Genomic DNA, 53,966 nt, shown 5'->3' with positions numbered 1-53,966 from the left:
GTCAGGACTCACCGTCCAGGAAACCGGAGTGCTCACCTGCCGGCGGCTACCACCAAGGAGTCTGCCGGATGGCTTACTCCCAGAACTGATTAGGAACCCCGCCATGCGCCACCGTGCCCGCCTCGCGGCCCTGACCGTGGTCCTCGCCTCCGCGACCGCCGCGCTCGCCGCGCCCCTGCCCGCCCAGGCCGCGACCGGTCAGGTCGTCGTCTTCCAGGTCGAGCCGCTGCCCCTGGAGATCTACGACGACCCCGGCGGCTGCACGAAGCTGCCCGCCGCCGCGCACGTGCTGAACAACCAGACCGATCAGGTCGTCCGCATCTACGGCGACCCGTTCTGCTTCGGGCCGTCCGTCGCGGTCCGGCCCGGCTACGGCAGCCACGTCCCGGCGGGGGCGGGAAGCTTCTCCGTGGCATAGCCGAGCGCCGCACCGCGAGCGGCCCCCGCACCCGCGGGGGCCGTTCGCTCAGCGGCGTGGGGTGTACGGAGCCAGCGCCCCGAAGTCGACGTCCGCGTCCGGCCACCGGCGCCGCAGGGCCGCGGCCACCTGGCGGCACCATCCGGCCAGCCGGGGCAGCGGCCCCTCGGCGGTACGGGCGGTCTCCTCCAGGATCGCGACGAGCTGGGCCCGGCTGTCGTCCCCCGCCGGGCGGCCGTCCAGCACGGCCAGCCGGGTGAGCCGGGCCAGCGCGTACGACACGCACGCCGCCGCCAGCCCCCTGCCGTACCACCCGTCGTCCTCGGCCTGCGGGACCCCCAACGCCAGCGCCCGCCGGTAGACCTCGCCCTCGGCCGGGCCGCCCAGGGACAGCCAGCCAGGCCCCGGCACGTGCAGCGGGACCGCGTCGTGCAGCGCGTGCGTGAACCGGGCGAACTCGAAGTCGATCAGCCGCGCGTCGGCCGGCCCCTCCGCGTGCACCAGGACGTTGTTGGCCTCGGCGTCGCCGTTGCTGAGCACCAGGAACGGCCCTGGCTCGGCCAGTTCGGCCAGCGCCGCCCCGAACTCCCGCTCCACCCCGCCCGGGACCGGCACCCCCAGCAGCGACGGCATCCCCGACTCACGCTGCCCGGCGACCCGGCCGAGCCGGTCGGCGGCCGGATCGACCGGCCCGAGCGCGGCCCGCCGCCGGTAGTACGCCTCCGCGTGGCCCGCGGTGAGCGCGCCGAGCTCGCCCCGGGCGCGGGCGGCGGCCGTCAGCCGGTCCGCGTGCGCCCCGGCGCCGTGGCGGCGCAGCAGCCCGTCGAGCGCGGTCCGCGGCGCGAGGTCCGCCAGCACCAGCCGCCCCTCCGCCAGGTCGACGGCCAGCACGCGCGGCGCCAGGGCCGCGCCCAGGTCCTCCGACAGGAACCGCAGGGCGGCCGCCTCCGTGCGCAACCGCCACGGCTCGTCGCGGGCGCGGGAGGCGTGCGGCCCGGTCCACTTGATGATCACGGTCTCGTCGCGGTCGGTACGGGCGCGGGCGACCCGCCATGGCTCCAACCTGGTCCACTCCACCACGTTGATCACCATGCGAGCGTACAGAAGGGCCGGGCATCGCCCTGTCGCTAAACTGCCCGACCATGACCGAATTCGACGAGCAGGGACGCCCGGAACCTCCCTTCATGGGCGACGAGACCGAGACCCTCCTGGGCTTCCTCGACTTCCTGCGGGCCACCCTGGAGTGGAAGTGCTCCGGCCTCGACGCGGCGGGCCTCGGCGCCACCACCGCCGCCTCCCCGATGACGCTCGGCGGCATGCTCAAGCACCTGGCCTACGTCGAGGACCACTGGTTCTCCCGCCGTCTGCACGGCAACGACCCGCACGCCCCCTGGGACACCGTCGACTGGACGGCCGACCCCGACTGGGACTGGCACTCCGCCGCCCACGACTCCCCCGACGAGCTGCGCGCGCTGTGGCGGGACGCGGTGGCCCGCTCGCGCGCCCTGACCGCCGAGGCGCTGGCCGCGGGCGGGCTCGACCAGCCCGCCCAGCGCCCCTGGCCGGACGGCCGCCGCCCGCACCTGCGCTGGATCCTCGTCCACATGATCGAGGAGTACGCCCGGCACAGCGGCCACGCCGACCTGATCCGCGAGTCCGTCGACGGGCAGACCGGCGAGTAGCCCGGCGGGTCAGGTCAGCAGGCTCTGCGCGATCAGGGCCAGCGCCGACACGGTCGCCACGACCAGGACGGCCGTCCGCACCTTGCCGCCGTCCAGGTAGCGGCGCAGCGGCCGCGACGCCAGGAAGCCCAGGATCATCGGCACGATCAGAGCCGCGCCGGTGGCCAGCGCGCGGGCGGGCAGGTGGCCGACGAACGCCAGGATGGCGATCGACTGCGCGGCGCTCAGGAAGAAGAACATCGCCAGGGTGGCCCGGATCTGCGGCCCCTTGGCATCTTGGTAGACCAGCGCCAGGGGCGGGCCGCCGATGCCCGTGGCGGTGCCGGTGATCCCGGACACGAAGCCCGCGCCGGTGATCGTCCCGCCGTTGCGCACGACGCTGACCGTGCGCGCGGTGAGCCCGACCGCCAGCAGCACCATCACCCCGACCAGCACGCCGAGCGCCTGGACGGAGACGTACACGACGATGACGGCGCCGACGGCGCTGCCGGGGATCCGGCCCAGCAGCGCGAACCCGAGCCCCCGCCAGTCCACCCGCCGCCACTCGGCGGCCAGCGTGAACAGCGGCAGGGTCATGTTGACCACCTGGATCGCGCCGGGCATCAGGCTGTGGTCGAGCATCGTCAGCACGGGCGCGGCCACCAGCCCCAGCCCGAACCCCACACTCCCCTGCACGACCGCACCCAGAAAAACCGCCATACTCCCGACAAGCAGCACCAATCCCGCATCACTCACGCCGAAAGTCAACCACCCTCACTCAGCGTCACCCCTGATGGACAGCCCCACCGGGCGAGCGGGCCACGGAGGTGCGGGGGCGGGGCGCGGGCGCGGGGGCGGGGCGCGGGCGCGGGGGCGGGGGGCGTTGGCCGGGAAGCTCTATGCTGCTCACCGTGCACTCCCCCGCTCCGCGTGCCCTCGTTGCCCTCGTCGCCCTGTCGGTGCTGGCGGTCGTCCTTCAGGCCGGGCCCGTGCAGGCCGTCGCGACGCCGAGGCTCGCACGGTCGGCGTGCCCCGAGACGCCGATGAGCTCAGGCGGGATCCCCCGGAGCCGCGAATACCTCACAGCGGTTCTGAAGTGCCTGGACAAGTCGTGGTCCGCCCATTTCAGGCGCACCGGCCGGACGTTCCACAAGCCCGTCGTCCGCTACTACGACGAGCCGGTGCGCGAGGTGTGCGGGTTCGCCTGGCCCGAGCACGCGGCGGCCTTCTACTGCATCGGCCGCGACACCCTCGTCCTCCCGCTGACCGGCGCCTGGATCGAGGGCCGCACCGACCTCTACCCGTTCAAGGTCGCCGCCCACGAGTACGGCCACCACGTGCAGAGCCTCCTCGGCGTGCGCAAGGGCGCGCAGAGCCGGCGCTACGAGCTCCAGGCCGACTGCCTGGCCGGCGCGTTCCTGGGCAGCGTGTGGCCGTCGCTGAGCCGTACCCGGCAGGACTGGACGGCGCTGCTCGACGCCACCAGGGCCGCCGGCGACGAGGGCGAGGAGCACAGCCACGGCACGGGCGCCAACCGCGTGCGCTGGCTGGAACGCGGCTACCGGGCGGTCTCGCCGGCGGCCTGCGACACCTGGTCGGCCCCGGCCTCGCAGGTCTCCTGACGGTCGAGGCGGGCCTGCATGCCGTCGAGGATGAGCCGCAGCCCGTCGTCGAACGAGCGCTCCCCCTGCGGGTCGCCCACCTCCGCCAGCCCGGCCGTCAGCCGAGGGTGGGCCCGCTGGAAGGCGGCCATGTCCGGCATGGCGCCGTCGGCGTCCGGCCGCGTCCGGTCGGCCTGCTCCTCCAGCACGAACCCGGCGACGTACACGCTCATCGCGAACAGCCCGCGGACGGCGTCGCCCACCGCGAACCCGGCCGACTCCAGGGCCGCCACCGACCGCTCCACCACCTCGAACAGCACCGGTGACGGCCGGGTGCCGGCCACCAGCCGGGCGCCGTCGCGGTAGGAGTTGAGCATCGCCCTGTCGCGGTGGGCGTGGTCCCTCATCCACTCGCGCCAGGCGGCGGGCTCGGCCAGCGCGGGACGGGTCATGTGAGCGGCGGTCATCGCCTCGGCCATCGCGTCGAGGAGTTCCTGCTTGTTCGTGAAGTGCCAGTAGAGCGCGGGCGCCTGGACGCCCAGCTCGGCCGCGAGCCGCCGCAGCGTGAGCCCGTCGAGCCCGGTCTCCTGCAGCAGCCGCAGCGCCGCGGCCACGATGGTGCCCTTCTCCAATGCCACGGTTGACAGCTTAACAACGTTCAATGCATCCTTAACGCTGTTAGATTTAACGCCGTTAAGGAGCCTCGCGATGATCTGCGCGGAGGGTTTGCGAAAGCGGTACGCGGCCACGGAGGCGCTCAGGGGCATCGACCTCGACGTCCCGGCCGGCACGGTGTGCGGGCTGCTCGGCCCCAACGGGGCGGGCAAGACGACGACCGTGCGCATCCTGGCCACCCTGCTCCGCCCGGACGGCGGCCGGGCCGAGGTCGCCGGGCTCGACGTGGTGCGCGACGCGGCCCGGCTGCGCTTCCGCATCGGCCTGGCCGGTCAGCACGCCGCCGTGGACGAGCTGCTGACCGGCCGGCGCAACCTGGAGCTGTTCGGCCGCCTCTACCACCTGTCCAGGGCGCGGGCCAGGAGCAGGGCCGAGGAGCTGCTGGAGCGGTTCGGGCTGGCCGCGGCCGGGCGGCGGCTGGTCAGGACGTACTCGGGCGGCATGCGGCGGCGGCTCGACCTGGCCGCGAGCCTGATCGTCGCGCCGCCCGTGCTGTTCATGGACGAGCCGACCGCGGGGCTCGACCCGCGCAGCCGCCGCGAGCTCTGGGACGCGCTGCGCGACCTGGTCCGCGAGGGCACCACGCTGCTGCTGACCACCCAGTACCTCGACGAGGCCGACCATCTGGCGGACCAGGTCGTGGTGCTGCGCGAGGGCCGGGTCGCCGCGGCGGGCTCCCCCGGCGCGCTGAAGAGGCAGGTCGGCGGCGACCGCGTGCAGATCGTCTTCCGCCACCCCGGCGACGCGACGGCGGCCCTAGGGACGCTCGGGCCCGCGTCCGGGCTCGCCGTCGAGCCGGGCGGGACCCGGGTGACGCTGCCGGCGCCCGACGGGGCCCAGTCGCTGGTCCGCGTCGCCCGCGCCCTCGACGTCGCCGGGATCGCCGTCGAGGACCTCGCGCTCCGCCGTCCGACGCTCGACGAGGTCTTCCTCCACCTGACCGCATGACAGGAGCCACGAGCATGAACCTGCGCTGGACCGTGACCGACTCCCTGACCATCGCGGGCCGCACGTACTCGCGGTGGAAGGCCCAACCGGGGGAGATCGCCGGGTTCCTGGTGTTCCCCGTCATCATGACCGTGCTGTTCGGGTACGTCTTCGGCAGCGCGATCACCCTGCCCGGCGGCGGCGACTACCGCAGCTTCCTCATGCCGGGCATCTTCATGCAGGTCATGGCCATGACGGCGACCGCGGCCGCCACGGCGGTGGGCGAGGACATGGAACGCGGGATCATCGACCGGTTCCGCGCGCAGCCCATCGCCCGCAGCGCCGTGCTCATCGGACGCAGCGTGGCCGACCTGTCGATGCACCTGATGTCGCTGGCCGCCATGGTCGCGGCGGCCGTGCTGCTGGCCGGCTGGCGTGCGCACGGCTCCCCGGGCGAGACGGCGGCGGCGTTCGGGCTGCTGGCGCTGTTCGGCCTGGCGATGATCTGGGTGGGCACCTACATCGGCCTGTACGTGCGCAGCGGCACGCAGGCCGACGCCGCCACGTTCGGCTGGCTGTTCCCGATGACCTTCCTGGCCAACACGTTCGTGCCCACCGAGGGCCTGCCCGCCTGGCTGCGGCCGGTGGCCGACTGGAACCCGATGAGCGCGACCGTGGCCGCCGCCCGCCGCCTGTTCGGCAACCCCACCTCGGCGGGGACGGTCTGGCCGCTGCAACATCCGGTGGCGGCGAGCCTGCTGTGGTCGGTGGCGCTCATCGCCGTCTTCGCCCCGCTGGCGACCCACCGGTACCGCACGTCCAGCCGCTGAGACGCCACTGGACAGCGGAGAGCCGCCCGGCGGAGGGTGTTCCGCCGGGCGGCTCTCACGGGTCGGGTGAAACCCCCGATGCGGGCGCGTGAGGATCCGCGCCCCGTCCCCGGCCCGCGTCCGGCTCTTGACCGGGCGCGGAGGCGGGAAGTTCTACTTGGCCAGCAGCGAGCGCAGGACGTACTGCATGATGCCGCCGTGCCGGTAGTAGTCGGCCTCGCCGGGCGTGTCGATGCGGACGACCGCGTCGAACTCGACGTCGCCGGCCTTGACGTGCACGGTGGACGGGATGCCGCCGCCGTTGAGCGCCTCGACGCCGGTGATGTCGAACGTCTCCTCGCCGGTCAGCCCGAGCGAGGCCGCCGTGGCGCCCTCGGGGAACTGCAGCGGGAGCACGCCCATGCCGATCAGGTTGGAGCGGTGGATGCGCTCGTAGGACTCGGCGATCACGGCGCGCACGCCGAGCAGCGCGGTGCCCTTGGCCGCCCAGTCGCGCGAGGAGCCCGAGCCGTACTCCTTGCCCGCCAGCACCACCAGCGGCGTGCCGGCCTCGGCGTAGTTGACCGAGGCGTCGTAGATGAACGACACCGGGCCGTCGGGCTGGGTGAAGTCGCGGGTGTAGCCGCCCTCGGTGCCCGGCGCGATCTGGTTGCGCAGGCGGATGTTGGCGAACGTGCCGCGGATCATCACCTCGTGGTTGCCGCGCCGCGAGCCGTAGGAGTTGAAGTCGCGCACCTCGACGCCGTTGGCCTGCAGGTACTGGGCCGCGGGGGTGCCGACCTTGATCGAGCCGGCCGGGGAGATGTGGTCGGTGGTGACGGAGTCGCCGACCTTGACCAGCACGCGGGCGCCCGAGATGTCGGTCACCGGCTCCGGCTTCTCCGGCATGCCCTCGAAGTAGGGGGCCTTGCGCACGTACGTGGAGGACGGGTCCCACTCGAAGGTGTCGCCGGTCGGGATCGGCAGCGAACGCCAGTGGTCGTCGCCCTTGAACACGTCGGCGTAGTCGCGCTCGAACATGTCGCGGCCGATCGAGGAGTTGACCACCGCGGCGATCTCCTCCGGCGCGGGCCAGACGTCGCGCAGGAAGACCGGCTGCCCGTCGGAGCCGAGGCCGAGCGGCTCGTTGTCGAGGTCGATGTCCATCGTGCCGGCCAGCGCGTACGCCACCACGAGCGGCGGCGAGGCCAGGTAGTTCATCTTGACGTCGGGGTTGATGCGGCCCTCGAAGTTCCGGTTGCCGGACAGGACCGCGGTGACCGCGAGGTCGTTGGCCTGGATGGCGTCGGAGATCTCGGTGGGCAGCGGGCCCGAGTTGCCGATGCAGGTGGTGCAGCCGTAGCCGACCAGGTTGAAGCCGATCTTGTCGAGGTACGGCTGCAGCCCGGAGCGCTCGAAGTAGCCGGTGACGACCTGCGACCCCGGGGCCAGCGAGGTCTTGACCCACGGCTTGCGGGTCAGGCCCTTCTCGACGGCGTTGCGGGCCAGCAGCGCCGCGCCGATCATGACGTACGGGTTGGAGGTGTTGGTGCACGAGGTGATCGCGGCGATCGACACGATGCCGTGGTCGATCTCGAACGACGTGCCGTCGGCCAGCGTGACCGGGACCGGCTTGTGCGGCCGGCCGCCGTCGGCGCGGGCGTTGGAGGCGGGCGCGTCGGAGGCCGGGAAGGACTCCTCGCCCTCCTCGTCGACGCCGTCGGCCACGTAGTTCTGGACGTCGCGGCGCCAGGCGTCCTTGGCCGCCGACAGCTCGATGCGGTCCTGGGGGCGCTTGGGGCCGGCGATCGACGGCACGACCGTGCTGAGGTCGAGCTCGATGTACTCGGAGAAGACCGGCTCGGGGCCCTGCGGGTCGAGCCAGAGGCCCTGGGTCTTGGCGTACGCCTCGACCAGCGCGATCTGCTCCTCGGAGCGGCCGGTCAGGCGCAGGTAGTCGACGGTCTGGCCGTCGATCGGGAAGATGGCGCAGGTGGAGCCGAACTCGGGGCTCATGTTGCCGATCGTGGCCCGGTCGGCCAGCGGCACGGAGGAGACGCCCTCGCCGTAGAACTCGACGAACTTGCCGACCACGCCGTGCTTGCGCAGGATCTCGGTGATCGTCAGGACCAGGTCGGTGGCGGTGGCGCCGGCGGGCAGCTTGCCGCTGAGCTTGAAGCCGACCACGCGCGGGATCAGCATGGAGATCGGCTGTCCGAGCATGGCGGCCTCGGCCTCGATGCCGCCGACGCCCCAGCCGAGCACGCCGATGCCGTTCTCCATCGTGGTGTGGGAGTCGGTGCCGACGCAGGTGTCGGGGTAGGCCTTGCCGTCGCGGATCATGACGACGCGGGCCAGGTGCTCGATGTTGACCTGGTGGACGATGCCGGTGCCGGGCGGCACGACCTTGAACTCGTCGAAGGCCGTCTGGCCCCAGCGCAGGAACTGGTAGCGCTCGCGGTTGCGCTCGTACTCGCGCTCGACGTTGCGCTGGAAGGCGTCGGGGTGGCCGAAGTAGTCGACGATGACGGAGTGGTCGATGACCATCTCGGCGGGCGCGAGCGGGTTGATCCTGGCGGCGTCGCCGCCCAGGTCGCGCACGGCCTCGCGCATGGTGGCCAGGTCGACCACGCAGGGGACGCCGGTGAAGTCCTGCATGATGACGCGGGCCGGGGTGAACTGGATCTCCACGCTGGGCGTCGCGGCCGGGTCCCAGCCGCCGAGCGCCCGGATGTGGTCGGCGGTGATGTTGGCGCCGTCCTCGGTGCGGAGGAGGTTCTCCAGCAGGATCTTCAGGCTGTACGGGAGGCGTGCGGCGCCCTCGACGGCGTCAAGCCGGAAAATCTCGTACGACGCGTCGCCGACGCGTAGCGTGTCACGGCTGCCGAAGCTGTTCGCGGACACGGTGATTCGCCTCCTCCATCAGACAATTGCTCAGTTGAATCCTGCCGCACCCACGGAACGACACGTACGTTAGGTGAACCTAACTTGCGGGGCTCGCGGCGGATGTCTCGACGTCAAGATATTACTACGGTATCTCGACATCAAGTTAAAGCGGGGCGAGCCGCCAGAAGAGCAGGCCGATGATGGCGACGGAGAGGATCGGCGCGAGGATCTTCTGCTCGAACTTCTTGCCGGTCTTGATGCCGATCTTCCACGGCAGCACGAACTTGGCGCCGAGCGGCCACAACACCGGGCAGCCCCGTTCCGTCATGCAGTCGCCGACGACGTGGATCAGGCAGCCGACCCCCACGGCCAGCCCGAGCCAGGCGTAGCCGACGTTCAGGGAGAGGAACACGGCGTAGAGCCCGGCCGTCATGCCGATGTTGATCATGATGGACCCGGCCTTGTTGCCCGGGATGCCGATGCCGATCGCCCGCAGGGCCAGCCCGACCATCAGCACGACCGTGATGTCACGGGCGATCGGATAGGTGTTGACCAGCCAGTGGACGCCGAACCCGAGCGCCGCCGCGAAGGCCAGCGAGTGCGTCATGCCGCGGTGGCCGCCGCTGATCCAGGACACGAACTTGCTCAGCAGCCAGGTGACCGGGCCGAAGGTCTGGGCGATGGTCGCGCTGGGATGGTCGAGGTCGGGCAGCATGGCCGCCCCCGCGCAGACCAGGGCGCCGGCGATCAGCTCGGCCGGGCCGAGCGCGCCGGCCATGATGCCGGTCTCGATGAACCGGGAGCTCTCGTTCAGCAGCGGCAGTGCGGCGAGCGGCGGCGCCAGCGCCAGCCACGCGATCGCCCCGGTCATCGCGTGCGTGTGCCCCATCATGATCGGGACTGTATTGCAAAGAGCCGCTTTACGCGGAGATCCCGGCCGCCAGGTTCTGCTGACGCTGGAACGGTCCGTCCGAAAACACCCGCAAACGCAGACGAGGTCGTCTCCGCGGCGACAGCACCCCCCAGCCCTGCCGACGCGGAACGACCTCGTCTGCTCTGTTCAACGGCGGACATCCCAAGACTGTTCCCCAATTCCGCAACTTTTTCGTGATCTGGCTCACTCTGGGCCCTCCCTTGCCAACGAAACAGTAGCGATATATCGTTGACGCATCGAGAACAGATCGCGATATAGGGAGAAAGAGCATGAGTTACGCACACGCAGCGGGCGACCAGTGGTTCGGCCCGCGGGAGAACCTGCGCGCGGCCCGCGAGAAGCTGAGGGCCATCGCCGACGCGTTCGAGCAGATGGGCGGCCACCCCCACCATCACAGGGGCGGCGGCGGGCCGGGCGAGCGCAGGCAACGCGGCCGGCGCGGCGGGCCGGGCGGACCGTTCCCGTTCGACTTCGGCCGCGGCGGCCCCTTCGGTCCGGGCGGGCCCTGGGGCGGGCACCACGGCTGGGGCGGCGGCCGGGGCCGTAAGGCCAAGCGGGGCGACGTGCGCGCCGCGATCCTGGCCCTGCTGGCCGAGGAGCCGCGCAACGGCTACCAGATCATCCAGGAGATCGCCGAGCGCAGCGAGGGCGGCTGGAAGCCCAGCCCCGGCGCCGTCTACCCGGCGTTGCAGCAGCTCACCGACGAGGGCCTGGTGATCGCCGAGGAGAACGACGGCCGCAAGACCTTCCGCCTCACCGACGAGGGCCGCGCCTACATCGACGCGCACGCCGACGAGGTCCGCGCCCCCTGGGACGAGATGCGTCCGGACATCGACGACAACACCGCCGATCTCTGGCACATCGCCCGACAGTCGGCATTCGCCATGATGCAGGTTCTTCAGACCGGAAACGACGCACAAATCCGCGAAGCGCGTAAGACTCTGGTTGAGACCCGGCGCAAGCTCTACCAGATCCTGGCCGACGGCGAACCGGGCGAGGAGTAACCAGGTGACCGGCTCCGCAGCGACAGGCCGGTTCGGGGAGAGCGAGGAACCAGACATGGACCACAACGATCTCCGCATCGGCGACGCCGAGCGCGAGCAGACGATGGCGGCCCTGCGCGAGCACTTCGCCCAGGGCCGCCTGACCCACGAAGAGCTCGACGAACGCCTCGACCGGGCGCTGGCGTCCAAGACGGTCCGCGACCTGTCCCAGGTGACGGCCGACCTGCCCGGCTCGTCCCCCGCCTACGCCCAGCCCCAGCAGCTGCCCCAGTTCGACCGGGACGCCTGGCGCCAGGCGATGAGGGCGCACCGCCACCAGATGCAGACCATGCGCCACGCGCAGGCCGGCCGCCCCTGGCACGACCATTCCCGCCGTCACTGGCGCGGCCACCGCGGTCCCGGCCTCCTGCCCCTCCTGGTCGTCTTCGGGGTGCTGGGGCTGGTCTTCGGGTTCGGCCTCTTCAAGATCCTGCTGGCGGTCTTCGTGGTGGCCACCGTGTTCAACCTGGTGCACCGCCGCTTTCACTACCGCGGGTGACCTTCGCGTCCCTTCGTGACGTTGGGCCTTGACCAGAATCAACTGACATTTCATGATCTGGCGGGCGGATCTGACCGAACGAAGGGGCGTCGTATGACCGAGCCGGGTTCCGTGGTGGCCGTCACGAATCCGTTCGCCGCGGTGGGCGGCGCCGACGCGCTCGTCCTGGACGCGCCCGGCTACCTGGCGGCCTTCGAGCGCGACCACGCGGACTGCGTCGTCCCCCTGTGGAAGCTGGAGCGCGCCCAGAGCTTCTACGAGCCGGACGTGGCGAGCTGGCGGGCCATGATGGACGGCGACTGGGCCGGCTCCCTCTCCCTGGCCGAGCAGATGGCGCCGCTGGTGGCCGGCTACTTCCGCCACCGGATGCCGGTGAGCCGGGTGCGCGTGGTGGAGTTCCCCGTCAGCGCGTACCTGCAGTGGGAGATGCACCTGCTGGACATGCGGGCCAGGGCGGGCTCCCCCTGCCGGGTGGTGCCCGCGGCGCGCGTGGCCGCCCTCGAACCGGTGCCCGAGCTGGTGATCTTCTCCCCCGTCCTGATGTACGAGGTCCTCTACGACGAGTACGGCGGCGGCCGGGGCGGCCGGCGCATCACCGATCCCGGCGTGATCGGCCCCTGCCTGCGGGCGGTCCAGGAGCTGTTCGCCGAGGGCGAGGACGTCCGCGACTTCCACCGGCGGGAGATCGTGCCGCTGCCGCCGCCGTCGGTCACCGACGAGATGCGCGCAGCGGTGCCCCCGTACGCCCACCGGACGGAGGAGTTCCGGGTCTGAGCGCGCCCGGGGTTCCGGCCCGTTCCGGCCCGCGGCTGGAACGGGCCACGACGCATCTCCTGACACTTTGGTTTACCCGGACATCAGGGAAATTTCGCAAATTTCGTGACACAGGGGTTGCGGTCCTACCAGAATGCGGTGCGATCCAGCGTCCATCGCAACTGGAGGAAGCCCCCATGCGCAGACCCCTAGGGGTACTCGCCGGCCTGGTGAGCCTGGCTGCACTCGGTACGCCGACCCCGGCGGACGCCGCGACGGCAGCCGCGGCCGGCAGCGAGGCCGCCGGCCGCTGCCGGGTCACCGTGGCCACGCCTCGCGTCAACGACACCGCTCAGATCATCTCCTCCGCCGCCCGTCAGGGCTGCCGTACGGACGCGCTCCTGCGTGTCCGGCTCAAGCGCGCCGTCCCGGGCACGGACCCCGTCGTCAAGAGCGGCTCCACCCGGTCCGGCAGCGTCGCGCTCACCCTTCCCTGCGCGCCCGGCGTCTACTACGCGGTCGCCACCGACCACCGGGGCCGCGGCGCGACCTCCAGGGCGGTCCGGCTGACCTGCGCTCCGGCCCCGACGCCCACGGCGTCCCCCAAGCCCACCCCGACGGCAACCCCGACGGCAACCGCCACCCCGGCTCCCAAGCCGACCGCGACCGGCCCCGCCGGCACGGTGGGCACCGCCGAGGAGAACGAGGTCCTGCGCCTGGTCAACGCCGAGCGCGCCAAGGGCGGCTGCCAGCCGCTCAAGCACGACGCCCAGCTGCGCGCCGCGGCGTACGGCCACTCCGCCGACATGGCCGCCAATAGCTACTTCGACCACACCTCGAAGGACGGCCGCAGCTTCATGGACCGCATCAGGGCGGCCGGCTTCACCGGCGGGACCGCCTTCGCCGAGAACATCGCCAAGGGCCAGGCCACCCCGGCCGCCGTGATGAACTCCTGGATGAACAGCTCGGGCCACCGGGCCAACATCATGAACTGCCGGTACACGGTGATCGGCGTGGGCGCGGCCAGGAACGGCCAGGGCCCCATCCACTGGACGCAGGACTTCGCGGCCAGGTAGCCCTCGACGGGGGCCCCGCGCGGGGCCCCCACAGGGTCAGACGCGGGTCAGCAGGACGTTCCCGTCGCCGGCCTTGCCGACCACGACGACCGCGTACAGCCCGGTCACCTTGGGGTCGCTGATGGTGACGCGTTCGATCTTGTTCGGGCCGCCGCTCGTGGACTTGCGTGCTGCCGAGCGCGGCAGGCCCCACACGGCCGGGTCGGGGGCCATCACGAACAGGTCGAGGTCCTGCCCGTTGCGCGGCACGACGGTGAACGTGGCGGGCACGCCCTTCTCCACCCACGTCGTCCGCACCTCGACGAGCCGCCCGGGGGCCATCGGGAACTCCTGCGGCGTCCCGGCCTCCAGGTTGCCCGCGGGCGCCTCGGCCACCTCCATCGCGTGCTCCTCGTAGTCGGCGTCGGAGCTGACCGAGTTGACGAACCAGTTGCGCGTGGCGGAGCTGGGCTGCACGGCGACGAAGTCCGCGCTGCTGGCGGTCCAGTCGGCGCTCCTGACGGCGTCGCCGCCGGCGTTGGGCGTGGTGGTCAGGTCGACGTCCGCGCCGTCCGGTCCGGTGACGGCGGCCACCACGTGCCACTTGCCGGGCGTGGTGACGAAGGCCGTCTGCAGCGGGACGTTGGCGGGCCGGCGGATCGGATGCCGGTCGGCCAGGTCCTCCACGTGCTGGGTGGAGACGGCGTTCTGGAACAGTGCCGCCTCCGCGAGGTCGTGGTGCTGCGGGTCGAGCAGGGTCAGGAAGTGGTCGAGGTCCTGGGCGACCGCCTTCCTGAACGCGGCCACGACGGTCTCGGGCCCGACGCCGCCGAGGTCCCAGTACTTCTCGTCCCGCGTTCCCGAGTCGGCCAGGTCGAGCAGCACCCCGGCCACGCGGCCCTCGGTCCTGCCCGCGTCCGCCCCGCTCGGCCAGCCGTCGCTGAACCAGCGCGGGCTCTCCAGGTCGATCGCGGAGGTCGGCCACCGGTAGTGCGTGTCGTCGTAGGTCTGGACGGCGACCCAGTCGGCCCACCCCTCGATCCAGGCGCAGGTCGGGTTGTTCATCGGCGCCCATATGAAGTGCTGTCCGCAGCCGCCGCCGGTCGACGGCCTCACGCCGGTGTAGTCCATGATGAAGTGCCCCAGCTCGTGAGGGAGCGTCATCTTCTCCAGCGGTATCGAGGCGTCCAGGTTGATCTGGAAGCGGCCCAGGCAGTCGGGGCCGCTGCCCGGGCAGTAGTACGACGTGGGCAGCACCTTGTCCGGCCGCCAGATGATGGTCACCGACTGGCAGTTCGCCTCGCCCGGCTTCCAGCAGTCGTCGGCCGGGTCGTTCAGCCAGCCGGTGTAGGCCTTCCACGTGTCGTAGGCGGCCGAGTGGAGGCGGAACGCCCCCTCCATCGGGTCGCCGGCCGCGCTGCGGTAGTCGATGACGGTGACCGACGTGCCGGGAGGGACGTCCTGCGTGGTCGGGCCGGCGTCGGTGTAGATGTCGCCGGCCTTCTCCGAGAAGCCCACGGACCAGTAGTTGCTGACCGGGCTGACCTCGATGTTGACGTCCTGGCCGGTGCCGTCCTCCTCGGTGCCGGGGAAGCACACCTGGTAGCCGCCGGTGGCGTCGGTCTCGGCCCAGCCGAGACTTTGCCGGCCGTTCGTGTCGGTGTCGAACGCGTCCACCTCTGCCATGGGCACGCCGCCGATGGTTCCGTCCGTCCTGACGTAGGTGACGCGCCCCTGCACACACGTGTCGCCGGCCGCCGCCGCCCTCGCGGTCCTCTCCGTACGGCTGCGGCCCTCTCGCGGCATGCCGAACGCCGACGACCGCGCGCCGACGGTGACGTAGGCGAGGCCGTTCGAGCTCGGCCCGGGGCGCCCGTCGCGGGCCTGGACGCGGATGGAGGCGGGGCCGGTCGTGACCGCCGTGACGACGGCCTCGTACCGGACCGGCTTGCCGGCGCGGGCCCGCCAGGTACGGGTGGCCCGGTCCACCGGACTGCGGCCGATCATCGCGGCGGCGCGGTCGAGCCCGGCGGGCGGGGTCGCCCACTTCAGGGTGTCCGGCAGTTCGATGATCGTGGTGGCGTCGGGGATGTCCTGTTTCGGGGTCACCTCGACCGTGAGCTTCGCGCTCTGCCCCACGGCGGGGGCGCGGTCGAGCGAGACGTCGACGGTGAAGCAGTCCCCCGGGACGCAGGAGGGCTGTCGCGGTGCGGCGGCGTGGGCCGGGGCCGTGGTGAGTCCCACGGCCGCCAGCACCCCCGCCAGGGTGGTCGCCATCAGTCGGCGTGACATCGGCATGTCTCCTGATCAGCCCGCGCAGGCCACGGGCGAGTCGAAGTGGCCAGGTGAGGTGGGATAGGGCGAACCGCTGTCGCCCGAGGCCGGCACGGCCACCTCGCGCGCCCCTGACGGGTCCCCCAGGGTGCGGCCGGCGCCCGCGCCCCAGGCCACCTTGGCCAGGAAGTCGAGCATCGCCGGGGAGTGCTGGCGGACGATGTTGTGTCCGCCGTTGGCCGGGCCGCAGTGGGTGTAGAGGTTGAAGCCGCCGTTCCAGTCGATCATCTTGTCGCCCGGGTTGGGCCCGTTGGCCGTGCGGTCCCCCTGCAGGACGTCGCGGTCCGCGCCGCCGTACTGCCAGTCCACGCCCTGGTGGTGCTGGTCGTCGGCGATGGCGGCGTTGTCCTTGTCGGTCATGCGGAACCACGTGCACGGGTCCACCACCGTGGTCAGCTCGCCTTCCGGCATCTTGCCGGGGGCGCACGAGCCGGGGTAGGAGCCGCGCGGGTTGTAGTCGAGCAGGTCCGCGCCGGCCCCGCCGAAGACGTGGTCGACGAAGCGGTCGCCGGTGCCGCGGGCGGCCGGGTCGAACACGCCGCCGGACAGGCAGTCGGCGGTGGCCGCGTCCAGGGCCGGGTCGCAGCCCTTTCCGCCCCACAGCAGGTCGTCGCCGTCGCCGCCGAACACCTCGTCGCCGCCGCTGTCGCCGTTGATCAGGTCGTCGCCGGCGCCGCCGTGCATGCTGTCGCGTCCTGGGCCGCCGCGCATGCGGTCCGCGCCGCCCTTGGCGAAACCGTCGTGCGGCATGGCCGCCTGTGTCCAGGTGTCGCCGTCGGTGTCGTGCAGCAGGTCGGTGCGGCGGTCGTAGGTGCCGGGCTGGAAGCCCTTGTAGGTCTCCTTCGGCGGGGCGTTGAGGCTGACGGTGAAGCCGAGCCGCTGTGCGTCGGAGGCGTCGATGCGCTCGTTCAGCACGCCGCCGCGGTCGCCGAGCATGGCGTCCTCGCCCGCGCCGCCGTCCAGGGTGTCGTCGCCCAGCTCGCCGAACAGGTCGTCGTCGCCCTGGCCGCCGTGGAGGGTGTCGTCGCCGTCCTGGCCCCACAGCGCGTCGTCGCCGTCGTCGCCGTACAGGTGGTCGCCGCCGTAGGAGCCGGCCGGCTCGCAGGTGGCCTGGGCCTGGGTGCAGAACCTGGTCGAGTCGCCCGGCAGGGCCGGGTCGTGGCTGCGTACGCGGGTGGCGTCCGCGGGCGCCTGGCCCGCCGGGTAGCGCTCGGTGTAGACCTTCTCGGCGTTGCCCGTCACGGTGCGGACGAGCGAGCCGTTGTCGCCGAGCAGGACGTCGGCGCCGCCGTTGCCCTCGATCGCGTCGGCCTCGTCGGCGGCGGCCTGCTTGGCCGAGCCGCCGATCAGGTCGTCCTGACCGGGGGTGTCGTCTCCTTCCAGGTCGGCGGGGCCGCTGGGGTCGCCTCTCCAGCCGGGGTCGGGCAGGGGTCGCGTGGTGGTTCGGGTGGACTCGGCCGCCAGGGGCAGGTCGCCGCGGATCTGGTCCGCGCCGTCGCCGCCCTCGGCGTAGTCGCCCTGGCCGCCGCCGGACATCTGGTCGTCGCCGCCCTGCCCCCACAGGACGTCCACGCCGGCCCCACCGGACACCCGATCCGCCCCTGCCCCACCACCCGAGCCTTCGCCTGAGCCGTCGGTCAGGAGTGTGACCGCGCGTGGGGTCATCGGGGCGCCCGCCGAGCCGATGCGGACGGTGGCCCTGGCCGGGGTGCCCGCCAGCGTCACCACGGCGTTGTCGCCGGCCACGACGTCGTCGCCGGGGCCGCCGTAGAGCGCGTCGGAGGCGTCGTCGGCCGCGGTGTGGGTGCCGCCGACCAGGTCGTCGTCGCCCTGGTCGCCCTCGACCCAGTCCACGCCCGCGCCGCCCTCGACGTAGTCGTCGCCCTCCTGGCCGCGCAGCCGGTCGGGACCGCCCTGGCCGAAGATCGCGTCGTTGCCCGCGCCGCCGTCGGCCACGTCCGGGCCGAGGCCGCCCGCGAGCAGCTTCACCTGGTGCGCGGCCGTCTGGCCCGGCCGCACGGCGACCGAGGTCGCCGGGTCGGCCGCCGCCGCACCGGCCACCGGCTCACCGGACGGCGTCGCCGCGGCGGACGGCGTCCCCGAAGGGCTCCCCGCCGCAGCCGGACTAACCGTGCCGGACGGGGTGCCGGACGGGGTGCCCGACGGGGTGCCCGACGGGGTGCCCGACGGACCACCAGACGGACCGCCCGATGGGGTGGCTGACGGGGTGGGGGTGGTGGTCAGGGTGGCGTTGTCGGCGGCGATCACGTCCGGGCCGTCGCCGCCCAGCAGCGTGTCACCGCCGTCCGGGTACGCGCCCGAAGCGCCGCCCACCAGTTCGTCCTCCCCCGCCTCGCCGTACACCTCGTCGCCGCCGACGCCGCCCTCCAGGTGGTCGTCGCCCGCGTCGCCGTGCACCTCGTCGGCGCCGATCCCGCCGTGCGCCCGGTCGGCGCCGTCGCCGCCGTGGATCACGTCCGGGCCGCCGGCCTCCTGCGGGGTGCCGTCGAGGTCGAACGGGCCGCCGGCGTCGCCGTTGTCGCCGATCAGCCGGTCCGCCCCGGCGTCGCCGTACAGGAAGTCGCCCTTGTCGTCCTTGCCCGCCGTACGGGTGCCGCCGATCACCAGGTCGTCACCCTCGCCGCCGAACAGACGGTCCTGCCCGGACTCGCCCACCACGGTGTCGTCGTGCGCGCCGCCGTACAGGGTGTCGTCGCCGGAGCCGCCGGTCACCTCGTCGGCGCCGTCGTCGCCGAGCGCCGTGTCGTCGCCGGAGCCGCCGGAGACCCGGTCGTCGCCCGAGCCGCCGGCCAGGCGGTCGTCGCCGCGTTCGCCGCAGACCACGTCCTGGCCGCCGCCGGCCTCGACGCGGTCGGCGCCGCCGCCGGCCGACACGGTCTCCTTGCCCGCGCCGCCGATGATCAGGTCCCGGCCGTCGGCGGCGCCGTCATGCTCCTCGCACGGCTCGTCCCGCCGGCGGTCGCCGAAGACGGTCGCGCCGCCGTCGCCGCCGATGACGTGGTCGTTCCCGTCGCCGCCGGACAGTTGCTTGGCCGAGGGCTGGACGCCCGCCGGCAGCGGCAGGTGACGCACCTGCCGGGCCGGGCCGAAGTCGTCGCGGCCCTGGGCCTCGCCGACGTCGGACGGTTCGGCGATCATCCAGTCGTCGCCGGGGCCGCCGGAGATGTCGTCCTTGCCGTGGCCGCCCGCGAGCACGTCGTCCCCGCCGCCGCCGATGATCTGCACGGCCTCGCCGGGGGCCGAGTGGCCGGCGACCAGGTCGACGGCCTGACCACCGTACACCTTGTCGGCGCCCGCGCCGGTGTCGACGTAGTTCGGCCCGGAGTCGGCGGGTCCCGCCTCGTCGCGGCCGATCTCCTCGCGCGGCCCGGTGTAGATCTCGTCGGCCGCCGAGCCGCCGGTCAGGGTGTCGGCGCCGGGGCCGCCGACCAGCAGGCTCGGCTGCGCGCGGAACCGCGGCGAGGGGTCGGTGGCGGCCAGCGGGCTGTCGGAGGCGACGGCGATGGTGTCGTTCCCGCCGTTGCCGTACAGCTTGTTCTTGCCGAGACCGGCCGCGATGCGGTCGGCGCCGTCGGCCGGGCCGTCGTCCGGCGCGCCGGGCAGGTCGTCGCCGGTCCAGTCGGCGACCTCCACGTCGCCGACCTTGCGGGTGGCGGGGGTCAGGCGGCCGTCGCCGGCCGCCCAGCCGCCCGCGCCGCCCATGGTGACGTAGTCGTCGCCGGGGCCGCCGGCCACGATCGCGGCGGGCCCGTCGTACTGGTCGCCGCTGGTGATCTGGTCGTCGCCCTTGCCGCCGTCGATCACGTTGCGGCCGGCGCCGGTCAGGATCAGGTCGTCGCCGTCGCCGCCGAACGCCACCACCGTCCGGTCGAACGGGTGAGCTCCGGCGGTGTCGTCGCCGTACCCCTGGAAGACCAGCCGCAGCGCGCCCTTCGCGCCCCGGCCGTCGGCCAGGACCCGCGTCAGGCCGGACGCGCGGTGCTCCTCGCGCACGCCCAGCGCGGTGACCACGAAGCCCTCGTCGCCGGGGAGCTGGCTGACGGTCCACTGCTCGGCGTCGTCGCCCGGCTTGGCGGTGCTGCCGCCCCTGGCCTTGCGCATCGGTCCGACGTGCAGCACGAGGGCGTCGCCCGCCTCGGTGGCGAGCTTCGGCGGGTCCTCGTCGCACTTGGGCCGGACGGAGAAGTCGAGCAGTTTGGCCTCGACGATGGTCCAGTCGAACCGCTTCTTGAAGATCGAGATGCCCACCTCGACCCACGCCTTCAGGTAGACCTTCAGCTCGCCGTCCAGGGAGAACAGGCACAGCGGGTTGCGCAGCAGGACGTCGGCGAACTCGAAGAACCGGAACTTGCCGTCGTTGGTGGGATCGAGCCAGTTCATGGCGACGGTGAGGAAGATGCCGCCGCTCACGCCCGCCTTGACCAGCACCACGTCGACCGCCGCGCCCGCCTCCAGCCGCCCGGTCAGGGAGATCGCCGGCAGCGGCCGGCCCTGGTCGTCGGTGGTCTTCAGGTAGAGGCTGTCGAGGACCTGGAGGTCGACCTTGCCCTGCTCGATCGCCTTGCGGATGCCGTACGTGTCGAAGCCCGCCCTGATCTGGGCCTCGACCCCGGCGGTGCCGGAGATGACCACCATGATCGGCGGCGGCGACCAGACCGGGCCGAAGGACTGGCTGTAGGAGAAGCCGAGGCGCAGCGGCCCGGAGTCGAACGCGACCAGCTCCACGTCCTTGCCCATCAGCAGGCTGAAGATCGACCGTCCGGCGTTCTGCAGCACGGGGAAGCTGAAGCCCGCCTTCGCGGAGTGCTCCATCGGCCCCTGCGCGTCGGCGGTGGCCGCCTTGGCCTTCCCGCACGATCTGGCGCCCTGGTCGAGCGCGGCGAACAGGTCGTCCGTGGCGGGCGCCACGTCCTTGATCAGCGAGTCGGCGACGTCGGGCGAGTTCTCGGTGTCCAGCGCGCGGTCACCGGCCACGGTGAAGCTGCCGATCGGGATGTGCAGCTCTCCCTGGCAGTCGGGCAGCGACGTGACCAGCCTGCCGACCTCGATCATCCGCTCGATGAACTTCGTCGTGCCGCCGCCGGCGACGGTGTTGTACTTCTTGGCGATCGTCATCAGGTTCACCTCGCCGCCGCCCGCGGCCCTGCTCAGGTCCGACAGCACGGGGATGGGCGCGTAGAGCTGGTCGATCACCGGTTTGACCGGGTCCGTGACCTTCTTGACCTGGGTCACCACCGGCCCGAGGACGCTCCGGAAGAAGTCGCCGGCCTCCAGGTTCACGTTGTTGAAGGCGATGTTCAGGTTCGCCGGGTCGGGTGAGCCGCCCTTGGTGAGGTCCCAGTCCAGGTCGAAGTCGCCGTACAGGCCGGGGAACATGGCCGAGCCGGCCGTCACCTTGAAACGCCAGTCCACCGCGACCTTGGCCTTCAGTGACGTCTCCACCAGGCTGCCGGCGTCGGCGAGCTGGTCCAGGCCGATCCGGCCGACCGGCTTGAACCCGATGGTGAAGGCGCCCGCGAACAGGTCGGGGGCGTTCTGCTCGCGGTTCTTGAGCGTGACGTCGAGGATCGCCAGCCGGGCGTTGATCTCCTCGGGCAGCGAGACGTTCACGCCGACGGTCGCCCGCGGCCGGTTGGCCTCGCCGGCGTCGACGTAGAAGCCGCTGGTCCGGTCCAGGCCCACCATGACCTCGGCGTGCCAGCCGAGCTCGGCCCGTACGCCCTTGCCCTTGCCCTGCTTGAGCGCGAGGCCGGGGACGCCGACGTCGAGCGGCCGCTCCACGCCCAGGCAGTCCTTGACGCAGCCCTGTTCGGGATCGACGTCGCCCTTGCCGACGCTGATCTTGAACGCGATGCCGGTCAGCTCGGCGCCCTTGGCCGCGTCGCAGGCCTCGGGCTTGGCGGGATCGGGGACGGGCGCCTGCACGCAGGTGATCACCGGCTGCACGCCCGGCCCGACCTTGGGCGCGAGCTCGTCGTTGTACCACTTGCGCAGGTCGCCGCCGGTGGGCACCTTGCCGCCGTTCGGCAGCTTGGCGAGGGCGGCCTTGATCTCCTGGCGCTTGGCGCCGACGAAGTCGGCCCCCTGCTGGAGGTCGGCGCCGACCATGGGCAGCCTGCCCTTGCCGGAGGCCATGCGCATGCCGGTCTCCAGGGCGGTGAGGTAGCGGTCGATGCCGTCGCCCAGGTTGGTCCAGTCCAGCTCCAGGCCGGGAGGCAGGGTGGAGAAGTCGAAGGAGGGCAGCTCCAGCCGGTTCACGTCGCCGGGCAGCTTCTTGGTGAGGTCGAACATCTCGGCCAGCGGGGCGGCCCTGGGCAGCCGCAGCACGAGCGCGTGCTTGCCGTCCGCGGTGAGCGGCGCGCCGTTGAGGTAGGCGGGCAGGACGGCGCACAACGCGAGGTCGGTGTCGTCGCGATGCGGGTCGCGGTCGCAGGCGACCGGGTCGCTCGTCTCGTTCAGGGCCAGGTCGAGCCCGGAGAAGAACGCGGCGGGGGGCACCGCGTCCTGGGACTCGCCGCCGTAGCGCAGGCTCACGCCGTAGCCGAGCCTGGCCTGCAGCGGGTCGTCGCCCTGCTTGCCGAGCGCCAGCGGCAGCGGGCCGACGTCGGCCTGGACCGTGCCGTCGAGCTGCGCCTTCGCCTGGAGGTCGAGGCCGGAGTCGGTCTCGACGAGCAGGTCGCGGGCCGGGTCGAAGCCGCGCTTGAGCGCCACGCGCAGGCCGAGGCGCACCTCGCCCTCGACGGCGGCGTCCAGCGTGGCCGAGCCCTTGGCGGCGACCAGGCTGCTGTCGCCGAAGGCGAAGCGCAGCGGCTCCTGCACGGCCGCCTTCTTGTCGTAGGCCAGCGACAGCCGCAGGGCGCCGTCCTCGTAGCCGATGCGCGCCTGGCCGCCCAGCGCCTTGTTCAGCTCGGCCACCAGGGCCTGGACGGTGTCCGGCGGCGCGGCGGTCAGGCGGTCGATCGCGTCCCGCAACGGCGAGCGCAGCGCGTAGGCGGCGCCCGGCTCGGGCACGGCCTGGCCGAACTTCTCGGCGAAGGACAACGTGTGCTCGCCGCACGCGGTCGCGACGGTCAGCACCCGGGTGCCGACGGCGACGCGGCGGCCGACGTGCGCCTGGGTGAACGTGCGCGAGGGGTCGGTGACGTAGGCGTTCTCGTTGCCGCAGGCGCCGTCGCCGTAGACGACGCCGGGCCCCGAACCCATCTCCTCCGCGGCCACCAGGTCGGACAGCGAACGGCCGAGCAGCGGCAGCTTCGCCGTCATCGCGTCGTTGACCGGCCCGGTGCCCTTGACGCCGTCGAGGTAGGTGGCCACCGCGCCCAGGGACTTGATCAGCGCGCCGAACAGCGCCTGCGGGTTGTCGGGGTCGAAGGCGAAGTCCTTGACCTTGCCGATCTGGTCGAAGCCGCGGAAGCTGACGGTGGCGGGCTTGCCGAGGTCCGGCATCTCCACCTCGCCGGAGACCCTGCCGCCGAAGAAGTCGGCCAGGCCCGGCACGCCCAGCGTGAGCCGCGCCTTGGCCATCGCGTCCACCTGGGAGGTCAGGACGTCGCCCGGCTTGCTCGCCAGCCGCTCGAACAGCCTGGTCAGCGGCACGTCGCCGAGGTCCTTGAGGCCGACCTTGACCAGGTCGCCGCCGTTCCTGCTGCCCATGGTGAGATCACCGGTGAGCTGGACGCCCAGGTAGCCGGCGACGGCGTTGACGTTGACCGAGGAGAGCACCGACACGCGGGCGCCGAACAGGTCGCGGCCGGTCCGCAACATGATCCGGTCCGCGGCCCTGGGCAGCTCGTTCACCACGGTGGCGCTGCCGTCGGCGTTGACGTGCTTGTACGGGCACGCCTTCTGCTGCCCGTCCGGCCGCTGCGCGCAGCCCTGGCCGGTCACCGGGTCGCTCAGGTCGAGCACGAGCGTGGCCGAGGCGTGGTAGCCGCGCATGACGCCCGCCACGGCGGCGGTCGCGTTGGCGCGGTCGAGCCCGGCGGCGGCCTTGAAGGTGTCGCCGAAGGCGATCTGCCCGATCATGGGGTCGTTCGCGGAGATCCGGTACGGCGCGCCCGCGGCGGGCACGCCCCCGCGCCATCCCTCCTCGGCGAGGGTGACGGTGTCGGCGGTGTTGTCGGCCACGATGCCGCTCGACGTTCCGGCGGTGACCGTGCGCCCGGCGAACTGCCCCGGCGTCCACTTCTGCCCGGCGTGCCGCAGGGTCCTGGCCGCGTACGTGACGCCCGCGCCCGTCCCGCTGACGGTCTGGCCCGCGGGGTTGAGCGGCTCGGGGGCCGGGTTGACGGTCCGGTCCACGACGACGGTGAAGGCGATCTTCTTGGCGGCGTCGTCGTAGCCGGCGTCGGCGACCTTGATGATCGCGCCTGCGGGCAGGCCGCGGGCCTTGCCGAGCGCGGCGAACAGGTCCTGGATCGAGGTGAAGGTGGGCCGGCCGGTGTTGCGGTCCACGCTGGCGGCGGCGAAGGCGTGGATCGCCTCCGACACCTGCACGGCGTCGGCCAGCGAGCCGCGCATGAACGGCAGGTCGAGGTCGCCCTGCCCGTCCCAGCGGGCGCGCTGGGCGGCGGTGACCGCGTTGGCCAGGTGGGTCAGGCCGTCGAGCAGGTCCTTGGGCGTGAGCGTCTGGAAGCGGCCGAGCCGGTCCAGGTCGGCCTGGGTCACGCTGACGGCGGGCCCGCCGGTGGCGAGGTCGGGCCAGCTGGCGTCGATGGTGGCGGCGGCCCCCTCGACCTGGGCGCCGGCGAACGGCTGCGCGGTGACCTGCAGCCGGGCGGCGGCCGAGCCCTTGCGGGCGAAGGCGAACAGGCTGTCCGAGCCGAGTTCCGCGGTGTCCAGCCTGCCGTTGCCGTCCGGGTCGGCGGCGGTGGCGGCGAACTCGGCGTCGACGGAGAGCGTCGAGGCCGCCGAGAGGTCGACGCCGAGGATGCCGAAGGCGGCGGTGGGCCTGGCCCCGGCGGCGAGCCTGCCTTCGGCCCGCACGGTCAGGCCGGCGTCCCTGGCCAGCCAGGCGGACTTCGTGGCCGGGTCGTAGGCGAAGGGCAGCTTGGCGGTGAGCTTCAGCGTGACGTCCACGCCGCCCGAGGTGGTCAGCGAGACCTTGGGCTGGGCGCTGCTGACGGAGATCGGCCGGCCGGCCGCCGTCCTGGTGACCTCCAGGGTCAGGTCGAGCCGCCTGATCCCGTTCTGCGTGCTCGCCTTGGCCAGGAGCTTTCCGGCGCGGGGGCCGGAAAGCTCGTACTCGTCCTGGAGGTCGTCCAGGGTGGTGAGGCCCTTGAGCTGGTCGTGGACGGCCACCTGGAACAGGTCGGCCAGGCCCAGGGCGTCCTCGCCGCCGGGCACCAGGCCGACGAACGGCAGCTGCTCGCCCATCGGGCCGAGCGTGGCCAGGCCGCCGCCCGCGGCCGTGAACCGTTCGATCGCGGACAGCAGCGCCGCGGTCTCGGCGTCCGGTGCCGCGGACGCGACGGCCGGCGGCGGCACGGCCGCGACCAGACCCACTAACAACGCCAATGCGCAGACCACGCGCGACAATCGCCGGCTTGCCACCAGACCCCCCAGTGCGAAGACACAACGAACCGGGTACGTATCTAGCGATCAAGGCTTGTGCGTGACTTGGATCCGGCTACAAGCGCAGGTCAGGGACCGCCGGTTCCGGGGCCGGGCGCAGCGACGCGCGCAGGCGGGCCATCTCCCCGGCGATCGTGGCGACGGTCCAGTGGGCGTTGAGCCCGCTCGGGTTCGGCAGCACCCACACGCGGGCGCCGCCGACCTGCTCGGGCTGGGGGCCGATGACCGCCTTGGGCCGGGCGAAGGCCGTCCGGTACGCCGAGATGCCGAGCACGGCCAGCACCTGCGGCCCCAGCTCGGCCACCTTCTCCGCCAGCTGCCGGCCGCCCGCCAGCAGCTCGTCCCTGGTCAGCTCCGCCGCCTTGGCGCTGGCCCGGGGGACGATGTTCGTGATGCCCAGCCCGTACGAGGGGAGCAGGTGCTGCTCGGCGGGGGCCAGCAGGCGCGGCGTGAAGCCGGACAGGTGCAGCGCGGGCCAGAACCTGTTGCCCGGCCGGGCGAAGTGGTGGCCGGTGGCCTCCGACATCAGGCCGGGGTTGATGCCGCAGAAGAGCACGTTCAGGCCGGGACCGAGCACGTCGACAAGCACGTGCCGGAGGTTAGCCCACTCCGCGGCGTGGTCAGCCCATGTCTTCCAGCTTGCGGCCCTTGGTCTCCTTGACCCATTTGCTGACGAAGAAGAAGGACAGCGCGGCGAACAGGGCGTACATGGCGTAGGTGAGCGGCAGGTTCCACTCCGACAGCGCCGGGAACGAGACCGTGATCAGCCAGTTGGCGATCCACTGCGCGGCGGCGGCGACGCCGAGCGCGGCGGCGCGGATGCGGTTGGGGAACATCTCGCCGAGCAGCACCCAGACCACCACGCCCCACGACAGGGCGAAGAACAGCACGAACACGTTGGCCGCGACGAGCGCGATCGGCCCCTGCGGGCTGGGCAGCGAGACCACGCCGCCGACCTCTCGGGACGCGCTGAACGCCCAGGCCGCGGTGCCCAGCGCGATCGCCATGCCGGCCGAGCCGACGAGCAGCAGCGGCTTGCGCCCGATCCGGTCGACCAGCGCGATCGCGATGAACGTGCCGATGATGTTGATGATCGAGCTGGAGAAGCTGATCAGCAGCGAGTTGCTCTGGTTGATGCCCACCGACTGCCACAACACCGACGAGTAGTAGAAGATCACGTTGATGCCGACCAGCTGCTGGAACGCCGACAGGACGACGCCGACCCAGACGATCGGCAGCAGGCCGAGCGCGCTGCCGCGCAGGTCCTTCAGCCCCGGCACGCGTTCGGTCCGCAGCACGTGCTGGATCTCGGCGATCCGGGCGTCGAGGTCCACGTCCTCGCCCTCGACCTCGGCCAGCACCTCGCGGGCCTTCCGCGACCGTCCCGACATGATCAGGTAGCGCGGCGACTCGGGGATGGTGGAGGCGAACAGCAGGTAGAGCAGGGCCGGGACGGCGCAGGCGCCCAGCATCCACTGCCACGCCTGCAGCCCCCACAGGTGGTTGTTGACGTCGCCGCCGGCCAGCTCGGCGATCAGGTAGTTGACGAGCTGCGAGACCGCGATGCCGAGCACGATGGCGAGCTGCTGGAAGGAGCCCAGCCGCCCCCGGTAGGCGGGCGGCGCGACCTCGGCGATGTAGGCAGGCCCGAGCACCGAGGCCATGCCGATCGCGAAGCCCGCGATGACCCGCCACAACCCCAGGTCCCAGATGGCGAACGGCAACATCTGCCCGATCGAGCTGACGGTGAACAGGCCGGCGGCCACCTGCATCGACCGGGTACGCCCCCACCGGTCGGCCAGCCCGCCGCCGATCCAGGCCCCGAGCGCGGACCCGAGCAGCGCGATGGCCACGACGAAGCCGATCTGGACCGCTCCCACGTCGAAGTGCCGCTGGATGCCGGTGACCGCGCCGTTGATGACCGAGCTGTCGTATCCGAACAGGAACCCGCCGATGGCCGCCGCCGCGGTGATGAAGACGACGTGGCCCAGATGCTCCTGATGGGTGTACCGAGTTGCCATACAGGTCCCTTCCCCGTGATCGGGGACCTACCCGGAGATCACCTGTGTAGCGCGGCGCTTACCCAACCTTGCCACAAACCGGACGTCAGGCCCGGGTCAGCCAGAAGACCGCGATCACGACGACCGCCACCACCACCGCCACGGCGTACCGCAGCAGCGCGCGCCCGAGAGCGCGCCGGACGTAGCCGGGACGGTGACGGTCGGCGGTCATCACAGGCTCCTTCGGGGGGACGGGGACGGGGACGGGGTCACAGGCGCGGGTCCACCGGCTCGGACTCCAGGGCGAGCACCGCGAAGACCGGCTCGTGCACCCGCCAGCCCGCCTCGCCGTCCGCCAGGCGCGACAGCGCCTCCAGGCCGAGGGCGTACTCGCGCAGCGCGAGCGAGCGCTTCTTGCCGAGGAAGCGGCGGCGCAGCACGTCGAGGGATTCGGTGTAGTCGGGCCCGTAGATGATCCGCAGGTACTCCCGGCCGCGCACCTTCACGCCGGGCTGCACCCGGCCGGGCACGTACGTGGCCGGCTTGACCACCATGCCCTCTCCCCCGTCGGCGGTCAGCGCCTCCCACCACGCGGTGGCCGCGGCCCTGGACTCCGGCGAGCCGAGCGTGACCGACACGTTCCTGGTCGGCGCGATCAGCGGCGAGTCGAGCAGCGCCAGCGTGGACAGGTGCCAGGCGTGCGGCTCCAGCGCCGTGGCCCGTCCCTCGCAGGCCAGGATCTGGAACGGCGCCAGCCTGATCCCGTCGAGACCGTCCACCGGCCAGCAGTAGCGCGCATAAGCGTCGCGGAACAGGGCAGCGTTGTCGGAGCGGCGTCGGGTGCGGGCCAACAACCCACCCACATCCAGCCCGCGTCCGGCCGCCGCTTCCAGAGCCGTGACGGCCTCCGGCAGCGCGGCCCGCGCGGCGGCGCCGACGGAGGCGTACTGCGACCTGATCAGCTCGCCCGCCTTGGCCGACCAGGGCAGCAGCTCGCAGTCGAGCACGACCCAGTCGGAGCCCAGCTCCTCCCACAGCGGCTCGCAGGCCGCGCGCACCGCCTCGACCAGCGGCGTCATGTCCCGGAAGAACGGCCGCCCGGTACGCGTGTAGACCGCGCCGGTGCTGCCGTCGGCCACGCCGAACCGGGCCGCGGCGACCTCGGGCGTCCTGGCCAGCACGGCGACGGCCCGCGAGCCCATGTGCTTCTCCTCGCACACGACCTCGGTCACCCCCGCCGCGGCGAACTCCTCGAACGCCTCGTGCGGGTGCTCCAGGTAGCCGTCGAGCCTGGACGTCTCCGGCGGCGCCATCGTCGGCGGCAGGTAGACCAGCCAGCTCGGGTCGACCGCGAACCGGCTCATGACCTCCAGCGCGGCGGCCGCGTTCTGCTCCAGCACCTTGACCCGGCCGCCGAAGCGGGTCTCGACGTGCCGGGTGCCGATCACGTCGCCGACGTCGAGCATGCCGGGCTCGCGGGCGGGGGCGCCGAGCGGCTTGGCCGGCTCGTACCAGACCTGCTCGGCCGGCACCTGGACGATCTCGCGCTCGGGGTAGCGCAGCGCGGTCAGGTGGCCGCCGAAGACGCAGCCGGTGTCCAGGCAGATCGTGTTGTTGACCCACTCGGGGGTGACCGTGGGCGTGTGGCCGTAGACGACCATGGCCCGGCCGCGGTACTCGTCGGCCCACGGGTAGCGGACCGGCAGGCCGTACTCGTCGGTCTCGCCGGTGGTGTCGCCGTACAGGGCGAAGGCGCGCACGCGCTTGGAGGCGCGGCCGTGGTAGGACTCCTTCAGCCCGGCGTGCGCGACGACGAGCCGGCCGCCGTCCAGGCGGTAGTGGCTGAGCAGGCCGTCCATGAACGTGCGAGCCCGCTCGGCGAACTCCGGCGGCCCGGCGGCGAGCTGGTCCAGCGACTCGCGCAGGCCGTGGGCGACGGTGACCTTGCGGCCGTTCAGCGCGCGCACGAGCTTCTGCTCGTGGTTGCCGGCCACGCAGATCGCGGTGCCCGCCTCGACCATGTCCATGACCAGGCGCAGCACGCCCGGCGTGTCGGGCCCGCGGTCGACCAGGTCGCCGACGAACACGGCGGTGCGGCCCTCGGGGTGGGTCAGGCCCTGCCAGCCGAGCTTGGCCAGCAGCGTCTCCAGCTCCGAGCGGCAGCCGTGCACGTCGCCGATGATGTCGAACGGGCCGGTCAGCTCGGTCCGGTCCGACCACGCCTTCTCGTAGGTGATCTCGGCGTTGTCGATCTCCTCCAGGCCGCGCAGCACGTGCACCCGCCGGAAGCCGTCGGCGGAGATCTTGGACAGCGAGCGGCGCAGCTCCTTGCGCTGGCGGATCACCACGCCGGGGCCGAAGTCGCGGTCCGGACGCGCGGCGTTGCGCTCGATCGCCACCTCCTCGGGCGTGTCCAGCACGATGGCGTCGGCCAGCACGTCGTGCTTCCTGGCCAGCTCGATGAGGCTCTTGCGGGCGGGGTACTGGACGTTGGTGGCGTCCACGACGGTGAACAGCCCCCTGGCCAGGCGCACGCCGACGATGTGGTGCAGCAGGTCGAACGCCGCGGGCGTGGCGGCCTGGTCGTTCTCGTCGTCGGACACCAGGCCGCGGCAGAAGTCGGAGGAGATGACCTGCGTGGGCTTGAAGTGCCGGCGCGCGAAGGTGGACTTGCCGCTGCCGGAGACGCCGACGAGCACCACGAGGGACAGCTCAGGAACGCTGATCACGGGTGAAGACTCCCATCTGGGTGGGCGGGCCGACCTCGGGGTCGTCCTCGCCGACGGGTTCGACGGCGACGTGGTAGCCGTACTGGGCGGCCACCCGGGCGGCCCAGGCGGCGAACTCGGCGCGCGTCCACTCGAAGCGGTGGTCGGGGTGGCGCAGGCCGGTCAGGAACTCGTAGCGCACGTTGTGCTCGATGTTGGGGGTGGTGACGAGCACGTGGCCCGGACGGGCGCGGCCGAACACGACGCGTTCGAGCGCGGCCAGGCGCGGCGGGTCGACGTGCTCGACGACCTCCATGAGCACGGCGGCGTCGTAGCCCGCCAGGCGCTTGTCGGTGTAGGTGAGCGCGCCCTGGAACAGCGTGAGCCGGGCCCGCTTGCTGTCGGGCATGCGGTCCAGGCGCAGCTTGCGGGCGGCGATGGTGAGCGCCAGGGAGGAGACGTCCATGCCGGCGACGCGCGCGAACCTGGGCCTGGCCAGCAGCGCGGCGACCAGCTCGCCCTGCCCGCAGCCCAGGTCGATCACGCTCGTCGCGCCGAGCTCTTCGAGCCTGCGCAGCACGGCCTCGCGCCGCAACGTGTTGAGCGGCCGCGCCTTCCGCACCGCGCCCGCCTCCCCGGCTTCCGCGACGGCCTCGGCTTCCGCGGCGCCCTCGCCAACGGCACCGGCCTCGGCGGCGGCTTCCGCGGCGGCGGCCTCGTCGGCCGCGGTCTCCCCGGCGGGGGCCTCCTCGGCGAGCGCCGGCTCCAGCTCCTCCTCGGTCTCGTCGCCCAGCTCGGCCAGCCTGGTCAGCGCGGTGCGGGCCAGCGCCCAGCGCCGCCCGAAGTAGCGCCGGGCGATCAGGCCGCGCTCCGGATGAGCGCCGAGCCAGCCCGCCCCCGCCCTGACCAGCTTGTCGATCTCGTCGGAGGCCATCCAGTAGTGCTTGCCGTCGTCGAGCACGGGGAGCAGCACGTAGAGGTGGTTCAGCGCGTCGGCCAGCAGGACGGTGCCGCGCAGGGTCAGCCGCACGTACCGGGACTCGCCCCATTCGGGGAAGCCCTCGTCGAGCGGCAGCGTCTGCGCCTCCACCGCCCACCCCAGCGGCTCGAACAGCCGCCGGGCCAGCTCAGGGCCGCCCCGGCAGGGCAGCGCGGGCACCCGGATCTCCAGCGGCAGCGGGGTGCCCGGCAGCTCGGGACGGGCCTTGCAGCGGCCCGCCCGCGCGGTGCGGAAGACGTCGGCGAGCGCGACGGCCAGCAGCGAGGAGGCCGCGTACGGGCGTCGTTGACGTACTGCGACAGGCTGAAGTCGGGCGAGTTCCGGCCGCGCGAGCGGACCAGCGCGATCGGGTCGACCTCCAGCAGGAGGGCCGCCGTGCAGCGCTCCTCGCCCGCCTCCGGGTAGAACACCGTGGCCGTGCCGAACGATTGGCCGAACTCCTGCACGCGCTCGGGATGCTTGTGCAGGAGGAAGCCCAGGTCGGTGGCCGGCGTGGCGGTGGTCGTGATCGTCAGCAGCACGTCCCAAGTGTGCCGTAGCCGGACGAAGCACCGCCAACGGAATTACACGTGCGGCAACACCTCGGCGGCGATGAGCTCCAGGTGCTCCAGGTCGGCCAGGTCGAGGACCTGGAGATAGACCCGCTCGGCCCCGAGCTTGGCGAAGGCGCCCAGCTTGGCCAGCACCTCCTCGGGGGTGCCGCACAGGCCGCCCTCGCGCAGCACGCCGGGGTCCTGGCCGATGGCGGCGGCGCGCCGCTCGATCTCGGCCTGGTCGGCGCCCACGACGACGGTCTGCGCCGCCGACAGGATCAGGCGGCGGCCCGCCTCGTCGGCCGCCTCGCGGACCCGCGTGAACGCCTGCCCGGTGTCGGCCAGGGTGCGGAACGGCACGTTGTACTCGTCGGCGTACGTGGCCGCCAGCCGCGGCGTGCGCTTGGCGCCGAAGCCACCGATGATCACCGGCGGGCGGGGCCGCTGGACCGGCTTGGGCAGCGCCGGCGAGTCGACCAGCCGGTAGTAGCGGCCCTCGAAGGAGTAGGAGTCCTTCGCCGTCCACAGTCCGGTGACGATCTCCAGCTGCTCCTCGAACCGGCCGAACCGCTCGCCGAGCGGCGGGAACGGGATGCCGTACGCGGAGTGCTCCCCGTCGAACCAGCCGGTGCCGAAGCCCAGCTCGACCCGGCCGCCGCTCATCTGGTCGACCTGGGCCACGCTGATCGCCAGCGGGCCGGGCAGCCGGAACGTGGCCGGCGTCACCAGCGTGCCGAGCCTGATCGTGGAGGTCTCCCTGGCCAGGGCGCCGAGCGTCACCCAGGCGTCGGTGGAGCCGGCGCCGGGGTCGCCGGGGCCGATGCGCTGGTAGTGGTCGGACCGGAAGAAGGCGTCGAACCCCAGGCGTTCCGCGGCCTGGGCGACGGCGAGCAGGTCGTCATAGGTGGCGCCCTGCTGGGGCTCGGTGAAGATCCGCAGCTTCATGAGGCTCATTATCCGCCCACATCGGACGGCGACCGGAAAAGCCCCACGCCGTCCGGCGAACACTTGCTACCTTCACCAGCAACCGCTGAAAGTAGCCGATCGATCACGATGGGTGGCATATGTCGCGGAAAGCAAGAGAGTCCGGCACGCTCCCCCGCCCGCTGGCGGTGCTCGCCGCGCTCGCGCTCGCCGGAGCCACGGCCCTGGCGATCCGGATGTTGCCCGCGGGCGCCGAGCCCGCGCCGCCGTCCGGCGCCGCTCCCGTCCGCTTCGCGCCGCCGGAGCGGCCGCCGGCGGTCCGGCAGCCGCCGGGTTCGTACGTGGGGTTCGTCGACACCGCCCGCGACCCGGGCTTCGACCTGGCGGCCGAGTCGCGCGCCACCGGCGTCGCCCGGTACGCGCTCGGCCATCTCGTCGCCGGCGACGACGGCTGCCTCGTCCGATGGGCCGGGCCGCCGCGGGCGGCGGGCGACCCGGTGGCCGCCGGGCTCGGGCGGCTGAGGGCGGCGGGCGGCGACGCCTTCCCGGTGTTCGGCGGGCCCGGCGGGGACGACCCGGCCGTCACGTGCACCAGGCCGGGCGGCCTGGCCACCGCCTACCGCAGGGCGGCCGGCGCGCTCGGGGCCGCCGCGGCGGGGTTCGAGGTCCGCGACGCCGACCCGGCCGCCGCGCTGCGCAGGGCGCGGGCGCTGCACGCCCTGCAAGGGGAACGGCCGCTGCGGGTCTTCTTCAGCCTGCGCCTGACACCGGACGGCCTGGACGCGGCCGACCTGGCGGTGCTGCGCGCGACCCGGCGGGAGGGCGTCCGGGTGGACGCCGTCGAGCTGCTGGCCGAGATGGAGCCGCGTACCGGGCCGCAGGGGCGGCTGCGCAGGCTGGGATCGGCCGTGCGGGCGGCGGCCGGGCAGCTCGCGCGGGCCTACGGCGTGCCCGGCGAGGAGCAGGTGTGGGAGCGGCTCGCCCTGACCCCCGTGCTCGCCAGGCCCGGCGATCTGGACGAGCCGGAGGCCCGCAAACTGTCGGAGTACGCCGTCCGGCACGGGCTGGCCTGGTTGTCGCTGCGCGGCGCGCCTCCCAAACCGGAAATATCCCGCATTCTCTGGCAGACCCACTCCTGACATAGGATTTTCTCCGGATCCAGGGGGTGAGGACGACGACGGCGAGCCGTGCGGCGAGCGCGCGCAAGATCCTCATCCACTGGATGGACGCCATGGTCATCCTCCTGGGCCTGGTGTTCGTCACCCTCGTCCTCATCTACGCCGCGCGCGGCCAGATGGGCGTCCCGCAGGCGCTGCTCACGATCGCCTTCCTGGCGGGCCAGTTCACGCTGTTCCCCTCCGTGCTGCGGGCCGCCTTCGACGACCGGCCGCGGCCCACGGCGAAGCTGCTGGTGTCCGGGGCGTGCGCGGCCGGCTCGGTGCTGCTGTTGCCGCACGACGAGATGGCGAGCACGGCCACCTGGCTGGAGACCGGCGTCCTGTGGGTGTCGGTGGTCGCGTTCTACCTGCCGCTGTGGGCCACGGCCTGCCTGGGCGCCGCCGTGACCGTCCTGGTCAGCGGGTACGTCGTGTCGATCACCGACCGGTCCTGGGCCGGCACGCTGATCCCCGAGGCGGCCAGTTGCGCGCTCATGGTCGCGGCCATGCTGCTGTGGCGCTGGTTGTGGTGGACGATCAGGGACGCCAGCGACGGCCAGGAGGCCAAGGCGCGCCTGGCCATCGCCGAGGAGCGCCTGCGCTTCGCCCGCGACCTGCACGACCTGCTCGGCCGCAGCCTGTCGGTGATCACGCTGAAGAGCGAGCTGGCGGCCAAGTTGTCGGCCAAGGACCAGGCCAGGGCCCTCGCCGAGATGGACGCGGTGCGCGAACTGGCCCGCGACTCGCTGGCCGAGGTGCAACTGGCCGTGGACGGCTACCACACGCTCGACCTGGACACCGAGCTGGCCGGCGTACGGGCGGCGCTGGAGGCAGCCGGCGCCCGCTGCCTGATCGAGACCAGGGCCGGCGACCTGTCCCCCGCCGGGCGCGCGCTGCTGGCCTGGGTCGTGCGCGAGGGCGGCACGAACGTGCTCAAGCACAGCTCGGCCACCACCTGCGCGATCACCATCGAGGGCGGCGTGCTGGAGATGCGCAACGACGGTGTCAAAGACCTCTCCGCGGCCCCGGGCAGCGGCCTGCGCGGCCTGTCGGAGCGCCTGACCACGGCGGGCGGCTCGCTCTCGGCCGCCCCGACGCCCACCGGCGAGTTCCTGCTGCGCGCGGCGGTGCCCGCGTGAGGCGGCCGACCCGGCTGGACAAGGTCCGCTGGCTGATCGTCTACTCCACCGACATCATCCTGCTGGTGTCCGCGACCGGCTTCTACAACCTGTACCTGCTCGGGCAGAGCGTCGATCTGCCCCGGCAGGTGTTCGTGGCCGCCGGCGTGCTGCTGCTGGTCTTCATGGCGCTGGCCACGCGGCCGTTCCGGATCGCCGTGCGCGGCGGCCCCCGCCCGACGGCGCTGCTGGCCGTCACCGGGGTGCTCGCCCTGGTCCTCGCGGCCGGCACGATCCTGTACACGGTGCCGGTGTGGCTGGCGATGCTGGCCCCCTTCGTCCGCCGCCGGACGATCGTCATGTTGTCGGTCGGCTGGATCGCCGTCCTGGTGGCCGTCCTCGCGCTGACCATGGGCCTGCCCGTGGAGATGCTGTCGGCGGTCGTGGTGCTGGCCGTGTTCACCGGCATCGGCGTGGGCGGCGTGCTGGCGAACCTGTGGTTGTGGCGGGTGGCCAAGGAGGCGCACGAAGGGCAGGAGGCCAGGTCCAGGCTGGCCGTCTCGGAGGAGCGGCTGCGCTTCGCCCGCGACCTCAACGACCTGCTCGGGCAGAGCCTGGCCGACGTCTCGGCCAGGACCGCCCGCGCCGCCGGCTCGCTGCCCGGCGACCCGGCCGCCGCCGAGCGGGCCATGTTCGAGGTGCGCGACCTGGCCAGGCGGTCGCTGCGCGAGGTGCGGACCGTGGTGCAGAACTACCGGGCGCTCGACCTGGACGAGGTGCTGGCCGGCGTCCGGGCGGTGCTGGAGGCGGCCGAGGTCCGCTGCACGGTACGGGCCGACACCACGGCGCTGGCCCCGGAGGCGCGCACCCTGCTCGCCACCGTCGTCCGCGAGGGCGCCACCAACGTGCTCAAGCACAGCACGGCCGAACGCTGCACGATCACGATCGAGAACGGGGTGCTGGAGATGTCCAACGACGGGGTGAGCGGCCCGGTGGGCGAGCACGCGGCCAACGGGCTGGCGGGCCTGGCCCAGCGGGTCGGCGCGGCGGGCGGCGTGCTGCGGGCCGAGCCGACGTCCGACGGCGGCTACCTGCTGCGCGCGGCGGTGCCGGCATGACCACCCGCGTGCTGCTCGCCGACGACGAGCACCTGATCCGCGGCGCGATCGCCGCCCTGCTCGACCTGGAAGACGGCATCGAGGTCGTGGCCCAGGTGGGCCGGGGCGACGAGGTCGTGGACGCGGTCGCCGAACACCGCCCCGACGTGGCCGTGCTGGACATCGAGATGCCCGGCATGGACGGCCTGAGCGCCGCCGAGCGGATCAGCGCCCAATGCAAGATCGTCATCCTGACCAGCCTGGGCCGCCCCGGCTACCTGCGCCGGGCGATGGCCGCCGGCGTGAGCGGCTTCCTGGGCAAGGACGCCTCCGCCGAGGAACTGGCGATGGCGATCCGCAAGGTCATGGCCGGCGGCCGCTACCTGGACGCCGAGCTGGCCGCCGCCGCGATGGCCGCCGGCGACAGCCCGCTGACCGAACGGGAGCGCGACGCGCTGCGCCTGGCGGGCGACGGGGCGACGATCTCCAGGATCGCCGGCGAGCTCCACCTCACCGAGGGCACCGTGCGCAACTACCTGTCCAGCGCCATGACCAAGCTCAACGCCCAGAACCGGCTGGAGGCGATCCGCACCGCCCAGCGCATGGGCTGGCTCTGACGTCGGCGCCGGTGATCTCAGCGCCAGTTGGTGATCCGGCGCAGCACGTACTCCACCGGGCCGTGGCGGTGGGTGCGCAGCCAGCGTGCGCTCGCCCACACGAGCACGGTGTAGATCGCCAGGGCGACGCCCATCACCGCGATCGGTGACAGCCTGCCCGCGAGGGCGAGCCCGTACCCGGTGAAGACCAGGGCGATGAGCAGCGACTGGCCGACGTAGTTGGAGGCGGCCACCCGTCCCGGCGCGGCCAGGACGCGGCCCGCCGCCGGGAAGCGGCCGATCAGCCGGAGCAGGGTGGCGACGTAGGCGGCGGCCAGCAGGATCGAGGTGAGCGTGTTGACCGCGCCGCCGAGCAGCTCGACCGCGCCGGTCCGGCCGGACGTCCAGGCGTACAGCAGGCCGCCGGGCAGTCCGATGCCGAAGCCGGCCCACTGGACGCGGGCCAGCAGGCGGGGCCGGCGCCCGATCCCCTCCAGCAGCCTGGACTTGCCGGCCGCGAGCCCGAACAGGAACATCGCCAGCGCGGTCGGCCCCTGGAAGAGCCAGATCATCGCCACCAGCGGCGGGTAGAGCTCGGTCTGCATCGTCAGGAAGTCCAGCGGGCCGCCGGTGGCCAGGGCGAGCACGCGGGCGGCCGCCGCCGGATCGGCCGCGGCGGGCTGCCCGGCGGCCGGGTCGAGGGTGGACAGCCAGGCGAGGGCCAGCCAGAACAGGGTCAGCGCGCCGATGATCGAGGAGCCGGCGATGACGGCCGTCCGCGGTCCGAGCCCGCGCAGGGCCAGCAGGACCAGGCCGAGCACGGCGTACAGGGTGAGGATGTCGCCGATCCACAGCAGCAGGCCGTGGGCCAGCCCGATGACGAACAGCGCCAGGCAGCGGCGCAACGTCCTGGCCCGTACGCTCGCCCCCGCCCGCTCGGCCGCCCGCATCTGCAGCGTGAAGGAGTACCCGAACAGGAACGAGAAGATGATGTAGAACTTCGTCAGCACGAACGCCGTGATCGCCGAAGCCACGGGCCCGTCGGGGATGGGCATGGCGCCCGACAGCGCGTACCCCGGGTCGGCCAGGAAGCCGATGTTCGCGACCAGGATGCCCGCCAGCGCGAACCCGCGTACGGCGTCGACCTCCTGAACGCGTCCGGCGAGGGTGGTTTGCGTCATGCCCCGACGCTAGGGACGCCTCCCCGCGCGGCGCGTCCGTCCTTGGTCTGGACGGGCGTGACCAAAGGCTCAGCCGGGCGGATCGGCCGCGGCGGCGGCCACGGCGGCGTCGGCGGTGGGGTAGACCGGCAGGTGCGCGTCGACCCCGGTGATCTCCAGCAGCCGGGCGGGGGCGCCCTGCGGGGCCGCGAGGTAGACCCGCGCGTCGTGCGCGCGGGCCTCCTGGTGGCAGGCGAGCAGGGCGTGCAGCCCCGAGCTGTCCATGAACGTCATCGCGCTCAGGTCGAACACCACGTGGTCGGCCGGACGCGCCCTGGCCTGCCGGACGTGCTCCCGTAATCGCGTGTGGTTGGTGGCGTCGACCTCACCGCACACCTCGATCACGGTCACGCCGGGCAGGTGCCGATGGCTCATCGTCAGCGGCGTCATCGGCGGCCTGCCCGATCCTGGGCGGCGCGCGCCTCCGGAGGCGACCATGGATGCACGATAGACAGCTTCACCCGCCGGGGGTTCCGGCAAACCGTCACGATGAGGTCACGCCTTGGCCGGGCGGCGGCGGTCAGCGCTTCACCAGCAGCGCCACGCACTCGACGTGGTGGGTCATCGGGAAGGCGTCGAAGGCGCGCAGGTCGGTCAGCTCGTAGCCCAGCTCGCCCAGCCACTTGAGGTCTCTGGCCAGCGTCGCCGGGTCGCAGGAGACGTAGACGATGCGCAGCGCCTCCAGCCCCGCGACGCGCTCCACCACCTCGCGCCCGAGGCCCGACCGCGGCGGGTCGACCACCACGAGGTCGGCGCGCTCGATCTGGAACCGGTCGAGCGCCTCCTCGACCCGGCCCCGCTCGACCCTGGCCTGCGGCAGGTCGCGCAGGTTGGCGCGGGCGTCGCGGACGGCCGCCGCGTCGGACTCCAGCCCGAACACCGCGCCCTCAGGCCCGACCGCCTCGGCCAGCCCGGCCGCGAACAGGCCGACCCCGCAGTAGAGGTCGAGCGCCCACTCCCCCGGCTCGGGCGCGGCGTAGGCCAGCACCGCGTCGAGCAGCGTCTCGGCCGCCCCCGGGTGCACCTGCCAGAAGCCGCTGCCCGCGACCCGGAACTCGCGGTCGCCCACGTGCTCGTGCAGCACGCCGGAGCCGCGGCGCGGCACCGTGCGGCCCTTGCCCTGGTCGAGCAGGATCGAGGCGGGCGCGTCGAGCTCGGGCACGCTCACGCTGCGCCGCGGGCGCGGCGAGACCACCACGGCACGGTCGCCGCCGGCGGAGGCGATGACCTCGATGCCGGCCGCGCCGGGCCACTCGTGGTCTTCGGCGGCGACCGCCTCGACCTCGGGGTGGGCGATCAGGCAGGCGTCGACGACCTCGATCTCGTGCGAGCGGTGCCGGCGGAAGCCCAGCTCGCCGGCGGGCGTGGCGGCGAACTGCACGCGGGTGCGCCAGCCGAGCCCGTCCTTGGCGCCGGGCACCTCCTCCACGACGACCTCGCGCTCGATGCCCGCCAGCCGGTGCAGCTGCTCGGCCACGACCTGGGCCTTGAGCCGGCGCTGCGCCTCAAGCGTGGCGTGCTGCCAGTCGCAGCCGCCGCAGCGGCCGGGGCCGGCGTACTGGCAGGGCGGGACGACGCGGTCGGGCGAGGGCTCCAGGATCTCCACGGCGTCGGCGCGCAGGAACCGGCTGGTCTCCTCGGTCACGTCGGCGATCACCCGCTCGCCGGGCAACGCGTGCCGGACGAAGACCACCCGCCCTTCATGGCGTGCCACACACCAGCCGCCATGCGCGACCGGACCGACCGTCAGCTCCAGAGATGCCTGTTCCACACCCCCACCCTATGGTGAGCCGCCACGGGCGGCGTCCGCGTGCCCCGCCCGACGCCCCGGACACCCACTTTCCGGACTTGAGTCACTACTGTGGGTGATGATGGACAGAGGTCGGGTGGTGCGCCGGCGGCTCGGATTCGGGGGCACGCTGCTGGCCGTGCTGTTCGCCTGCGCCTCGCTGACGCCGTCGCTCCTGCCGCGCACGTGGCTGTTCCAGGGCGTGATGGGCGCGGTCACCGGCATCCTCGGCTACGGCGTGGGGGCCACGGCGGGCGCGCTGGGGCGGGCGGCGATTCCGTACCGGCTGCCGGAACGGGGACGGCGGGCCGCCTGGCAGATCATGATCGGCGGCTGCTCGGGGCTGACCGTCGTGGCCCTCTGGTACAGCATCGACTGGCAGCGCGACGTGCGGGCGCTCATGGGCATGGACACCCGGATCACCTGGTTCCCGCCGGTGATCCTCGCGGTGGCGGTCACGCTCTTCGCGCTGTGCCTGCTGCTGGCCCGTCTCGTCCGGCTGGCCGGGCGCAGGCTGATCGACTGGCTCGACCGGTACGTCCCCGCGTACGTGGGCCACATCGCCGGCGTGCTGATCGTCGCCTCCGTGGTCGCGGTGCTCGCCGACGACGTGCTGTTCTCGGGGTTCCTCAACACGATGAGCGACGTCTCCTCGGTCACCAACCAGGGCACCCATCCGGGCGTGCGCAGGCCGGGCTCGGCCAAGGTGTCCGGCGGGCCCGGGTCGCTGGTGGCCTGGGACTCCCTGGGCCGCGAGGGCCGCCGCTTCACCGGCACCGCCTCCACGGTCCCGGAGCTGACCGCCTTCTCCGGCCGGCCGGCGACCGAGCCCATCCGCGTGTACGTCGGCCTCGGCGCCACCTCCTCGCCCCGGCAGCAGGCCGCGGTGGCCGTACGGGAGCTGGAACGGACGGGCGGCTTCGGCCGTCCGGTGCTCGCGGTGCTCGGCACGACCGGCACCGGCTGGGTCGACCAGCACATCGCCGACTCGCTGGAGTTCATGTACAACGGCGACACCGCCATGGTCGCGGTGCAGTACTCCTACCTGCCGAGCTGGGTGTCGTTCCTGGCCGACCGGCACAAGGCGGCGGCCGCCGGGCGGGCCCTGTTCGAGGCGGTGCGCGCCAGATGGGACCGGCTCCCGCCCGGCCACCGGCCCCGGCTGCTGGTCGCCGGCGAGAGCCTCGGATCCTACGAGCTGGAGAACGCCTTCCGCGACCTGACCGACCTGGTCGCCCGGACCGACGGCGCGCTGTTCGTCGGCCCGCCCAACGCCAACCACATCTGGGACCACCTCACCGCCCACCGCGACCCCGGCACCCCCGTCTGGCGGCCGGTCTACCAGGGCGGCAGGACGGCCCGCTTCGCCCAGCACCCGGCCGACCTGTGGCGCCCCCAGGGCCCGTGGCCGCCGCCGCGCGTGGTCTACCTGCAGAACGCCACCGACCCCGTCGTGTGGTGGTCGCCCACGCTGATCTACCACCGGCCCGCCTGGCTGGAGGGCCCGCGGGGGCCCGGGGTGAACCCGCAGATGAACTGGTTCCCGCTGGTGACGTTCTGGCAGGTGCTGGTGGACATGACGGCGGCGATGTCCGTGCCGCCCGGCCACGGCCACCGCTACGGCGCCAACATCGTGGACGGGTGGGCCGCCGTCGCCGCGCCGCCGGGCTGGACGGCGTCCGACACGTGGCGGCTGCGGGCGCTGGTCAGCGCGCCTTGATCTGCCCCTCGTCCTTGACGGTCTGGTGCCAGGGACGGCGCACCGCGCCCGGCGCGTACGGCTCGGGCCGGCCCTTGAGCCGGTCGGAGGAGTGGAGCTGCCAGGGCACGCTGGTCACCATGACGCCCGGCTTGAACAGCAGCCTGGCCTTCAGCCGCAGCGCGCTCTGGTTGTGCAGCAGGTGCTCCCACCAGTGGCCGACGACGTACTCGGGGATGAAGACGGTGACCACGTCGCGCGGCGAGCGGCGGCGCAGGGTCTTGACGTAGTCGAGGATGGGCTGGGTGATCTCGCGGTAGGGCGAGTCGAGCATCTTGAGCGGCACCGGGATGCCGCGCCGCTCCCACTCCTCCTGCAGCTGGCGCGCCTCCTCGCCCTCGACGCCGACCGTGATCGCCTCCAGCGAGGACGGCCGGGTGGCGCGGGCGTAGGCGAGCGCCCGCATCGTCGGCTTGTGGATCTTGGAGACCAGCACGATCGCGTGGTTGCGGGCCGGCAGCATGGCGGGCTCGTAGTCGTCGGTGATCTCCAGCTCGGCCGCGACCTTGTCGTAGTGGCGGCGGATGCCCTTCATCATGAGGAACAGCACCGGCATCGCGATGACCACGATCCACGCCCCGACCAGGAACTTGGTCAGCAGCACGACGATCAGCACCAGGCCGGTCATGATGGCGCCGAAGAAGTTGATCACGCGCGAGCGGTGCATCTGGTGGCGGACCTGGCGGTCGGTCTCCGTCCTCAGGTGACGGGTCCAGTGGATGACCATGCCGGTCTGGCTGAGCGTGAAGGAGACGAACACGCCGACGATGTAGAGGTTGAGCAGGCGGCTGACGTCGGCCTGGAAGCCCCACAGCAGCAGGCAGGCGCCGAGGGCCAGGATGATGATGCCGTTGGAGAAGGCCAGCCGGTCGCCGCGGGTGTGCAGCTGGCGCGGCAGGTAGCGGTCCTGGGCGAGGATCGAGCCGAGCACCGGGAAGCCGTTGAAGGCGGTGTTCGCGGCCAGGAACAGGATGAGCGCGGTCACCGCGGAGATCACCACGAACGGCAGCGAGCCGCCGCCGAACACCGCGTCGGCCACCTGCGAGATGATCGGCTGCTGGTAGTAGCCCTCGCCGACCGGGGTGCCGTCGGGCCTGAGCAGGTCGTGGGCGACGACGCTCGGCTCGGCCACCCGCACGCCGGAGGCCAGCCCCAGCGCGATGATGCCGCCGAACATGGTGATGGCGATCAGGCCCATCATGAGCAGGGTCGTGGCGGCGTTCTTGCTCTTGGGCTTGCGGAAGGCGGGCACGCCGTTGCTGATGGCCTCGACGCCGGTCAGCGCGGCGCAGCCGGAGGAGAAGGCGCGCAGGATCAGGAAGGCCGCGGCGAAGGAGGCCAGGTTCGTCTGCTCGGGCCGGATGGTGAACCCGGCGCTGGGCGCCTGCAGCTCGTCGCCGAACACCAGCAGCCGGATGCCGCCCCAGGCGACCAGGCCGATCACCGCGAACATGAACGCGTACGTGGGGACGGCGAAGGCGGCGCCGGACTCGCGGATGCCGCGCAGGTTGACCACCGTGAGCAGGATCACAATGATGATGGCGATCGCGGGCCGGTGCTCGGCCACGAACGGGATGGTCGCGCCGACGTAGTCGACGCCGTTGGCCACCGACACGGCGACGGTCAGCACGTAGTCGACCATGAGGGCGCTGGCGACGGTGAGCCCCGCGTTCTTGCCCAGGTTGGTGGTGGCCACCTCGTAGTCGCCGCCGCCGCTCGGATAGGCGTGCACGTTCTGCCGGTACGACGCCACGACTGTGAGCATCACCACCACGACGGCGACGGCGATCCACGGACTGTAGGAATAGAACGAGACGCCCGCCAGCGACAGGATGACCAAAATCTCCTGCGGTGCGTAGGCCACCGAGGACAGCGCGTCACTGGCGAAGACCGGCAGGGCGATGCGTTTGGGCAGGAGTTGCTCGTGGAGCTGCCCGCTTCGCAGGGCACGTCCCACGAGCACGCGTTTGACAAGATCCGTTACCTTCGCCACGTAACGAGATGCTAGCCGCATGCCGATGCCCTAAACGCGGCGCTCCCCCATCGGGCCATACTGGTGTCGAGCAACCGGCCGACCGCGAAGTGCGGGGGAGTATGCATATTGTGATCATGGGATGCGGCAGGGTCGGTTCGACCCTCGCCCACATCCTCGAGGACAGCGGCCATTCCGTCGCCATCATCGACCGTGACCCGCAGGCGTTCCGCCGCCTGCGCGCGGGGTTCCGGGGGCGGCGGGTGACCGGCGTCGGCTTCGATCGCGACGTGCTCACCGAGGCCGGCATCGAGTCGGCGGCCGCCTACGTCGCCGTCTCCAGCGGCGACAACTCCAACATCATCTCCGCGCGCGTCGCCCGCGAGACGTTCGGCGTCGACAACGTGGTGGCCCGCATCTACGACCCCCGGCGGGCCGAGGTCTACCAGCGGCTGGGCATCCCCACGGTGGCCACCGTCCGCTGGACGGCCGACCAGATCCTGCGCCGCATCCTCCCCGAGGGCGCCGAGCCGCTGTGGCGCGACCCCACGGGCACGGTCGTGCTGGCCGAGGTGGCCGCCAACCCGGCCTGGATCGCCACCCGCGTCGTCGACCTGGAGAGCCGGGCCCACGCCCGCGTGGCCTTCATCAACCGCATGGGCGAGGCCCTGACCATCACGGACGAGACCGTGGTGCAGGAGGGCGACCTGCTCCACGTCATCGCGGCCGAGAACGACATGGACCGGATCAACAAGGTGCTCGCCGCGGCGCCGGAACAGGACGACTGATGCGCATCGCCATCGCCGGCGCGGGCGCCGTGGGCCGTTCCATCGCCGCCGAGCTGCTGGAGAACGGCCACGAGGTCCTGCTCATCGACGTCGACCCGCGGGCGATCAAGATCGACAGTGTGCCGCGCGCCGAGTGGCTGCTCGCCGACGCGTGCGAGATCGCCTCGCTCGACGAGGCCGGGCTCGGCAACTGCCACGTCGTGGTGGCCTCCTCCGGCGACGACAAGGTCAACCTCGTGGTGTCGCTGCTGGCCAAGACCGAGTACGGCGTGCCGCGCGTGGTGGCCCGCATCAACCACCCCAACAACGAGTGGCTGTTCAACGAGTCGTGGGGCGTCGACGTCGCCGTCTCGACGCCGCGGCTGCTGAGCGCGCTGGTGGAGGAGGCGGTCAGCGTCGGCGACCTGGTGCGGCTGATGACGTTCCGCCAGGGCCAGGCCAACCTGGTCGAGCTGACGCTGGCCGACGACGCCCCGGTGGTGGGCCAGCGCGCCGGGTCGGTGCCGTGGCCGGTCGACTCCGCGCTGGTGGCGATCCTGCGCGAGGGACGGGTGCTGGTGCCCACCGCCGACGACCCCCTGGAGGCCGGCGACGAGCTGCTGTTCGTGGCCAGCCAGGAGGTCGAGGAGGAGCTCGCCCACCTGCTCTCGCAGCGCTGAGCATGGACGCCGGCCGCGCCCGGTCGTTGTTCGAGGGCGCCCGTGTGGCCCGCCTGGCGACGGCCGACGCGGCCGGGGTGCCGCGGGTGGTGCCGGTCACCTTCGCCGTCCTCGGGAACGACGTCGTCACCGCCGTCGACCACAAGCCGAAGAGCACCCACGACCTGGCGCGGCTGCGCGACATCCGGGCGAACCCGCGGGTCAGCCTGCTCGCCGACCACTACGAGGACGACTGGACCAGGCTGTGGTGGGCGCGCGCCGACGGCACGGCGACCGTGCGCGAGGACGGCCACGACGCCGCCCTGCGGGCGCTGGCCGGCAAGTACGACCAGTACCGCCGGCGGCCGCCCGAAGGGCCGGTGATCGTGGTCGCGGTCAGTCGGTGGTCGGGGTGGGCGTACTCGGGATGAGCAGGTCGCGGTGGCCGCCCTGCAGGCCCTCGGGCAGGTCGTCGGCGGTGACCCAGCGGGCTTCGAGGATCTCCAGCGGGTCGATCCTGAGCGTGCCGCCGACGAGCCGGGCCTCGTAGGCCACCTCGGCCCGCAGCCCGAACCCGCTGCGCACGCGCAGCAGGCGGCCGGTGCGCACGCGCAGGCCGGTCTCCTCGAACACCTCGCGCTCGACCGTGCCCTCGAACGTCTCGCCCCGCCTGGCGAACCCGGTGGGGAAGCCCCACTGCCGCCCTTCCTGCCACAGACGGTGACGCAGGACGAGCACCCGACCGTCGGAGTCGCGTACGAGGCCGGTGACGCCGACCATGAAGGTGGCGTGGGTCAGCCACAACACCCGCCAGCGAAGCCGCCCGCCCAGCGCCTTCCACACCCGCGCCACCACCCAGCCCACCACATTCCCCCTCATCTCCCCCAGACTCCCACGCCCACCGACCTTCCGCTCCCGCGCCGGTTCCGCGAGCGCCGTCCCGGCGGGCTCCGGGGTCACCTGACCCAGCGGCGGAAGCCGCCCTCGGAGTTGACGACCTGGCCCGTGATCCAGGCGGCCTCGTCCGTGACGAGCCGTCGCACCCGCCGGCCGCCCTCCTCCGGCCCGCCGTAAACGCGTCCCCGCCCCGACGGGCCTGCTCCGGTACATCGTGGCGGGCGGCGAACGCCCGCGTCAGCACACTGGCCCACGCGTTGACCGCCCACGCCAGGCGGAGCTCGGCGGTCCGCTCAGCCAGCGCCTGGCGGGAGCTGCGCGCGTGGTCGGCCACCGGCGCGTCCACGCGTCCCCGACCCCGGTCCCCACCCGCTCCATCACGCGCTCAAGGGCGTCAGGTCGGCCTCCATGTGCATAAGCTCGTCACCAAGTGCCGCCCAGCGCGTCGAGCACGCCGTCGATGCCCGCCGGGTTACCGCGCCAGGGCCGGCCGGGGCCCTGCGAGGTCCAGGATCGCACCGCAACCCGCGTGGACGCCGACAGCTCGCGCGCCACCGCGAAGCCGATGTCCGCCCGGTGGCTCACCCCGGTCCCCACCGCGTCACTGGCCCCGCCAGGGGTCCTCGTCCATGGCTCGTCCGAGCATCATGGCGGGCCGAGGGGTCAGAGGCGATGGATCCGGCTCAGGTCGACGTCGAGGTCGAAGGGGACGGTCAGCTTGAGCCTGTCGTGGTGGATGCCGGTGAGCGCGTAGGCGCGGGTGGCGGGGTCACGCTCGTAGACGTAGACGACGGGCTCGCCGCCGTCGTCCTCGACCCGCCAGAAGTGCGGGATCCCGGCCGCGGCATAGAGAGCCGGCTTGCGCTCGCGGTCCCGGCTACGGGACTCGGGTGACACCACTTCGACAGCCAGGACCACGTCCTGTGCCTTGTAGAAGGTCTCGCGACCGCTGCCGAGGGCCTCGGCCTTCAGCACGACGAGGTCAGGCTCGGGGCGTTGATCGTGTCCCAGAACCACGCTCATCTCGCGGCGAACCCGGAGCTCTTCAGGAGCGGCTCCGCGCAGGTCAGCAGCAAGGAGGTCGACTATCACGGCGTGGAAGGACGCTTGGGGGCTCACGAAGACCAAGCTTCCGTCAATCAACTCTGTGTGCGCAGGCAGATTCGGAATGTTATCCAGGTCTTCTGCGACAAAGCCTCCCGGTGGCGGGAAGACCCAGTCAGGCAGCGAGGAAGTGGTCATCTCGAGGCTCACCGCTTCGGCTGTCATGCATCTACGCTACCAATGTAATGCGCTCACGCCAGGTGAACAGGCGCACACGTTTCGGCGACCGGGCGGTCCACTGCGGGTCAGGCCGGGGCGACAGGGGGCTTAATGGGGGTGCGGCCGCGGCCGAGCAGCCAGAGCATCGCGGCCAGGGCCGCCACCTGCAGGGGCCAGCCCATCACGATCTTGGCGAAGCCGAGCGCGGCCACCGCCTCGTCACCGCCGCCGAACAGGTAGACCGGGCCCTGCACGGCCACCCGTACCACGCACGGCAGCATGAGCAGCCAGGTCAGCCGCGTGCAGAGCCGGACGACGCCCGCGTCTTTGTGCCAGCCCACCGGGTCGTTGGTGACCGAGCCGATGAGGAACCCGACGACCGGCCAGCGGGTGACGATGGACAGCAACATGCCCAGCGAGTACGCGCCGTTCCACAGGATGCCGGGCAGGAAGTAGTCTTTCGCGTTGCCGGTGCGGCTGGCGAAGAAGGCGCCGATCGCGATGCCGATCAGGCTGTTGATCACGAACTGCGGCGTGGACCGCTGGACCACCCTGACCAGCAGGAGCACCACCGAGAGCGAGATGCTGACGATGAGCGACGTCTTCAGGTCTTCGGTGACGATCCACGAGACCGTGAAGGCGATCGTCGGCACCGCGGCCTCGATGATGCCGCGGACGCCGCCGAAGGCCTTGGCGAGCTGGGCTCGCACCGCCGCCTCGACGGTCTCGTGCGCGGCCTCTTCCGCCTCAGCACTCACCTGATCAACTCCCTGGGCGCAGTTCGTATCGCGGATTGAACATCACCTTGCGCCCGTCCTGCATGCTGACCAGGCCCTCGGCCTTGACCGTGCGGCCCGGCTCGATGCCGACGATCTTGCGGCGGCCGAGCCATACCAGGTCGATCACGTCGGACCCGTCGTACAGCTCGGCCTCCAGGGCGGGGGCGCCGCCCCTCGGACGCAATGTCACCGTACGTAGCGTACCCGCTACACAGAACCTGCGGCGCCCGCCACACGACACGATGGGCGTCGCGCCGACCTCGTCGGCGTCTTCCCGCAGTTCCTGGGCCTCGATCTCCGACTGGGTCGTGGCCAGCCGGCTGAAGAAGCCGCGCAATCCCCCGCGTTTCGGAGGCTCTGCCGTACTCATGATGGTTCAGCCTATGTGATGGTAAGCCGTCAGCGAATAGCCGATGGGGGGTCTTGGGAATGTCGCCGGGCTGGGCCGGGCGGGGCCCGCAGGGATAACGCTCAGCGGGTCTCGCTGATTTCCGGGCCGCGCTTGAAGGGGCTGAACGCCGGAGGTTCGTCCTGCTCGCCGGCCTGCCGCTCGTGCGGACGGCTCAGCGTGATGGGCTCCTCGCGGGCCATCGGCTCGTCGCCGCGCACGACCACGACGTCCTTGACGAAGTCGATGAACGCCCCGGAGACGCGCTCGTCGAGGGCGCCGGGGCCGGTGATGGCGGCCAGGAGGAACCAGCGCGGGCCGTCGATGCCGATGTAGCGGGCCGCCCGGCTGCCGCCTTCCATGGCGACCTCGCCGGCCAGCTCGACGCCGAACGGGCCCTCCCGCTCCTCCAGGGTCTTGGCCTGGGCGACGATCTTGGTCCTGACGTCGTCCCACAGGCCGCCCGAGCGCGGCGCGGCCAGGGCCTGGAGCTGCAGCGAGCTGTCCTCGTACAGGACGACGACACCGACGTGCTGGTCGCCGAGCGAGGCCAGGCGCACGTCGAAGTCGGGGTTGTGCGGCAGCCGCAGGCCGCCGAGGTCGATCCTGTCCGTGTCGGGGTGGGGCTCGTCGGCGTCCCACGGGCCGGACTCGCGGGTGGGGGCCTGGGACTCCTGCTCGGCCACCGTTTCCGGCTGCTCACGACGACGACGTCGGAACACGTTCCTCACTCTCCCTGTTCGCGGGGCCGGAGCCCCAGGCTTGCTTCGGGCCGGCCGCTTCAGCGGCCCGTCGATCCGAATCCGTTGGCGCCGCGCACCGAGCCGGGCAGGCGTTCGACCTCGTAGAAGGCCGCGCGCTCGACCCGCTGGACCACGAGCTGGGCCACCCGGTCGCCGCGCTGGAGGCGGAACGGCTCCTTGGCGTCGGTGTTGATCAGCGTCACCTTGATCTCACCCCGGTAGCCCGCGTCGACGGTGCCGGGGGCGTTGACGAGCGTGACGCCGTGGCGGGCCGCCAGGCCGGAGCGCGGGTGCACGAACGCGGCGTAGCCGTCGGGCAGCGCGATCGCCACGCCGGTGCCGACCACGGCCCGCTCGCCGGGCAGCAGCTCGACGTCCTCGGCCGCGTAGAGGTCGGCGCCGGCGTCGCCCGGGTGGGCGTAGGACGGCACCGGCAGCCCGGTGTCGAGCCGCTGGATGAGGACCTCCACGTCGCTCACGGGTTCACCTCGAAGTCCTGGTGTTCGGCGGCGATGGCCGCAAGGTCGCCGTGTTCGGCGAAGTGTTCCATGCTCACCTCGATGAACAGCGCCGCCGCGCGGACGGCGACCGGTCCGTCGGGGGCGCCGACGCGCCCCTCCGCCTCAAGGTACGCCTTCCTGCCCGTGATCCCGTTGCACCAGGCGCGCAGGTGGAGTGTCGTGCCCACGGGAACGGGGAGAAGGTAGTCGGTCTCCAGCCGGGCCGTCACATAGGGCTTGTGGAACAGGTAGACCGACATTCCGATGACCTCGTCCATCGCGGCGGCCAGCACGCCGCCGTGGGCGAGCATCGGCGCGCCCTGGTGGGCCTCCCCCACGGTGAACTCGGCCTCGACCGTGACGCCGTCGGGCGTGGCCGCCTTCAGGTGCAGACCGGTCGGGTGGTCGCCGCCGCAGCCGAAGCAGCGGCTGTAGTGGGAGCCGAGGGAACTGCCCGGCGCCGGGGCGCCGGGATGGGCCGCGGGCGCCGAGGCGTCCGGCGGCGGGGTGGTGAGGGAGGAACGCGTCACGGGTGACGAGGTTACTCTCTGCGGCCCCTGGACTCGCCCTCGACACCGGATCGGAACCCCGGCCCGCTCCGCGTCACCCCGCCGGGGCGACCGCGCCTCCGGACGGCGGCTCATCGGCGGGAGGTGCGCCTCCGGACGGCGGTTCCCCCGCCGGCGGCTCGTGGTGGGGCGGCGGCGGCAGGGCGGGCGGTTTGTGGCGCAGCTCCGGCAAGGCCCGGTAGATCACCGCCGCGACCGGCACGGCCACGGCCGCTCCCGCGATGCCCGCCAGGATGCCGCCGACCGACAGCACCAGGATGATCGCCAGCGGGTGGAAGTTGAGCGCCCTGCCCACGATCAGCGGCTGGAGCACGTGGTTCTCCAGCTGCTGCTCGACGATGAGGATGCCGAGGAAGATCAGCGCGTAGACCAGGCCCTTGGCGCCGAGGGTGACGAGGGTGGCGACGGTGCCGGCGAAGAAGATGCCGACGATGGGGATGAAGCTGGCGAAGAAGATCAGCACCGCCAGCGGCGCCCACAGCGGCACCCCCATGCCGGCCAGCACGATGCCCATGATGAGGCCGTGCACGGCGGCCACGGCCACGGTGCCCTGGACGTAGTGGGAGAGCGTGGTCCAGGCCGCCCGGCCCGCCCGGTCGACCCGCGGCGACATCGAGCCGAAGGCGCGCAGGAACCACGACCAGATGCGGTCGCCGTCCTTGAGCAGGAAGAACGTCACGAACAGCAGCAGCACGATGGACGCGAGCACCTCGATCGCGACGGCGCTGGCCGACAGCACCGTGCCGGTGATGGCGGTGCGCTGGGCGTTGACCATCGTGGCGATCTCGTCGACGTAGCCGGTGATCTGGGCCTGCTTCAGGTGCAGCGGGCCGGTGATCAGCCACTCCTGGACCGAACGCGCGGTGGCCTGCACCTGCGTGACCAGGTTGGGGAACTCCTCGCTGGCCCGCGCGCCGACCAGCCAGCCGGTGCCGGCCAGGACGGCGAGCGCGACCAGCATGGTCAGCCAGGTGGCGTAGATGGGCCGCAGGCCCGCCCGCCGCAGGCTCTTGGTGAGCGGGAACAGCAGCGCGGTCAGCAGCAGCGCGATGGCCACGGGCAGCGCCACGAAGGTGAGCCGGGCGATCGCCTGGACGAAGAAGTAGACGACCACGCCGACGAGGATCAGGCACCCGCACCATGCGGCCATCTTGGCCAGCACGGGCGGGACGAGTGTGGTGGGGCGGTCGATCTGCACGTGTTCCAGACTGGCACGTCCGGGCCGGGGATGCGCACCGATAAAACGCCGGGATGCCGGACAGGCGGTGAGGGTGCCGTCCCCCACCGCCCGTGCCGGACGGCCGTGCCTCAGCCCAGGTGCACCTCGACGGTCAGCACGTCGCCGCCGTCGAGGACGAACTCCTCGACGACGCCGGCCGCGCACAGGTCGTCCTGGGCCTGCCGGACGAGCTCGGCCTCCGGCCCCGTGACGGTCAGCCTGGCCACCTCGGCCCGCATCGACAACTTGGCCTCCGACTTGGCCTTGCGCATCCGCCGCAGCACCTCCGAGGCCACGGTCAGCACCGCCGGGTCGCCCGTGCCGCGCTCGGGAGCCGGCCAGGCGGCGCGGTGGACCGAGCCCTCGCGCCACCAGGACCACACCTCCTCGGTCACGAACGGCAGCACCGGCGCGAACAGCCGCAGCAGCACGTCGAGCGCCTGCCGCAGCGCCGCGTGCGCCGAGGCGGCGGCCGGCCCGGACTCGTACGCCCGCGCCTTGACCAGCTCCAGGTAGTCGTCGCAGAAGGACCAGAAGAACCGCTCGACGGCCTCCAGCGCGCGGGTGTGGTCGTAGGACTCGAACGCCTGCGTGGCCTCCCGGGCCATGTCGGACAGGGCGGCGAGCATCGACAGGTCGACCGGCTCGGTGACCTCGCCGTCGCTGCCGGCCAGCCCGAGCACGAACTTCGAGGCGTTGAGGATCTTGATCGCCAGCCGCCGCCCGATCTTGAGCTGGCCGACGTCGAACGTGGTGTCCACGCCGTAGCGGCCGTTGGCGGCCCAGTAGCGGACGGCGTCGGAGCCGTGCTGCTCCAGCAGGTCGAGCGGGGTGACCACGTTGCCCTTGGACTTGGACATCTTCTTGCGGTCGGGGTCGAGGATCCAGCCGGAGATCGCCACGTCGGTCCACGGCAGCGCGTCGAACTCCAGGTGGGAGCGGACCACCGTGGAGAACAGCCAGGTGCGGATGATCTCGTGCGCCTGCGGCCGCAGGTCGTAGGGGGACACACGCCGGTAGAGGTCGTCGTCGCTCGCCCAGCGCCCGGCGATCTGCGGCGTCAGGGACGAGGTCGCCCAGGTGTCCATGACGTCGGGGTCGGCCATGAACCCGCCGGGCACACCCCGCTGCTCCTCGCTGTAGCCGGGCGGCACGTCGGAGGACGGGTCGATCGGCAGCGACTCCTCGGCCGGCAGGATCGGCGCGTCGTGGACCGGGTTGCCGGCCTCGTCCAGCGGATACCACACCGGGAACGGCACGCCGAAGAAGCGCTGGCGGGAGATCAGCCAGTCGCTGGTCAGGCCCTCGACCCAGTTGTCGTAGCGCACCCGCATGTGCGGCGGGTGCCAGGCCAGCTCGCTGCCGCGCTCCAGCAGCCGGGCGCGCAGCGCCTGCTCGCGCCCGCCGTTGCGGATGTACCACTGGCGGGTGGTGACGATCTCCAGCGGCTTGTCGCCGCGCTCGTAGAACTTCACCGGGCGCTGCACCGGACGCGGGTCGCCGTCGAGGTCGCCGGACTCGCGCAGCAGCTCGACGATGCGCTCGCGGGCGCTGTGGACGGTCTTGCCGGCCAGCTCCTTGTACGGCTCCGGCTCCACGCCGTCGGGCGGCTCGGGCAGCAGCCGGCCGTCCCAGCCGATGACCGGCCGGGTGGGCAGGTGCAGCTCACGCCACCAGGTGACGTCGGTGATGTCGCCGAACGTGCAGATCATCGCGATGCCGGACCCCTTGTCGGGCTCGGCCAGGTGGTGGGCCAGGATCGGCACCTCGACGCCGAACAGCGGCGTGAGCGCGGACGTGCCGAACAGCGGCTTGTAGCGCTCGTCGTCGGGGTGGGCGACCAGCGCGACGCAGGCCGGGATCAGCTCGGGCCTGGTCGTCTCGATCCAGATCGGCCCGCGCTCGCCGTAGAAGGAGATGCGGTGGAAGGCGCCGGGCCACTCGCGGTCCTCCAGCTCGGCCTGGGCCACCGCGGTGCGGTAGGTGACGTCCCACAGCGTGGGCGCCTCGGCGAGGTAGGCCTCGCCGCGGCCGAGGTTGCGCAGGAACGCCCGCTGGGAGACCGCCTGCGACTCGTCGCTGATCGTGGTGTAGAGCAGGTCCCAGTCGACCGACAGGCCGACCCGGCGCCAGACCTCCTCGAACGCCTTCTCGTCGATGGCGGTGAGCTGGTGACACAGCTCGACGAAGTTGCGCCGCGAAATCGAGATCTCACGTTTGCCCGGCTTGTCCGGTGGAACGAAGTCAGGATCGTACGGCAGCGACGGATCGCAGCGCACCCCGTAGACGTTCTGCACCCGCCGTTCGGTAGGCAGGCCGTTGTCGTCCCAGCCGATGGGGTAGAACACCGACTTGCCGATCATCCGCTGGTAGCGGGCCATGATGTCGCTGTGGGTGTAGGAGAAGACATGACCGACGTGGAGGGAGCCGGACACGGTCGGGGGCGGCGTGTCGATGGAGTAGACCTGCTCGCGCGGCTTGGACCGGTCGAAGCGGTAGGTGCCCTCCTCCTGCCAGCGAGCTACCCATACCTGCTCCAAGCCGTCGAGGGTCGGCTTTTCCGGCATGGATGCATGGCGTAGTCGCTGTTGAGTCATGCCTCCTTATGGTACGGCTTCGGGGGCCCGGCAAGCGTTAGAGACTAGTGTTCGTTACACAGGGGAAGGGAGTTGGCATGGCGGAGGACAAACCCGACATCGCCTGGCGTGTCATCGGTGGTCTGGTGGGCATGGCGACCGCCTGGGGGATGAGGAAGCTCCTCGGGTTCGTCTGGGTCAAGGCGACCGGCAAGGAGCCGCCCCTCGACGACGACTCGCCCGAGGTGAGCATGGGTGAGGCGATCGGATACGCGATCCTCACCGGCGTCGGGATGTCCGTGGCGCAGATCGTGGTCAACCGGACCGCCAAGAAGCGCTACGACGCGTGGAAGTCTGTGAAGCAGGTGACTCAAGGGCACTGAGGAACTCGCTCGCCCAGCGGTCCACGTCGTAGGTGGCCACCCGGCGGCGCATCGTGCGCATCCGCCGGGCCAGCTCGTGCGGCGTGGCCCGCATGGCGGCGATCATCTGCCGCTTGACGTCCTCGATGTCGTACGGGTTCACCAGGTACGCCTGCCGCAGC

Annotated in this window: 45 protein-coding genes and 1 pseudogene (1 of these 46 running past the window's edge); 18 read left to right on the top strand and 28 right to left on the bottom strand. The window is 72.6% G+C overall.

Annotation, left to right across the window (positions count from 1 at the left end; genetic code table 11):
• The first annotated feature begins 103 nt into the window (after positions 1–103).
• Positions 104–418 carry a hypothetical protein gene (locus ABT158_RS30595; protein ID WP_352359234.1) on the top strand — a complete coding sequence of 105 codons (315 nt, stop codon included), beginning with the start codon at positions 104–106 and terminating at the stop codon, positions 416–418.
• A 48-nt stretch (positions 419–466) separates the two neighbouring features.
• On the opposite strand, the gene ABT158_RS30590 is transcribed toward ABT158_RS30595, so the two are convergent.
• Entirely contained in the window at positions 467–1,510 is a 1,044-nt protein-coding gene (locus ABT158_RS30590) for a protein kinase family protein (protein WP_352359232.1), read from the bottom strand.
• 50 nt (positions 1,511–1,560) lie between these two features.
• On the opposite strand from ABT158_RS30590, the gene ABT158_RS30585 reads away from it, so the two are divergent.
• The gene (locus tag ABT158_RS30585; protein WP_352359230.1) at positions 1,561–2,100 is read left to right on the top strand and encodes a DinB family protein; all 540 of its coding nucleotides are present in this window, start codon (positions 1,561–1,563) and stop codon (positions 2,098–2,100) included.
• A gap of 9 nt (positions 2,101–2,109) precedes the next feature.
• On the opposite strand, the gene ABT158_RS30580 is transcribed toward ABT158_RS30585, so the two are convergent.
• Positions 2,110–2,799, bottom strand: coding sequence for a sulfite exporter TauE/SafE family protein (locus ABT158_RS30580; protein WP_352359228.1), 690 nt, complete (start codon positions 2,797–2,799; stop codon positions 2,110–2,112).
• A 107-nt stretch (positions 2,800–2,906) separates the two neighbouring features.
• Between ABT158_RS30580 and ABT158_RS30575 the strand changes: the two genes are divergently transcribed.
• A complete protein-coding gene (locus ABT158_RS30575) occupies positions 2,907–3,701 on the top strand; it encodes a neutral zinc metallopeptidase (RefSeq protein ID WP_352359226.1) in 795 nt (264 codons plus the stop codon).
• Here the strand turns inward: ABT158_RS30575 and ABT158_RS30570 are convergent.
• The gene (locus ABT158_RS30570) at positions 3,638–4,318 is read right to left on the bottom strand and encodes a TetR/AcrR family transcriptional regulator C-terminal domain-containing protein (protein WP_352359224.1); all 681 of its coding nucleotides are present in this window, start codon (positions 4,316–4,318) and stop codon (positions 3,638–3,640) included. The two genes, ABT158_RS30575 and ABT158_RS30570, sit on opposite strands and share 64 nt — an antisense overlap.
• Before the next feature lie 70 nt (positions 4,319–4,388).
• On the opposite strand from ABT158_RS30570, the gene ABT158_RS30565 reads away from it, so the two are divergent.
• Both ABT158_RS30565 and ABT158_RS30560 read left to right on the top strand, forming a co-directional pair.
• Positions 4,389–5,303: an ATP-binding cassette domain-containing protein gene (locus tag ABT158_RS30565; RefSeq protein WP_352359222.1), complete on the top strand. Its 915-nt coding sequence runs from the start codon at positions 4,389–4,391 to the stop codon at positions 5,301–5,303.
• Positions 5,304–5,317: 14 nt separating this feature from the next.
• Positions 5,318–6,112: an ABC transporter permease gene (locus ABT158_RS30560; protein ID WP_352359220.1), complete on the top strand. Its 795-nt coding sequence runs from the start codon at positions 5,318–5,320 to the stop codon at positions 6,110–6,112.
• A gap of 153 nt (positions 6,113–6,265) precedes the next feature.
• Here ABT158_RS30560 and acnA read toward each other — a convergent pair whose 3' ends face one another.
• Entirely contained in the window at positions 6,266–8,995 is a 2,730-nt protein-coding gene (gene acnA, locus ABT158_RS30555) for an aconitate hydratase AcnA (RefSeq protein WP_352359218.1), read from the bottom strand.
• A gap of 145 nt (positions 8,996–9,140) precedes the next feature.
• The gene (locus ABT158_RS30550; protein ID WP_352359216.1) at positions 9,141–9,869 is read right to left on the bottom strand and encodes a metal-dependent hydrolase; all 729 of its coding nucleotides are present in this window, start codon (positions 9,867–9,869) and stop codon (positions 9,141–9,143) included.
• Positions 9,870–10,180: 311 nt separating this feature from the next.
• Here ABT158_RS30550 and ABT158_RS30545 point away from each other — a divergent pair, with 311 nt between their 5' ends.
• The 4 genes from ABT158_RS30545 to ABT158_RS30530 all read left to right on the top strand — a co-directional run bounded on the left by ABT158_RS30545 (position 10,181) and on the right by ABT158_RS30530 (position 13,282).
• Positions 10,181–10,915 (top strand): PadR family transcriptional regulator, encoded by a 735-nt coding sequence (locus tag ABT158_RS30545; RefSeq protein WP_352359214.1) that lies wholly within the window; start codon positions 10,181–10,183, stop codon positions 10,913–10,915.
• Between the two features lie 55 nt (positions 10,916–10,970).
• A complete protein-coding gene (locus tag ABT158_RS30540) occupies positions 10,971–11,453 on the top strand; it encodes a DUF1707 SHOCT-like domain-containing protein (protein WP_352359212.1) in 483 nt (160 codons plus the stop codon).
• A 93-nt stretch (positions 11,454–11,546) separates the two neighbouring features.
• The gene (locus ABT158_RS30535; protein ID WP_352359210.1) at positions 11,547–12,227 is read left to right on the top strand and encodes a DUF6879 family protein; all 681 of its coding nucleotides are present in this window, start codon (positions 11,547–11,549) and stop codon (positions 12,225–12,227) included.
• 176 nt (positions 12,228–12,403) lie between these two features.
• Positions 12,404–13,282, top strand: coding sequence for a CAP domain-containing protein (locus ABT158_RS30530; protein WP_352359208.1), 879 nt, complete (start codon positions 12,404–12,406; stop codon positions 13,280–13,282).
• A 36-nt stretch (positions 13,283–13,318) separates the two neighbouring features.
• Here ABT158_RS30530 and ABT158_RS30525 read toward each other — a convergent pair whose 3' ends face one another.
• The 8 genes and pseudogenes from ABT158_RS30525 to ABT158_RS30490 form a co-directional block, all read right to left on the bottom strand.
• Complete coding sequence (locus tag ABT158_RS30525; RefSeq protein WP_352359206.1) at positions 13,319–15,553, bottom strand: hypothetical protein; 2,235 nt, start codon at positions 15,551–15,553, stop codon at positions 13,319–13,321.
• A gap of 15 nt (positions 15,554–15,568) precedes the next feature.
• Positions 15,569–25,132 (bottom strand): calcium-binding protein, encoded by a 9,564-nt coding sequence (locus tag ABT158_RS30520; protein ID WP_352359204.1) that lies wholly within the window; start codon positions 25,130–25,132, stop codon positions 15,569–15,571.
• Between the two features lie 112 nt (positions 25,133–25,244).
• Positions 25,245–25,778 carry a G/U mismatch-specific DNA glycosylase gene (gene mug, locus ABT158_RS30515; RefSeq protein ID WP_352359202.1) on the bottom strand — a complete coding sequence of 178 codons (534 nt, stop codon included), beginning with the start codon at positions 25,776–25,778 and terminating at the stop codon, positions 25,245–25,247.
• 31 nt (positions 25,779–25,809) lie between these two features.
• Complete coding sequence (locus tag ABT158_RS30510) at positions 25,810–27,210, bottom strand: sugar porter family MFS transporter (protein WP_352359200.1); 1,401 nt, start codon at positions 27,208–27,210, stop codon at positions 25,810–25,812.
• A gap of 85 nt (positions 27,211–27,295) precedes the next feature.
• Positions 27,296–27,421, bottom strand: a complete 126-nt coding sequence (locus tag ABT158_RS30505; RefSeq protein ID WP_352326762.1) for a hypothetical protein — start codon at positions 27,419–27,421, stop codon at positions 27,296–27,298.
• Between the two features lie 37 nt (positions 27,422–27,458).
• Positions 27,459–29,918, bottom strand: a complete 2,460-nt coding sequence (locus ABT158_RS30500; RefSeq protein ID WP_352359198.1) for a polynucleotide kinase-phosphatase — start codon at positions 29,916–29,918, stop codon at positions 27,459–27,461.
• Positions 29,902–31,418 (bottom strand): annotated as a pseudogene (locus ABT158_RS30495) (3' terminal RNA ribose 2'-O-methyltransferase Hen1). Before ABT158_RS30495 ends, ABT158_RS30500 begins: the two are co-directional and overlap by 17 nt.
• A 42-nt stretch (positions 31,419–31,460) precedes the next feature.
• Positions 31,461–32,375 (bottom strand): LLM class F420-dependent oxidoreductase, encoded by a 915-nt coding sequence (locus ABT158_RS30490; RefSeq protein WP_352359196.1) that lies wholly within the window; start codon positions 32,373–32,375, stop codon positions 31,461–31,463.
• 119 nt (positions 32,376–32,494) lie between these two features.
• On the opposite strand from ABT158_RS30490, the gene ABT158_RS30485 reads away from it, so the two are divergent.
• The 4 genes from ABT158_RS30485 to ABT158_RS30470 are packed head-to-tail and all read left to right on the top strand — an operon-like array spanning position 32,495 to position 36,343.
• Complete coding sequence (locus ABT158_RS30485; protein ID WP_352359194.1) at positions 32,495–33,493, top strand: glycoside hydrolase family 18 protein; 999 nt, start codon at positions 32,495–32,497, stop codon at positions 33,491–33,493.
• A gap of 26 nt (positions 33,494–33,519) precedes the next feature.
• The gene (locus ABT158_RS30480) at positions 33,520–34,650 is read left to right on the top strand and encodes a sensor histidine kinase (RefSeq protein WP_352359192.1); all 1,131 of its coding nucleotides are present in this window, start codon (positions 33,520–33,522) and stop codon (positions 34,648–34,650) included.
• Entirely contained in the window at positions 34,647–35,747 is a 1,101-nt protein-coding gene (locus tag ABT158_RS30475; protein WP_352359190.1) for a sensor histidine kinase, read from the top strand. The genes ABT158_RS30480 and ABT158_RS30475 overlap by 4 nt, the downstream gene beginning before the upstream one ends.
• Positions 35,744–36,343, top strand: a complete 600-nt coding sequence (locus ABT158_RS30470; RefSeq protein WP_125646369.1) for a response regulator transcription factor — start codon at positions 35,744–35,746, stop codon at positions 36,341–36,343. The genes ABT158_RS30475 and ABT158_RS30470 overlap by 4 nt, the downstream gene beginning before the upstream one ends.
• Positions 36,344–36,360: 17 nt before the next feature.
• Here ABT158_RS30470 and ABT158_RS30465 read toward each other — a convergent pair whose 3' ends face one another.
• From ABT158_RS30465 to ABT158_RS30455, 3 genes are all read right to left on the bottom strand, one after another.
• Entirely contained in the window at positions 36,361–37,503 is a 1,143-nt protein-coding gene (locus tag ABT158_RS30465; protein WP_352359187.1) for a DUF418 domain-containing protein, read from the bottom strand.
• Positions 37,504–37,572: 69 nt separating this feature from the next.
• Positions 37,573–37,980 carry an STAS domain-containing protein gene (locus tag ABT158_RS30460; RefSeq protein WP_352359185.1) on the bottom strand — a complete coding sequence of 136 codons (408 nt, stop codon included), beginning with the start codon at positions 37,978–37,980 and terminating at the stop codon, positions 37,573–37,575.
• Between the two features lie 82 nt (positions 37,981–38,062).
• Complete coding sequence (locus tag ABT158_RS30455) at positions 38,063–39,313, bottom strand: class I SAM-dependent RNA methyltransferase (RefSeq protein ID WP_352359183.1); 1,251 nt, start codon at positions 39,311–39,313, stop codon at positions 38,063–38,065.
• A gap of 97 nt (positions 39,314–39,410) precedes the next feature.
• Here ABT158_RS30455 and ABT158_RS30450 point away from each other — a divergent pair, with 97 nt between their 5' ends.
• Positions 39,411–41,051 (top strand): alpha/beta hydrolase, encoded by a 1,641-nt coding sequence (locus tag ABT158_RS30450; protein ID WP_352359181.1) that lies wholly within the window; start codon positions 39,411–39,413, stop codon positions 41,049–41,051.
• On the opposite strand, the gene ABT158_RS30445 is transcribed toward ABT158_RS30450, so the two are convergent.
• Complete coding sequence (locus tag ABT158_RS30445) at positions 41,038–43,053, bottom strand: APC family permease (RefSeq protein WP_502911579.1); 2,016 nt, start codon at positions 43,051–43,053, stop codon at positions 41,038–41,040. The genes ABT158_RS30450 and ABT158_RS30445 overlap by 14 nt on opposite strands.
• 131 nt (positions 43,054–43,184) lie before the next feature.
• Between ABT158_RS30445 and ABT158_RS30440 the strand changes: the two genes are divergently transcribed.
• Genes ABT158_RS30440 through ABT158_RS30430 form a run of 3 tightly spaced genes read left to right on the top strand, consistent with a single transcriptional unit; the run spans position 43,185 to position 44,919 of the window.
• Complete coding sequence (locus tag ABT158_RS30440; protein ID WP_352359177.1) at positions 43,185–43,850, top strand: potassium channel family protein; 666 nt, start codon at positions 43,185–43,187, stop codon at positions 43,848–43,850.
• Positions 43,850–44,509, top strand: a complete 660-nt coding sequence (locus ABT158_RS30435) for a potassium channel family protein (protein WP_352359175.1) — start codon at positions 43,850–43,852, stop codon at positions 44,507–44,509. Before ABT158_RS30440 ends, ABT158_RS30435 begins: the two co-directional genes overlap by 1 nt.
• 2 nt (positions 44,510–44,511) lie before the next feature.
• A complete protein-coding gene (locus tag ABT158_RS30430) occupies positions 44,512–44,919 on the top strand; it encodes a TIGR03668 family PPOX class F420-dependent oxidoreductase (protein WP_352359173.1) in 408 nt (135 codons plus the stop codon).
• Here ABT158_RS30430 and ABT158_RS30425 read toward each other — a convergent pair.
• The 10 genes from ABT158_RS30425 to valS form a co-directional block, all read right to left on the bottom strand.
• On the bottom strand, positions 44,885–45,367 hold the full coding sequence (locus tag ABT158_RS30425) for an NUDIX domain-containing protein (RefSeq protein ID WP_352359171.1): 483 nt from the start codon (positions 45,365–45,367) through the stop codon (positions 44,885–44,887). The genes ABT158_RS30430 and ABT158_RS30425 overlap by 35 nt on opposite strands.
• Positions 45,368–45,808: 441 nt before the next feature.
• Positions 45,809–45,970 carry a hypothetical protein gene (locus ABT158_RS30420; protein ID WP_352359169.1) on the bottom strand — a complete coding sequence of 54 codons (162 nt, stop codon included), beginning with the start codon at positions 45,968–45,970 and terminating at the stop codon, positions 45,809–45,811.
• A gap of 78 nt (positions 45,971–46,048) precedes the next feature.
• Positions 46,049–46,627: a Uma2 family endonuclease gene (locus ABT158_RS30415; RefSeq protein WP_387665281.1), complete on the bottom strand. Its 579-nt coding sequence runs from the start codon at positions 46,625–46,627 to the stop codon at positions 46,049–46,051.
• Positions 46,628–46,734: 107 nt separating this feature from the next.
• Positions 46,735–47,406 (bottom strand): DUF3159 domain-containing protein, encoded by a 672-nt coding sequence (locus ABT158_RS30410; protein ID WP_352359165.1) that lies wholly within the window; start codon positions 47,404–47,406, stop codon positions 46,735–46,737.
• A 4-nt stretch (positions 47,407–47,410) separates the two neighbouring features.
• Positions 47,411–47,797, bottom strand: coding sequence for an OB-fold nucleic acid binding domain-containing protein (locus ABT158_RS30405; protein WP_352324045.1), 387 nt, complete (start codon positions 47,795–47,797; stop codon positions 47,411–47,413).
• 101 nt (positions 47,798–47,898) lie between these two features.
• Positions 47,899–48,537, bottom strand: coding sequence for a DUF3710 domain-containing protein (locus ABT158_RS30400; RefSeq protein ID WP_352359163.1), 639 nt, complete (start codon positions 48,535–48,537; stop codon positions 47,899–47,901).
• A 59-nt stretch (positions 48,538–48,596) separates the two neighbouring features.
• Positions 48,597–49,037: a dUTP diphosphatase gene (gene dut / locus ABT158_RS30395; RefSeq protein WP_352324043.1), complete on the bottom strand. Its 441-nt coding sequence runs from the start codon at positions 49,035–49,037 to the stop codon at positions 48,597–48,599.
• Entirely contained in the window at positions 49,034–49,588 is a 555-nt protein-coding gene (locus ABT158_RS30390; protein ID WP_352324042.1) for a PaaI family thioesterase, read from the bottom strand. The genes dut and ABT158_RS30390 overlap by 4 nt, the downstream gene beginning before the upstream one ends.
• A 73-nt stretch (positions 49,589–49,661) precedes the next feature.
• The gene (locus ABT158_RS30385) at positions 49,662–50,825 is read right to left on the bottom strand and encodes an AI-2E family transporter (protein ID WP_352359160.1); all 1,164 of its coding nucleotides are present in this window, start codon (positions 50,823–50,825) and stop codon (positions 49,662–49,664) included.
• Positions 50,826–50,935: 110 nt separating this feature from the next.
• Positions 50,936–53,413, bottom strand: a complete 2,478-nt coding sequence (gene valS / locus ABT158_RS30380) for a valine--tRNA ligase (protein ID WP_352359158.1) — start codon at positions 53,411–53,413, stop codon at positions 50,936–50,938.
• Between the two features lie 107 nt (positions 53,414–53,520).
• Here valS and ABT158_RS30375 point away from each other — a divergent pair, with 107 nt between their 5' ends.
• Positions 53,521–53,805 carry a DUF4235 domain-containing protein gene (locus ABT158_RS30375; protein WP_352324039.1) on the top strand — a complete coding sequence of 95 codons (285 nt, stop codon included), beginning with the start codon at positions 53,521–53,523 and terminating at the stop codon, positions 53,803–53,805.
• Here the strand turns inward: ABT158_RS30375 and ABT158_RS30370 are convergent.
• Positions 53,738–53,966: the 3' end of an alpha,alpha-trehalose-phosphate synthase (UDP-forming) gene (locus ABT158_RS30370; protein WP_352359155.1), read on the bottom strand. 1,205 nt of this gene lie beyond the right edge of the window; 229 of the gene's 1,434 nt are visible here — the last part of the coding sequence; its start codon lies off the right edge, out of view; its stop codon occupies positions 53,738–53,740. The genes ABT158_RS30375 and ABT158_RS30370 overlap by 68 nt on opposite strands.

Origin of the sequence: Nonomuraea sp. NPDC001636 (assembly GCF_040298265.1) — a bacterium.
Taxonomy (GTDB): domain Bacteria; phylum Actinomycetota; class Actinomycetes; order Streptosporangiales; family Streptosporangiaceae; genus Nonomuraea.
This window is presented reverse-complemented; position numbering and strand designations above follow the sequence as displayed.

Bases quoted from the DNA above. Each gene is read 5' to 3' on its own strand.
- ABT158_RS30470 (WP_125646369.1), top strand. From the start codon at position 35,744: ATGACCACCCGCGTGCTGCTCGCCGACGACGAGCACCTGATCCGCGGC.
- ABT158_RS30590 (WP_352359232.1), bottom strand. From the start codon at position 1,510: ATGGTGATCAACGTGGTGGAGTGGACCAGGTTGGAGCCATGGCGGGTC.
- ABT158_RS30565 (WP_352359222.1), top strand. From the start codon at position 4,389: ATGATCTGCGCGGAGGGTTTGCGAAAGCGGTACGCGGCCACGGAGGCG.
- ABT158_RS30425 (WP_352359171.1), bottom strand. From the start codon at position 45,367: ATGAGGGGGAATGTGGTGGGCTGGGTGGTGGCGCGGGTGTGGAAGGCG.
- ABT158_RS30525 (WP_352359206.1), bottom strand. From the start codon at position 15,553: ATGTCACGCCGACTGATGGCGACCACCCTGGCGGGGGTGCTGGCGGCC.
- ABT158_RS30560 (WP_352359220.1), top strand. From the start codon at position 5,318: ATGAACCTGCGCTGGACCGTGACCGACTCCCTGACCATCGCGGGCCGC.
- ABT158_RS30490 (WP_352359196.1), bottom strand. From the start codon at position 32,375: ATGAAGCTGCGGATCTTCACCGAGCCCCAGCAGGGCGCCACCTATGAC.
- ABT158_RS30405 (WP_352324045.1), bottom strand. From the start codon at position 47,797: ATGAGTACGGCAGAGCCTCCGAAACGCGGGGGATTGCGCGGCTTCTTC.
- ABT158_RS30485 (WP_352359194.1), top strand. From the start codon at position 32,495: ATGTCGCGGAAAGCAAGAGAGTCCGGCACGCTCCCCCGCCCGCTGGCG.
- ABT158_RS30460 (WP_352359185.1), bottom strand. From the start codon at position 37,980: ATGGTCGCCTCCGGAGGCGCGCGCCGCCCAGGATCGGGCAGGCCGCCG.
- ABT158_RS30440 (WP_352359177.1), top strand. From the start codon at position 43,185: ATGCATATTGTGATCATGGGATGCGGCAGGGTCGGTTCGACCCTCGCC.
- ABT158_RS30550 (WP_352359216.1), bottom strand. From the start codon at position 9,869: ATGATGGGGCACACGCACGCGATGACCGGGGCGATCGCGTGGCTGGCG.
- ABT158_RS30415 (WP_387665281.1), bottom strand. From the start codon at position 46,627: ATGACCACTTCCTCGCTGCCTGACTGGGTCTTCCCGCCACCGGGAGGC.
- ABT158_RS30530 (WP_352359208.1), top strand. From the start codon at position 12,404: ATGCGCAGACCCCTAGGGGTACTCGCCGGCCTGGTGAGCCTGGCTGCA.
- ABT158_RS30535 (WP_352359210.1), top strand. From the start codon at position 11,547: ATGACCGAGCCGGGTTCCGTGGTGGCCGTCACGAATCCGTTCGCCGCG.
- ABT158_RS30430 (WP_352359173.1), top strand. From the start codon at position 44,512: ATGGACGCCGGCCGCGCCCGGTCGTTGTTCGAGGGCGCCCGTGTGGCC.
- ABT158_RS30595 (WP_352359234.1), top strand. From the start codon at position 104: ATGCGCCACCGTGCCCGCCTCGCGGCCCTGACCGTGGTCCTCGCCTCC.
- ABT158_RS30505 (WP_352326762.1), bottom strand. From the start codon at position 27,421: ATGACCGCCGACCGTCACCGTCCCGGCTACGTCCGGCGCGCTCTCGGG.
- ABT158_RS30450 (WP_352359181.1), top strand. From the start codon at position 39,411: ATGATGGACAGAGGTCGGGTGGTGCGCCGGCGGCTCGGATTCGGGGGC.
- ABT158_RS30540 (WP_352359212.1), top strand. From the start codon at position 10,971: ATGGACCACAACGATCTCCGCATCGGCGACGCCGAGCGCGAGCAGACG.
- ABT158_RS30435 (WP_352359175.1), top strand. From the start codon at position 43,850: ATGCGCATCGCCATCGCCGGCGCGGGCGCCGTGGGCCGTTCCATCGCC.
- ABT158_RS30510 (WP_352359200.1), bottom strand. From the start codon at position 27,210: ATGGCAACTCGGTACACCCATCAGGAGCATCTGGGCCACGTCGTCTTC.
- ABT158_RS30580 (WP_352359228.1), bottom strand. From the start codon at position 2,799: ATGGCGGTTTTTCTGGGTGCGGTCGTGCAGGGGAGTGTGGGGTTCGGG.
- ABT158_RS30465 (WP_352359187.1), bottom strand. From the start codon at position 37,503: ATGACGCAAACCACCCTCGCCGGACGCGTTCAGGAGGTCGACGCCGTA.
- valS (WP_352359158.1), bottom strand. From the start codon at position 53,413: ATGCCGGAAAAGCCGACCCTCGACGGCTTGGAGCAGGTATGGGTAGCT.
- ABT158_RS30585 (WP_352359230.1), top strand. From the start codon at position 1,561: ATGACCGAATTCGACGAGCAGGGACGCCCGGAACCTCCCTTCATGGGC.
- ABT158_RS30545 (WP_352359214.1), top strand. From the start codon at position 10,181: ATGAGTTACGCACACGCAGCGGGCGACCAGTGGTTCGGCCCGCGGGAG.
- ABT158_RS30375 (WP_352324039.1), top strand. From the start codon at position 53,521: ATGGCGGAGGACAAACCCGACATCGCCTGGCGTGTCATCGGTGGTCTG.